Source organism: Halomonas sp. ANAO-440 (assembly GCF_019915905.1).
GTDB classification, from domain to species: domain Bacteria; phylum Pseudomonadota; class Gammaproteobacteria; order Pseudomonadales; family Halomonadaceae; genus Halomonas; species Halomonas chromatireducens.
This window is the reverse complement of sequence record NZ_JAHXBV010000028.1, coordinates 1-56,286: the sequence shown is the minus strand read 5'-3', so window position 1 is coordinate 56,286 and position 56,286 is coordinate 1. Positions and strand designations below refer to the sequence as shown.

Genomic DNA, 56,286 nt, shown 5'->3' with positions numbered 1-56,286 from the left:
CTCGCTGGATGAAGGGCAGCGCCGCAGCATCGACAATACCCTGCGCGACTTTCATCTCGCCGGCGTCGACCTCCCTGTGGAGAAGAAGCGTCGCTACGGTGAGATCAAGTCGCGGCTCTCCGAACTATCGAACACCTTCTCCAACCAGCTGCTGGATGCCACCCAGGCATGGCACAAGGACATCGACGACGCTGCCCAGCTGGCCGGCCTGCCGGAGAGCGCCCTGGCGACGCTCGCCGCCAACGCCGAGGCCAAGAATGCGCGCGGCTATCGCATCACCCTGGACTTTCCCAGCTTCTATCCGGTGCTGACCTTCGCCGACGATGCATCGCTGCGCCGCGAGGTCTACACGGCCTTCGTCACCCGCGCCTCCGACCAGGGACCCAACGCCGGCAAATACGACAACGCACCGATTATCGAGGAGACCCTGCGGCTGCGACGCGAGCTGGCCGAATTGCTTGGCTTTGCCACCTATGCCGACTACTCACTGACCACCAAGATGGCCGAGTCGCCAGAACAGGCGATCGATTTCCTGAACGACCTGGCCAGGCGCGCGGTGCCCCAGGCCCACAAAGAGTTCGAGGAGCTGGCTGAATTCGCCCGCAGCGAGCTGGGCATCACCGAGCTGGCTCCGTGGGACGTGGGCTATGCCAGCGAGAAGCTGCGCGAAGCGCGCCACGCCATTTCCCAGGAGCAGCTGCGTCCCTACTTCCCGGCGCCCCGGGTGGTGGACGGGCTGTTCCGGGTCGTCGAGCGTCTCTATGGCGTGACATTCCAGGAGGATGCCTCGGCCCCGCGCTACCACCCGGAAGTTCGCTACTTCCAGATCCTCGAGCACGGCCAGGCCATCGCCGGCTTCTATCTCGACCTTTACGCCCGAGAAGGCAAGCGCGGCGGCGCCTGGATGGACGAGTGCCGGGTGCGACGCTGTCGTGAAGATGGTTCCCTGCAGCTGCCGGTGGCCTACCTCACCTGCAACTTCACCCGCCCGGTGGGCGACAGGCCCGCCCTGCTGACCCATGACGAGGTCACCACCCTGTTCCACGAATTCGGGCATGGGCTGCATCATATGCTGACCCGTCAGACCGTAGCCGATATCTCCGGCATCAACGGGGTGGCATGGGACGCCGTGGAACTTCCCAGCCAGTTCATGGAGAACTTCTGCTGGGAGCACGAAGGGCTGGACCTGATCGCCGGTCATGTCGACACCGGCGAAGCGCTGCCGAGCGAGCTGCTCGAGCGCCTGCAGGACGCCAGGAACTTCCAGTCGGCCATGGGCCTGGTGCGCCAGCTCGAGTTCTCCCTGTTCGACCTGCGCCTGCATCATGAGCTGGCCGCCCCCACGGCCGCCGACGTACAGGCGCTGCTCGACGACGTGCGTGCCGCCGTCTCGGTGGTACCCCGGGCCGATTTCAACCGTTTCCAGAACGGTTTCAGCCATGTCTTCGCCGGCGGCTACGCGGCGGGCTACTACAGCTACAAGTGGGCCGAGGTGCTCTCCGCCGATGCCTGGAGCGCCTTCGAGGAAGCCGGGATCTTCGATCCCGAGACCGGCCAGCGTTTCCGCCACGAGATTCTCGAGCAGGGTGGCGCCCGGGATGCCGCCGAGCTGTTCCGGGCGTTCCGGGGCCGCGAACCCAGCGTTGAGCCGCTGCTGCGTCATAGCGGAATTCATGCCGCCTGACCCGATACCACGCCACTCGGGTATCATCGACCGCCATCGGGGCATGTCCGCCCCGTTGGCTGACATACGGGAGTTTCCATGGCCGTTCAGAAACGCTTTATCGCCGGCGCCATCTGCCCTCGCTGCGCCGAGATGGACCGCATCCGCGCCTGGGAGCAGAACGGCATTCGCTATCGCGACTGCGTCAACTGCGACTTCTTCGAGCAGGCCGCCATCGCGGACGATGCCCACGACGAGCTGGAAACCCGGGTCAACCGGGAGCGTGAGGAACAGCGCAACGACAACATTCAGACTGTCAGGATTCTCGATCCCAAAGGGCGCTGATCGTGCCTCGCAGGGACGCAGCAGCCAAGGGAGCTCTACCCGGGGAAATGCGCCGCCGCCTGGCGCTGTTCGGGCTATTCGCGGCAACGGCACTGCTGCTGGCACGACCTGATCTTGCCACCCTGGCGGCAGGGCTTGGCCTGTTCCTGTGGGGCATGTCCCATTTGGAAGAAGGGGTCAAGCGACTCTCCGGCGGCACGCTCGATCGCTGGCTGCACAGCGCCACCCGAAGCCCCGCGCGAGCCATTGGCATGGGCGCGCTAGCCACGGCTCTGGTACAGTCCAGTTCGCTGATCACGCTGCTCGCCATGTCCTTCGTCAGCGCAGGGCTGATAACCCTGGCCGGTGCGATTGCCCTGCTGTTCGGCGCAAACCTGGGCACCACCACCGGCGCCTGGCTCATCGCCAGCGCCGGTCTGCGCTTTGACCTGGCTCACTACGCCATGCCACTGCTGGCGCTCGGGCTGCTCGGTAGCCGTCTCTCACGCGGGGTTCTTTCCGGCATTGCCGGCCTGGTGCTGGGTATCGGGCTGCTTTTCCTGGGCATCGATTTCATGAAACTGGGCTTCGAAACCTGGCAGGACGGGCTCAGGCTCGACGGCCTGGGTGGGGACCAGCTGTGGCACTGGCCACTTTTCGTGTTGTTCGGCATCATCGCCACCGTGGTCATGCAGTCAAGCCATGCCACCCTGCTGCTGACCCTGACCGCCCTCGCCTCGGGGCAGCTTCCCTATCTGCCGGCCCTGGCCATTGCCATTGGTGCCAATGTGGGGACCACGGTAACAGCGGTACTTGGCGCCTTGGCCGCCGGGGCAGCCGCGCGCCGCCTGGCGGGCGCCCATGTGGTCTTCAACCTTGTCACTGCCGCCATCGCGCTGCTGCTCCTGATGCCCCTTGCCTGGCTGGTCGATGGCATTGCGACAGTCATCGGGATGACAGACACGGCCTGGCCACTCAAGCTGGCGCTTTTCCATACGCTTTTCAATCTGCTGGGTATCGCGGTGATGCTGCCGCTGATTCCCCGCCTGGCGAGTACGCTGGAGCGTCGCTTTCCGGAGCCGACTCGCCTGCCCCCCGCCCAGGCCCGCTATCTCGACAAGGCCGCACTGGAGCACGCCGATACCGCCACAGCCGCCATGGAGCAGGAGTGTCAGCGCCTCAATCGTCGCGCCTATCATCTCCTCTGCACCGCCATCCTGATGCCCAGCGCCGATGTCATCGGCCACCCACCGCAGCGTGAAGCCGTCGAGGCACGTATCGACCCCGACACCTGGCCTGCAGTCAATGCCCGCTACCAGGAGCGGATCAAGCCGCTTCTGGCCGAAATACTCGCCTTTCATTCACAAATCGATACGCCCCTTACCGACAAGCAGCAGACACATCTGGACAACCTTCGGGACCAGGCACTGCGTATGGTGGAGGCAGTACGCTTCGGCGAGGTGTTGCAGAGAAGTCTGCTGCGCCATTCGGCGAGTACCAGTCCCCTTCGAGAAGCCCATGACGAGCTCCGCCTCGCCCTTGCCCTTGGCCTGAACAGGCTGGCCGAAGCGCCCGAGGCTTCAGATATCGGCGACCCGGTACAGGCCGTTCGCTACCGCTGGCAGCATGAGCTGGCCGAGCGACTCCGCCAGCAACGGCTGGATCCATGGCTTGCCTCGACGCTGATGAACGACCTGCACCAAGCGAGCCGGCTGATTGCCGCACTGATCCACTCGCCCCCCGATCCGACAAGGTAGTGTGTGTGAATATCCGCACACTTCCCTACCCTACCCGTGCGATTTCCCAGCCAAAGCGACTGCCACCGCTTTCGACCTTAGTCGACAAGACTTTTCACAAGTTCTTGAGCGAATGGCATTTTCCTTCTCAAGGCATGCCGATTGCCTATACTGGGTGTTGTACGCCAGATTTCTCGAGCGTTCGTTCTCTTCACGAATGCGTAACGCTCTCATAACGACAACTCGATTGGAGTGACACCATGCGAAACGCAGCATCCAAGCTGATCGTAACCTCCTGCTTGAGCGCCGCTCTGGTAGCAACCGGCGTCCAGGCCGATGACCGCGAAGACTGGCCCCGCAGCCTGACCGTGGGTACCGCCAGCCAGGGCGGCACCTACTACATTTACGGGTCAGGCTGGGCCAACATGGTTGGTGACGCCATCGGCGTCTCCTTCGGCGCGGAAGTGACCGGCGGCCCGGTGCAGAATGCCACTCTGGTCCAGATGGGTGAGCACGACTTCGGCATGGTCACCATGGGCCCGGCCTACCAGGCCTGGATCGGTGAGAGCGAGCTGGCGCCGGGTGTCGAGCACACCGACATCCGTGCCGTCTTCCCGATGTACCAGACCACCCTGCAGATCATCACCCTGCAAGGCTCCAACATCACTTCCGTCTCAGATCTGGACGGCAAGACCGTGGGCGTAGGCCCGGCCGGCGGTACGTCGGACATGTACTACCCGCAGCTGTTCGACAAGCTCGGCCTCGACGTCGACACCCGTAACGGTGGCGCCTCCGACCAGGCAGGCCAGCTTCAGGATGGCCTGATCGATGCCTTTGCCTTCGCTGCCGGCGTGCCGATCTCCGCCTTCAGCCAGCTCGAAGCCCAGGCCAACGTCAACATCTTCTCCTTCTCCGAAGACGAGATGGGACAGTTCCTGGGCGACTATCCCGAGCTGTCGCCTGCGGCGATTCCGGCATCCGTCTACAACAGCCTGGAAGAAGACCTGCCGGCCGTCTCGATCTGGAACTTCGCCATCACTCATAAGGACATGCCGGAGTCGCTGGTCTATGAAGTGACCAAGACCGTGATGGAGAACCAGGAGCGCATGCAGCAGATCCACGGTGCCGCGCGTGAGACCGTGCCCGAGAACTTCGAGCACAACACCTTCCTGCCCTGGCATCCGGGTGCTGTGCGCTGGTTCGAAGAGAACGGCTACGACATCCCGGAAGACCTGCGCGGCTGAGTTCACTCAACGCACCAACGACGCCGGCCTTAGGGCCGGCGTCAACGCCTCGCCCCTAGGCAGGCCTCCGTAACCTTCTAGGCACTCCGGCATGACTCACGAAACCCAACCCAACGAAGCCGCCACCAAGATTGGCACAGATGGGGTCGCTGACATTCCCATCGCACATAATGAGCGGGTACTCTCCGGCCTCGTCGGCCAGACGGTCTTCGCCGCCTGTGTGCTGTTCACGGCCATGCACCTCTATGCGCTCAATGTCTCTCCCATCGAGACCTGGACATTTCGCATCATTCACGTGGCAGGCGGCCTCGCCGTCGGCTTCGCCATCACCGCGGCCATGACCCTGGATCGCAGCCCCGAACAGGTACGCATCAATCGCCTCGAGTGGTTTGCCCTGATTCCCGCGGCGGCTGCCATTACTTATGCCACCTTCACGATTCTCTATGCCTGGTATATGCGTGAAACCGGCACACCGCCCGCCAACTGGCTGGTCGTACACCTGAGCTGGTCGCTGGTATTCGCCACCACCATTGCCCTGGTCAGCAGCTGGGTCTGGCGGAGCTCCAGCCGCTCCATCCACTGGGCCGATGCCATTTTGATCGTCGCTTCGATCCTCGTTGCCGCCTATCTGGTTCTCGTGCTCAATCGCTGGCGCATGGCCGCTGGCACCCCGTTTGCCGGCCAGACCGAATTCATGATCGCCGCCGTGGGCGTGGCCCTGATCATGGAACTGACCCGTCGCGTGGCAGGCCTCGCTCTGATCATCATAACCGGTGTCTTCCTGATCTATGCCTTTGCCGGACCCTACCTGCCGGGCCTTCTCGAGCATCGCGGTTACTCGGCGTCACGTTTCTTCACCTATCTCTACACCGACAACGGCATCCTCGGCCCAACCACCGCCGTATCGTCGACGTACATTATTCTCTTCATCACCTTTGCCGCCTTTTTGCAGGCCTCCAAGGTGGGTGACTATTTCATCAACTTTGCCTTCGCCGCTGCCGGCCGCGCCAGGGGTGGCCCGGCCAAGGTGGCAGTCTTCGCTTCCGGCCTGATGGGCATGATCAACGGCACCTCCGCCGGTAACGTCGTAGCCACCGGTTCGCTGACAATCCCGCTGATGAAGAAGGTGGGCTACCATCCGCGCAGTGCCGGCGGTATCGAGGCGGCCGCCTCCACCGGTGGGCAGATCGTGCCGCCGATCATGGGCGCCGGCGCCTTCATCATGGCCGAGATCACCGGCATCCCCTATACCGAGATTGCCGTTGCCGCGCTGATTCCCGCCGCGCTCTACTTCCTCTCCATCTACCTGATGGTCGACCTGGAAGCACGCCGCGACGGCATGGAGGGCATGAGCAAGGACGAGATCCCGCAGTTCCGCAAACTGGTCAAGCAGGTCTATCTCTTCCTGCCCATCATCATCCTGATCGGCACCCTGTTCATGGGCTACTCGGTGATTCGCGCCGGTACCCTGGCCATGGTCAGCGCCGCCGTCGTCTCCTGGTTCACCCCGCACTGGATGGGGCCCAAGGCACTGCTCAACGCACTGTCGCTGGGCGCCCGCATGGCCATACCGCTGATCGCCGTCTGTGCCTGTGCCGGCATCATCGTCGGTGTCATCTCGCTGACCGGGGTCGGCGCCCGCTTCGCCTCCATGCTGCTTGGCATCGCCGATGCCAGCCACCTGCTGGCGCTGTTCTTCGCCATGTGTATCTCGATCCTGCTGGGCATGGGCATGCCCACCACCGCGGCCTACGCCGTCGCGGCCTCCGTGGTCGCCCCCGGCCTGCAGCAGATCGGCATTCCACCGCTGGTCGCCCACTTCTTCGTGTTCTACTACGCGGTGCTATCGGCGATAACGCCACCCGTGGCACTGGCGGGCTATGCCGCCGCGGCCATCGCCAACACGGATCCGCTGAAAACGGCCATGACCTCCTTCAAGTTCGGCCTGGCCGCCTTCATCGTGCCCTTCATGTTCTTCTACAGCCCGGCGCTGCTGATGGACGGAACCTGGATGCAGATCCTGCGCGTTGCCATCACTGCCGCAATCGGCATCTACCTGCTGGCCGCCGCCGTTCAGGGCTGGTTCCTCAACGGCGTGGCCAACCTCGTTCAGCGCGTCCTGCTGCTCGCGGCGGCGCTGTCGATGATTGCCGGCGGCTGGATGACCGACCTGGTCGGCCTGGGCATCGGGGGGCTGGTCTTCCTGTGGCAAGCCGCCGCCCTCAAGGCCAAGCCCGGCGTCTCGAACTGAGTCCTCGACTCGACTGAGCCCTCAGCTCGAACGCCAGCAAGCCCGGCCGGGGCGGCATCCGCCGCTCCGGCCGTTTTGTCAGCAAGACCGCACAAACACAGGAGGCAAGCCATGGCTAGCTTACGGTGTAAGATCCTCCCCCTCCTTGCCGCTGGCAGCCTGTTGGCCAGCACTCTGCTGGCCGACAACGCCCTCTCCGACGAGCACGGCGACTGGCCCGAGCGAGTCCACCTGGGTACCGCCTCCCTCGGCGGCACCTATCAGGTCGTTGGCGACGGCCTGGTGACCCACATCAGCGACAAGCTGGACGTACTTGCCTTGTCCCAGGCCACCGGCGGGCCCTACCACAACATGACACTGGTCCATACGGGAGAAGCGGAGCTGGGCCTGGTTACCCTGGGTCCGGCCCGGGAGCTGTGGGACGGAGAGGGCGTCGCCGCTCCCGGCGAAGAGATGCGCAACGTCCGCGCCCTCTTTCCCATGTACCAGACACCCTTCCATGTGGTGACGATGGCCGACTCGGGGATCGAGAGCATCGAGGACCTGAGCGGCAAGCGGGTCGGCGTGGGTCCCATGGGCGGCACCTGTGCCGCCTACTGGCCACAGTTTCTGGACGCACTGGGCATCGAGGACGTCCACCTGCAGTATGCCGGGGCCAATCACCTGGCGGACTACCTGCCGTCGCGGCTCAGCGATGCCTTTGCCTTCTGTGCCGGCCTGCCGATCCACGCCTTCCAGCGCCTCGAGCGCAACCATGATGTGCAAATGTTCGGGCTGACCGAGGACGAGCAGGCCACGCTGATGGAGACCTTCCCGGTCGCCTCGTTCGAGATCCCCGCCGATACCTACGCGTCCATGGATGCTCCCCATGCGTCAGTGGCCTTCTGGAACTTCGCCATCGGCCACAAGGACCTCCCCGAGAGCTTTGTCTATGCGTTGATGAAGCTGGTACTGGATGACAGCGAAACCATGGAGGCGATCCACCCTGCGATGGCTGAAGCCAGGGCGGAACACCTGGACAAGAACGACGTGCTCTGGTTCCACCCCGGAGCGGTGCGCTATTACGAGGAGCAAGGCCTCGAGGTACCGACTGCCATGCTGCCGCCGGAGATGCGCCCGGAGGAGGAATCGGCAGACATCGCCGACGCTGACGCCATCGACGAAGCAATACCAACGGACACCACCGACTGACCCCCGGCACCACAGCAGACGGCCCCGCCAAGGCGGGGCCGTCTGCTGTGGTCATGCTGCCGGCCGTCAGAACTCGACCGTGCCGCAGGCCATGCGATCACCACCACCGCCAAGGTGAGGCTCGTCCGAGTAGGTGTCGCCACCTACATGGATCATCAGGCTGCGCCCGTCCATGTGGTCCAGGCTGAGTCGCGGCGCCAGCACCGGCAGGGTGGCTTCACCCTCCTCATTGACGACCAGTACCGGCAGATCACCCAGGTGGCCGTCGCCATAGGGGCCCTGATGGGTATCGATATCGTCGGGATCATAGTGCCCGCCCGCCTCGCCGGCCGCGGTCATCTCGCCATCATCGTTCTCGCTTGGCTCGCAGCTGGCATGCTCATGCACGTGAAAGCCGAGGACACCCGGGGGCAGCCCCCTCAAGTCGGGCGTAAGCAGCAGGCCATCGTGGCTCTCTTCCAGCGTGATGGTACCGATGGCCTCCTCGATACCATCGGTGCTGACCAGATGCATCTCGACGTCATGTCGCTCATCGGCGTGGCTGGCACTGACGGCCAGCAGAAGGGAGGCGGCAGCGACTCCCGGTAGAATGGCATTGCGCATCTAGCGTCTCCTGTTCCTGATTCCATGGACATGCATGGATCAAGCTAGACGCTGCAATGACAGCCAGCCAGTACCTCAACTCAAATTATCGAGGATACGCAGACAGGGCGCCGCCTGGTTGAGCGTGTAGAAGTGCAGGCCCGGTGCCCCGCCGTCCAGCAGGCGCTGGCACAGCCGTGAAACCACTTCCTCGCCGAAGGCCGCGATGGATGCGCTGTCATCGCCATAGGCCTCGAGCTGCTTGCGAATCCAGCGCGGGATCTCTGCGCCGCAGGCGTCGGAAAAGCGTGCCAGCTTGGTGTAGTTCGTGATCGGCATGATGCCCGGGATAATGGGCGCCTCGACGCCCAGCGAACGCGCCCGATCCACGAAGTGGAAATAGGCATCGGCGGTGAAAAAATACTGGGTGACGGCGAGGTTGGCGCCCGCCTGCATCTTGCGCACGAAGTTCTCCAGATCCTTCTCGAAACTGGGCGCCTGGGGGTGTGACTCCGGATAGGCCGCCACTGCGATCTCGAAGTGATCGCCGGTCTCCTCACGGATGAACTCGACGAGCTCGTTGGCGTAGCGCAGCTCGCCGATGCCGCCCATGCCTGAGGGAAGATCCCCCCTCAGCGCCACCAGGCTGTCGATGCCCTGCTCACGATAGCGATGCAGCAGGTCACGCAGCTGGGCTTTCTCGCTGCCGATACAGGAGAGATGCGGGGCGGTGGTGATGCCCGACTCGCGCACGGTCTGCACGGTATTGAGGGTGCGAGCCTGAGTGGAACCGCCGGCGCCGTAGGTCACCGAGAAGAAGCGCGGGTTGCGTTCGGCAAGGGCATCGCGCACGCCCATCAGCTTCTCCCGCCCAAGGTCGGTATTGGGCGGAAAGAATTCGTAGCTGATACCCAGCGGGTGTGCCTGCGTGCTCATCGGTCACTCTCTCTTCGTTAGCCGGCGAGGCCAGAATGGGCCGCGCCACGATGTATTGTTCACTCTGGTGCGAGTCCAGGCTCACCATTTTGCCGACACGCCCCCGGGGTGACCAATGAAAGTTTCCGCACCTATGCATTAGCAACGGTCATGTTGAGCGCTGCGGTAGAGACTCCACGCTGACAACAGTGAAGATGGCAGGCATCATGGCTGCTTTCGGCAAGGGATTGGCAAGGACGATGATCGACCCCGGCGCCCTGATGGGCCCTCTCTGGACACTGCTGGCCTTCGTCGGCCTGGGCTGGCTGGCGGCGCGACACCTGGCCGTGGACCCACGCCCCATCGCCACGCTGCTGATCTACCTCATCGCCCCGCTGACCTTCTTTCGCGGGCTCACACTCGGCGGCCCGACACCGGGATACCTGCTTCTGACCCTGGCACTGTTCGCGCTGGCCAGTCTGATGGCTATCCTCGTCAATCAGGTGGGCAAGCGCTTCCTCCCCGCCCAGGAGAGCGCCCTGCTGGCCTTTTCGGCCGGCACCGGCAACACCGGCTACTTTGGCCTGCCGGTCGCCATGGTCCTGCTGCCCCCCGAAGGCGTGACCCTCTACCTGTTCTGTGTTCTCGGGGTCACCCTCTACGAGTTCACGGTGGGCTTCTACCTCAGCGCCCGTGGGCAGTTTACGGTCCGCCAGAGCCTGATCAAGATTACTCGGCTGCCGCTGATCTACGCCTTCCTCGCCGCGCTGCTGTTCAGCGGCCTGGGGCTGACGGTACCTGTCGCGGTGATGGACGGGCTCGCCGTGTTCCCGGCTACTTATACTCTGCTGGGCATGATGATCATCGGCATGACCCTGAGCCGCGTATCGGTAAGGGAATTCGACGGCCGCTTCATCAGCGCCTGCGTGGCGGTGCGTTTCGGCCTTTGGCCCCTGGTCGCACTGCTGGCCGTGCTCGGTTTGCAGGCGTTCTTTTCACTGCCGATCGAGCTGGCCATGGCCCTGCTGCTGGTGGGGGTAGTGCCCATGGCCGCCAACGTGGTGGTGGTCGCCATGGAACTGGGCATCCGGCCGGAAAAGGGGGCCATTGCGGTGCTGCTGACCACCCTGGCGGCACCGTTGCTGATTCCCTTCTACCTGGAGGGCCTGATACGCCTGACCGGGCTGGGGTGAAATAGGGCTGCCCACCCATCAGCCGTCTTGCAACCCATGCCGGCATGGCTAGCCTGTAAGGAAACCCCTGCACAGGAAGGAGAGGACCATGTCACGGCTATCAGGAGTCGGTTGGGGCGCCCTGTTGTGCGCCCTGCTGCTGTTCGTAAGCCCTGCCCAGGCACACCATGGCTGGATCGGTGGCGAGACCATCGAACTCAGCGGCACCATCACCTGGGTACGCCTGGGCAATCCCCACGGCGAGCTGACCCTGGACGTCGACGGGGAGGAGTGGACGGTAGAGGTGGGGCAGCCCTGGCGCAACGAGCGCGCCGGCCTGGAAGAGGGCGACCTGGCCGAAGGGGTGACCCTGCGCGTGTCCGGCGAACATGCCGCTGAACGGCTGCTCAAGGCCGAGCAGCTGTGGATCGGCGAAGAGCACTACGTCCTCTACCCCGGGCGCATCTAAGCACGATGGAAGAGCTGCTGACTCGGCTTGCGGCGACCCCGCTGGCCGAGTGGATGCGCCTGTCGCGGTGGGGCTATGCCGCGGTCAACGCTCTGCATGTGCTGGGTATTGGCCTGATGATCGGCGCCATCGCTGCCCTCGACCTGCGCCTGATGGGGTGGCGCCGCGACCTCCCGCTTTGCGCACTGGCCCGGTTGCTGCAGCCGGTGGCTATCGGCGGGCTGCTGCTGGCCATCGCCATGGGTGGCATGCTGTTTCTCGCCGACCCCACCGGCTATGCCGGCATGCCGCTCTTCCAGCTCAAGCTGGGACTGATCGGCCTGGCGATCGCCAATGCCCTGCTGCTCAACCTGGGGCCGGGGCTGGCCAAGGCAACGGCGCTACGGCTGCGTATCAGCGGCGCACTGTCACTTGGCCTGTGGCTCTCCGCCCTGGTTGCCGGACGCTTCCTCGCCTTCGTCGATGGCTAGTAGCGATAGGTGTCGGGCTTGAACGGCCCCTCCACCGGCACCCCGGTGTACTCGGCCTGGCCCTCGGACTGGCGCGTGAGCACCCCGCCGAAGCCCTCGACCATGTAGCGGGCCACCTCTTCGTCGAGATGACGCGGCAGCACGGTGACTTCCAGGCCGTCGCGCCGCTCCGCCTCGGGCAGGTCGGCGAAGCGCCGCTCGAAGAGATGGATCTGCGCCAGCACCTGATTGGCGAAGGAGCCGTCCATGATCCGCGAGGGGTGGCCCGTGGCGTTGCCCAGGTTCACCAGGCGGCCTTCGGAGAGCAGCAGCAGGTAGTCGCTGCTTGCCGGGTCGAAGCTGCCCGGCTTGCTGTCGCGGTAGACCTTGTGCACCTGAGGCTTGATCTCCTCCCAGTGCCAGTGGCGACGCATGTAGCCGGTATCGATCTCGTTGTCGAAGTGGCCGATATTGCAGACCACGGCGCCGGCCTTGAGCGCCTCGAGCATGTCGGCATCGCAGGCCCGGATATTGCCGGTGCAGGTCACTACCAGGTCGATTCGACCCAGCAGTGCTCGATCGATGCTGTCACGCCCACGATTGACGCCATCCACATAGGGCGACACCACTTCAAAGCCGTCCATGCACGCCTGCATGGCACAGATCGGGTCGATCTCGGAGACCTTGACGATCATCCCCTCCTGGCGCAGCGACGCCGCCGAGCCCTTGCCCACGTCGCCGTAGCCCACCACCAGCGCCTGCTTGCCGGCCAGCAGGTGGTCCAGGCCGCGCTTGATCGCATCGTTGAGCGAATGGCGGCAGCCATACTTGTTGTCGTTCTTCGACTTGGTCACGGCATCGTTGACGTTGATCGCCGGCACCTTGAGCAAGCCGTCGCGCAACATCTCCTGAAGCCGATGGACGCCGGTGGTGGTCTCCTCCGAGATACCATGAACCTCGGCCAGCAGCTCAGGTCGCTTCTCGTGCATCAGTGCCGTGAGGTCACCGCCGTCGTCCAGCACCATGTTGGGTCGCCAGTCGTCGGGGCCTTCCACGGTCTGCTCGATGCACCACCAGAACTCCTCCTCCGTCTCGCCCTTCCAGGCGAACACCGGGATGCCGGCGGCGGCAATGGCGGCGGCAGCATGATCCTGTGTAGAGAAGATATTGCACGAGGACCAGCGAACCGAAGCCCCCAGGTCGATCAGGGTTTCGATCAGCACCGCCGTCTGGATGGTCATGTGGATGCATCCGGCGATACGGGCTCCCGCCAGCGGCTGCTCTGCATGGTATTTCCTGCGGATCGCCATCAGTGCAGGCATCTCGGTCTCGGCGATGCGAATCTCGCGACGCCCCCAGTCGGCCAGCGCGATATCGGCGACCTTGTAGTCCTGAGCGTTCAGGGCAGAAACGGCGGCCTGGTTCATGCGTCACCTCGTCGAATGAAATCGGTGACCCTCACTATAGGCCCAGCGGGGGGCCCAATGCCAAATCATCCCTTTCACGCTAGCACCAGGAGTCCTGCGGCACACGACGCAAACGCCCGGCTCGAAGCCGGGCGTCAGTCATCAGCGCAAGTATGGCTGCAGGCAGTGATTACAGGCCGGCGGCCTGCCGCAGCGCCTGGGCACGATCGACCCGCTCCCAGGGAAAGGCCGTGAAGGTCTCCGTCTGCTCCTGCCCCGTGTCGTCCTTCCAGCTGTAGGAGGTCTCGAAGGGCTCACGGCCGAAATGACCGTAGGCCGCGGTGAGCTGATACATGGGGTGGAGCAGGTCGAGCATACGGGTGATGGCAAAGGGGCGCAGGTCGAAGTGCTCGCGCACCAATTCGATGATACGCGCCTCATCCACCTTGCCGGTACCAAAGGTGTTGATGGACACCGAGGTAGGCTGGGCCACGCCGATGGCGTAGGAAACCTGGATTTCGCACTTGTCGGCCAGGCCCGCAGCGACGATGTTCTTGGCCACGTAGCGGCCTGCATAGGCGGCGCTGCGATCGACCTTGGAGGGGTCCTTGCCGGAAAACGCGCCGCCACCGTGGCGCGCCATGCCGCCATAGGTGTCGACGATGATCTTGCGCCCGGTCAGGCCGCAGTCGCCAACCGGCCCACCGATGACGAACTTGCCGGTGGGGTTGATGTGGTACTGGGTGGACTCGGTCAACCACTCCGCGGGGATCACCTGCTCGATGATCTCGTGCTTGACCATCTTGCGCAGCTCTTCCGGGTCGATGTCCGGGTCATGCTGGGTCGAAAGCACCACCGCTTCGACGCCGCTGGGCATGCCGGCTTCGTCATAGCGGAAAGTAATCTGGCTCTTGGCATCCGGGCGCAGCCAGGGCAGGAGACCATGCTTGCGCAGCTCGGCCTGACGCTCCACCAGTCGATGGGCGTAATGGATCGGCGCCGGCATGAAGGAGGCGGTCTCGTTGGTGGCATAGCCGAACATCAAGCCCTGGTCACCGGCACCCTGATCCTCGGGCTTGATACGATCGACGCCCTGGGCGATGTCCACGCTCTGCTTGCCGATCAGATTGAGCACCCCGCAGGTTTCGCCATCGAAGCCCACCTCGGAGGAGGTGTAGCCGATACCGGTGATGACCTCGCGCACCAGCGCCTCGAGATCGACCCAGGCCGATGTGGTGATCTCGCCGGCGACGATCGCCACGCCGGTCTTGACCAGTGTCTCGCAGGCCACGCGAGCGTGCTTGTCCCGGGCGATGATCGCATCCAGCACCGCATCGGAAATCTGGTCGGCGATCTTGTCCGGATGTCCTTCGGACACGGACTCGGAAGTGAACAGGGAGTATTCGCTCATGGGCATCCTCGACCATCTGGGTAACGGCAAAACGCAGTAGCGCAATTCTCGACAGGATAACAGCCCCTGCCGATACAGGTGGACTCGATGCGGCAGGAGAGAAAATTCAGGCTTTTCGGGGCAAAGAGTTTACACGCTGGTACCTTTTGAGACACCCGCCATTTGATGACCGGCGGCAAGTCGGCGACAATAGGCGGCCGAAATTCGACCGCGCCGCCGCCATCCTGCGGCGCCCCAGCCAGAATGCAACCCCGGCGGGCATTTAGGTGCCGTAGCGGGCTACCCATTCTGCCGCAGGTGAGGAGCCAACCCAATGCCGTCCCGTTTCGAACTGGCCAATGCCATTCGCGCCCTGTCCATGGACGCCGTACAGAAGGCCAAGTCCGGTCACCCCGGCGCCCCAATGGGCATGGCCGATATCGCCGAAGTGCTGTGGAACGACTACCTGAAGCACAACCCCAACGACCCGAAATGGCCCGACCGCGATCGCTTCGTGCTCTCCAACGGCCACGGCTCGATGCTGCTCTACTCGCTGCTGCACCTGACCGGCTACGACCTCAGCCTCGAGGAGCTGCAGAATTTCCGTCAGCTCCATGCCAAGACCGCGGGACATCCGGAATTCGGCTATGCCCCCGGCATCGAGACCACCACCGGCCCGCTGGGCCAGGGCTTGGCCAATGCCGTGGGCATGGCAATCGCCGAGAAGACCCTGGCGGCCCAGTTCAACCGCCCGGGGCACACCGTCGTCGACCATAACACCTGGTGCTTCGTGGGTGACGGCTGCCTGATGGAGGGCATCTCCCATGAGGTCAGCTCACTGGCCGGCACCCTGGGGCTGGGCAAGCTGATCACCTTCTACGACGACAACGGCATCTCCATCGACGGCGAGGTGGAAGGCTGGTTCACCGACGATACCGCCAAGCGCTTCGAGTCCTACGGCTGGCACGTGGTCCCCAATGTCGATGGCCACAAGCCTGAGGAGGTCAAGGCGGCCATCGAGCTGGCCAAGAGCCACGAGGACCGGCCCAGCCTGATCATCTGCAAGACCGTGATTGGCTTCGGCGCCCCCAACAAGCAGGGCAAGGAGGAATGCCACGGCGCACCGCTGGGCGACGACGAGGTCGCCGCAGCCCGCGAGCAGCTCGGCTGGCCCCATGCCCCCTTCCACGTGCCTGAGCCGGTTTACCAGGGATGGGACGCCCGTGCAGCTGGCAAGAGTGCCCAGGAAGCCTGGCAGGCCAGGTTCGAGCGCTATCGCGAGGCCCATCCGGCGCTCGCCAAGGAATTCCTGCGCCGCATCCAGTGCAAGCTGCCGACGGAGATCACCAGCGAGGCCCTGATCGAGAAGGCCCAGCAGAAGGGCGAGAGCATCGCCTCGCGCAAGGCGTCGCTGGCCTGCCTGAACGAGCTCGGCCCTCAGCTGCCCGAACTGCTTGGCGGCAGCGCCGACCTGGCGCCCTCCAACCTGACCTTCTGGAGCGGCGCCAAGGCGATCTCCAAAGAGGATGCCAGCGGCAACTACCTGCACTACGGCGTGCGCGAGTTCGGCATGGGCGCGATCATGAACGGCATCGTGCTCCACGGTGGGTTCATTCCCTACGGCGCCACCTTCCTGATCTTCATGGAGTACATGCGCAACTCGGTGCGCATGGCGGCACTGATGGGCAAGCGTGCCGTCTACGTCTTCACCCACGACTCCATCGGCCTGGGCGAGGACGGCCCCACCCACCAGCCCATCGAGCAGCTGACCAACCTGCGCACCACGCCGAACCTTTCCACCTGGCGCCCCTGCGACGCGGTGGAGACCGCCGCCGCCTGGGATGCCGCCATCAAGCGCAATTCCGGACCCACGGCGCTGGTGCTGTCGCGCCAGAACCTGCCGCACCAGGCGCGCACCAAGCAGCAGTTGGCCGAGATCCAGCGCGGCGGGTACATCCTGCGCGACTGCGCGGGCACACCGGCGCTGATCCTGATCGCCACCGGCTCCGAGGTCGGCCTGGCCATGGAGGCCGCCGCCGAACTGGAAGGGCAGGGTCATGCGGTTCGCGTGGTCTCGATGCCTTCGGCCTATCGCTTCGACGGTCAGGACGCCGAGTACCGCGATAGCGTGCTGCCGAAAGCGGTGACCAAGCGTATTGCCATCGAGGCCGGCCACGCCGACTACTGGTACAAGTACGTGGGCCTCGACGGCCGGGTGATCGGCATGCATACCTACGGTGAATCCGCCCCGGCGGGCGACCTGTTCAAGCACTTCGGCTTCACCGTCGATAACGTCGTCAAGCAGGCCCAGGAGCTGCTGGGCTGATTAGCAGCGGCATTGAGCGGTATGCACGGTAATAGTAAGGGCGCGACCTGACCGGTCGCGCCCTTTTTCCTTCCCTTTGGCCTGGATGCAGGCTCAGGCGACAGTCACGCCACTGTCCAGATAGACGTCCTGGATGGCCTGGAGCAGCTCCACGCCTTCGGTAACCGGCTTCTGGAAGGCCTTGCGGCCGGAGATCAGCCCCATGCCGCCGGCACGCTTGTTGATCACCGCGGTACGCACCGCCTCGCCCAGGTCCGTATTGCCCTTGGAGCCGCCCCCGGAGTTGATCAGCCCGGCGCGCCCCATATAGCAGCAGGCTACCTGATATCGAGCCAGGTCGATGGGATGATCGGAGGTCAGTTCCTCGTAGACCTTGACGTGGGTATGGCCAAAGCCGATATCGCTGTAGCCGCCGTTGGTTTCCGGCAGCTTCTGCTTGACGATATCCGCCTTCAGCGTCGAGGCGAGGTGGTTGGCCTGGCCGGTGAGGTCGGCGGCCACGTGGTAATCCTTGCCGTCCTGCTTGAAGCCCGGGTTGCGCAGGTAGGCCCAGAGCACCGTCGCCATACCCAGCTGATGGGCCCGCTCGAAGGCCTCGCTAATCTCCATGATCTGTCGCCGGCTTTCCGGCGAACCGAAATAGATGGTCGCACCCACCGCGGCACAGCCCATGTCGTGGGCCTGCTCCACCTCGGCGAACAGCGTCTGGTCATAGAGCGCCGGATAGGTCAGGGTCTCGTTGTGGTTGAGCTTGAGAATCATGGGAATGCGATGGGCATAGCGGCGCGCCACCGAGGACAGCACGCCGAGCGTCGAGGCAACGCCATTGCAGCCCCCCTCCAGCGCCAGCTCGACGATGTTGGCCGGGTCGAAGTAGCGCGGGTTGGGTGCGAAGGAGGCGCCGGCGGAGTGCTCGATGCCCTGATCGACCGGCAGCAGGCTCAAGTAGCCGGTACCCGCCAGGCGGCCATGATTGAACAGCGCCTGCAGGTTGCGCAGCACGGCGGGACTGCGGTCGCTGTCGCTCATTACCCGGTCGATGAAATCGGGGCCGGGCAGGTGCAGCTGCTCACGAGGAAAGCCGCGGCAGCGGTGATCAAGCAGGTAGTCGGCGTCGTCACCCAGTAGTTGGGGAATATCAGTCATATTGCTCCTCTCCTTGGTTATGGCCTTCACTTTCCCCAGCGTAGTGGAAACCGTACCGAGCGCGCGCCTCGCTTGCAAATGCAGGCGCCCTCCCGGTGGGAGAGCGCCTCGAAGAGCGACGATCGATCAGGCTGCCCTGACCTCGATGCGACGCCGATGGTGGGTCTGCTTCTTCGGCAGCAGCAGGTGCAGGACGCCGTTGTCGAGTCGAGCCTCGATCGCACCGGCATCGATCTCGTGGCTGAGGGTGAAGCGACGTGCGAAGCGCTGTGCCTGCACCTCGGCATAGATCGCCGACATCCCCTCCGGCATGTCGAGGCGGATCTCACCATCGATGGTCAGCACATTGTTGTCCACCTCGATGCTCAGCGAGTCGGACGTGACGCCGGGCATATCGGCAATCAGGTGCAGAGCGTTGCCCTCTTCATGGATATCCACCGATGGCTGCAGCGCCCTGCCGAGATCCCGCTCGGCGGCCTGAGCCTCGGCAGGCTCGCGGGGCGTATCACGACGTGTGACATCGTTCATGGCGGTTCACCTCCCTCAGTCGTTAAGCATCATGGGATTGAATTTCGATACGACGCGGCTTGAGCTCTTCACGCTTGGGCAGGTGGATCACGAAGACACCGTTCTTCGAGCGTGCCTCGGCGCGATCGGAATCCAGCCCTTCCGGCAGCGCGATGGAGCGGGAGAACTCGCCCCTGCTGCGCTCACGCCGGAAATAGGGGCGCTGGCCACTCTCCTGCGTCGCCGTATCGTCATCGGCACGCCGCCCCTGCAGCGTCAAGACATTGTCCTGGATACTGATCTCCATCTCATCGGCTGACAGCCCGGCCGCAAAGACATAGACTCGCACCGCATCATCGGTACGGCCGATGTTGATCATGGGAAAACTGCCCGTGGGCACCGAACGGATGTTGGCGAGGCCGGGGTCGGGAAACAGCTCGTCCAGCAGCTCCCGGAACCGGTCCGCTCCCCGCAGCGGCCCACTGTCGAAACGCCTGAGATCTCCGAACATGGCGAACACCTCCTACGTAGTCGGGTTGGGGTCAGAAGGCGGCCGGGTTGACCCCGAGCCTTCCTATACAGGCAAATAGGAGCGCTTGCGCGGTTTTCAAGCCCCTGGTCTATCGTTTTTCGCACGGGTTTTCGAGCCGCTTATTTTCGTGCCAAGGAATGTCATGTCGTCGCTCTACGGATTTCTCTGGCTGGTGGGGTTTCTGCTGTTGGGAGAGGCCCTGGTATGGCTACTGCATCTGCCGGTCTCCCCCGGGGTGGTGGGCATGCTCGCCTTGACCCTGTGGCTGATGATGAGGGGCCGCGTCAGCCAGGAAATACAGTCCGCCAGCCAACCCCTGATCGCGATACTGGCCATGCTGATCATGCCCGGTGTGGTGGGGGTGTTCTTCATCGTCGAGGCGTTTGCCGGCCAGTGGCTCATCGTCGGTGTGGCGCTGGTGCTCGGCACCCTGCTCAGCGTCGCCACCACGCTCTGGCTGATGCTGCGCTTCATGCCGAAGGCGGGTTCCGATGAATGAGGGCCTGGCAGGGCTGCAATCGGTGTTGCTCGAGACACCCATGCTGGCCATTTTCCTGACCCTGGCCGCCTACCTCACCGGCGCACGTCTATTCCTGCGCCTGGGCAAGCCGAGCTGGTGCCCCGCGGTACTGATCGCCGCGATGCTGCTGGCCGCGACCCTGGCGCTGACCGGTATCGACTACGATGACTATCGCGCCGGCGCCGGCTGGCTGATGCTGCTGCTCGGCCCCGCCACCGTGGCACTGGCCGTGCCGCTATACCAACAGCTGCCGCGCATTCGCGAGCTCTGGCTTCCGGTCCTCTGCACCCTGCCCCCGGCGGCCATGCTGGCCGCGCTCTACTCGGTGGGGCTCGCCTGGCTGCTCGGCGCCACGCCCGAGGTACTCGCCTCCCTGGCGCCAAAGTCGGTGACCGCACCGATCGCCATGGGCATCACCGAGCAGCTCGGCGGAGTCATTCCCCTGATGATGGGCGGCCTGTTGATCACCGGCGTGATGGCCACCGCCTTCGTCGGACTACTGTCTCGCTGGCTGGGTATCCGCGACGAGCGGGTACTGGGCTTCGTCCTGGGCGTCAACGGCCATGTGATCGGTACGGTACGCGCTTTCGAATACGGGACCACCGCCGGCGCCTTCGCCTCGCTGGGCATGAGCCTGACCGGCATCTTCAGCGCTCTCTTCCTGCCCCTCGCCTGGCGACTGGTGGGGCTCTAGAGCAGACGCTAGGCCCGCAAATGCGCTAGAATCGCCGGCTTGTGTCCCCCGCTTCAGGAGTGCCAGGCAGCCACATGGCCCATCGCATCGCCATCAACGGTTACGGTCGTATCGGCCAGTGCGTGCTGCGCGCCCTGGAAGAACGCCATGCTCCCGAACTGGAAGTCGTGGCGATCAACGAACTGTCCGACTTGGACACCATCGCCTACCTGACCCGCTACGACACCACCCACGGCCGCTTCCCCGGCAGCGTCACGGCAGACAACGGCCGGCTCGTGGTCAACGGACGCCCGATACGAATTCTCTCGGAAGCCGATCCGTCACGGCTGCCCTGGGACGCGCTGGGCATCGACCTGGTGCTGGAATGCTCGGGCAGCTTCAAGGATCGCGCCACGGCAGAGCGCCACCTTGCCGCCGGCGCCGGCCGCCTGCTCTTCTCCCAGCCGGCGGAGAGCGACGTGGATGCCACCATCGTCTGCGGCATCAACGACGACGCCCTGGCACCGCACCACCGCATCGTCTCGGCGGCCTCCTGTACCACCAATTGCCTGATACCGGTACTCACCGTGCTCGATGAGGCGCTGGGCATCGAGCACGGCGTGACCACCACCGTACACTCGGCCATGAACGACCAGCCGGTGATCGACGCCTACCACCAGACCGACCTGCGCCTGACCCGCTCGGCGATGCACTCCATCGTCCCGGTGGACACCAGCCTGGCGCGCGGCATCAACCGCCTGATGCCGCACCTGGCCGGCCGCTTCGAGTGCCTGCACATGCGGGTGCCGACCATCAACGTCTCGGCCATGGACCTGTCGATCTGCGTCCGCCGCGATACTTCGGCCGCCCAGGTCAACGCCCTGCTGCGCCACGCCTGCCAGGGCCACCTGGCCGGGCTGCTGGGCTATACCGAGGAGCCCATGGCCTCCAGCGACTTCAACCACGACCCCCGCTCGGGTATCGTGGACGCCACTCAGACCCGGGTGGCGGGCGGCCGCCTGATCAAGCTGCTGTGCTGGTTCGACAATGAATGGGGCTTTGCCAACCGCATGCTCGACGTGAGCCAGCGGCTCGCGGCCATGCCCACGGACAGCCCATGAGCCAGTTACCATGCCCTGCTCCAATGACCCCGCTTCGGTTTCTCAAATGAGGAAGACGCCCCGATGAACGTGCTCAAGATGACCGACCTCGACCTCTCCGGACAGCGCGTGCTGATCCGCGAGGACCTGAACGTACCCGTCAAGCACGGCAAGGTGAGCAGCGATGCCCGTCTGCGGGCCTGCCTGCCGACGATCAAGGCCGCCCGTGACGCCGGTGCCAAGGTGATGCTGATGAGCCACCTGGGCCGCCCCACCGAGGGCGAGCCGGCCGAGGAGTTCTCGCTGGCCCCGGTGGCCGAGCACCTGGGCCAGCTGCTCGGCCGCCCGGTCACCCTGATCAAGGAGTATCTGGACGCCTCGCTGGACCTGGCCGACGGTGAAGTGGTGCTGCTCGAGAACGTACGCTTCAATGTCGGTGAGAAGGGCGACGACGAGACCCTCTCCCGGCAGTACGCCGAACTGTGCGATATCTACGTCATGGACGCCTTCGGTACCGCCCACCGTGCCCAGGCCTCCACCCACGGCGTGGCCCGCTTCGCCCCCCAGGCCTGCGCCGGCCCGCTGCTGGCCGCCGAACTCGACGCCCTGAAGAAGGCGCTGGCCACGCCGAAGCGCCCCATGGTTGCCATCGTCGGTGGCTCCAAGGTCTCCACCAAGCTCGACGTGCTCAACGCCCTCTCAGAGAAGTGCGACCAGCTGATCGTCGGCGGCGGTATCGCCAACACCTTCATTGCGGCGGCCGGGTACAATGTCGGCAAGTCACTGCATGAAGCCGATCTGGTCGGCCAGGCCAAGGAACTGATGACACGGGTTGAGATCCCCCTGCCCACCGACGTGGTCGTCGCGACGGAGTTCTCCGAGCAGGCCTCCGCCGTGGTCAAGCCGGTGGATCAGGTGGGCGACGACGAAATGATTCTCGACATCGGCCCCGATACCGCCGGCCGCCTGGCCGGGCTGCTCAAGGACGCCGGCACCATCCTGTGGAACGGCCCCGTCGGCGTGTTCGAGATCGACCAGTTCGGCCACGGCACCGAGGCGCTGTCACGGGCCATCGCCGAGAGCAACGGCTTCTCCATCGCCGGTGGCGGCGATACCCTGGCCGCCATCGACAAGTACGGCATCAGCGATCGCGTCTCCTATATCTCCACCGGTGGCGGGGCCTTCCTCGAATACGTGGAAGGCAAGACCCTGCCGGCGGTGAAGGCCCTGGAAGACGCCGCCGAACGCTGAGACGACTCACCCCCGGCACCTTAATCGGCGCGGCCACGGCCGCGCCGTCATTGCACAAACCGATTGCACAGACCGGTTGCATAGACAGATTGCACACAGAGGCAGGTAATTTCATGGCACTGATCAGCATGCGCCAGATGCTGGACCACGCCGCCGAATACGGCTACGGCGTTCCGGCTTTCAACGTGAACAACCTCGAGCAGATGCGGGCCATCATGGAAGCCGCCGACAAGACGGACTCCCCGGTCATCGTCCAGGCCTCCGCCGGCGCCCGCAAGTACGCCGGCGCACCCTTCCTTCGCCACCTGATTCTCGCCGCCGTGGAGGAATTCCCGCACATTCCGGTGGTCATGCATCAGGACCATGGCACCAGCCCCGCGGTGTGCCAGCGCTCCATCCAACTGGGCTTCTCCTCGGTGATGATGGACGGTTCACTGGGTGAAGACGGCAAGACGCCGATGGATTACGACTACAACGTCGACGTCACCCGCCGTACCGTGGAGATGGCCCACGCCTGTGGCGTCTCGGTGGAGGGCGAGCTGGGTTGCCTGGGCAGCCTGGAGACCGGCATGGCCGGCGAGGAGGACGGTATCGGCGCCGAGGGCAAGCTGGACATGGACCAGCTGCTCACCGACCCCGAGGAGGCCGCCGATTTCGTCAAGGCGACCCAGGTCGACGCCCTGGCCATCGCCATCGGCACCAGCCATGGCGCCTACAAGTTCACCAAGCCGCCCACCGGCGATACGCTGTCGATCCAGCGCATCAAGGAGATCCACGCCCGCATCCCCGACACCCACCTGGTGATGCACGGCTCCTCTTCGGTGCCCCAGGAGTGGCTGGCGATCATCAACGAGTTCGGCGGCGAGATCCCCGAGACCTACGGCGTGCCGGTCGAGGAGATCGTCGAGGGCATCAAGCACGGCGTGCGCAAGGTCAACATCGACACCGACCTGCGCCTGGCCTCCACCGGCGCGGTGCGTCGCTTCCTGGCCCAGAACCCGTCCGAGTTCGACCCACGCAAGTTTCTCAAGGAGACCGTCAGCGCCATGCGCGACGTCTGCATCGCCCGCTACGAGGCCTTCGGCTGTGCCGGCAACGCCAGCCGCATCAAGCCGATCAACCTCGAGGAGATGTTCCTGCGCTACGAACGGGGCGAGCTGGACCCGAAGGTGAAGTAACGCATTGTCTTGATACGCCGAGGCGGCCTGGATGGCCGCCTTTTTTGTCTTCTTTTGCCAGGCACCCAGGCGAAGGCAACCCAGGTTATTGTTATCCGGCCAGCGAGGCACTCAGACTGCCGATAGTGTATTTCACTCCCTGCACAAGGACGCACCCATGAAGACGTTCACCCCCTATTCGCTGGTCCCGCTCAACCCCGCAGCCATGATGGACGTCTGGAAGCTCGGCGTCATGGCATTCGAACTCTGGTCGACCTCGATCTCTACCATCACCCTGCGCAATGGCCTCTGGCAAACCCAGGCGCCCAACAGCGCCAACTCTCGCCGCCTTTCCAAAGGCTGAGGGCAACCGGAGCACCTCCCAGCAAGCCGCTTGCCATAGCGGATACCGTCTTCGCACCCAATAGCGACATCATTGAAGAGGCGAGCCCCAGGAGGCCCCATCGTAGTGCTGCTGTGGCCACTGGACTACCTCTGGTGGCAGTGGCTGGGTTGGCTGTAGCACGCCTTGCCGATAGGCGGGCGCGATGAATAACGCCAGCAGGCCGATCAATCACTCAACTGATCGGCCTCATCCGGATCAGCCTGCTGCTTGCTCGCTTCTTGCCAGTCATCTTCAGAGCCGGTATTGAAGTCGGCCTCGGCATCTGGCTCCGCTTCGCCCCCAGTATCCGAATCGATTTCGACACTGGCCTCCGTTCCGGTCTCTATATCCGCATCGGCACCTGTTCTGCCCGCCCCCATGGCCTCGTCGGGGTCCGATGGCTGCGCTGTCTCGGCTGGCGATTGCTGTTGTGGTGAATCGGCCACCACCAAGGGGCTTGCACAAAGGCCTAGTGCGATACCGGCAACGCCGATTTTCCTGAGAAATTCCATGGATAACATGTCGATTACCTCCGTCACATAGAACCGCCCCCGACATAGTCGGGGGCGGGTGAGGTGGATGACGCTATATCGTCAACCTTGAGGAGACGTCACCGCCCGTCCCTGGGCAGTGACCGCCTTCCCTGGCAGCATCAGGTCTTACCAGTCCTGATCGTCTTCCTCATCCTCGTCCCACTCTTCATCTTCATATTCGTCTTCCCACTCGTCGGTGGTCTCATCTTCCCACTCATCATCCGAGTCGAAATCAGCACCAGCGCCAGCGCCAGCTTCCGCACCGGTCTCGCCGGCACCCACGCCAACACCCGTGTCAGCGCCTGCGCCTGCTTCAGCACCGGTGTCGTCATCAAATCCGGTGTCAGCACCTGCACCCACGTCTGCATCACCACCCGCTTGGGGAGCGGCTTGCTCCGGCACGGCACCTTGCTCGTCCTCTTCATCATGGAAGTCGGCAAACGCCAGCGGGCTGGCGGTCAGGCCAAATGTGATACCGACAATGCCGAGTTTCTTGAGAAATTCCTTGGACATCATGTTCGTACCTCCAATGGGTCAGAACTTGAGTTTCCTGGTGAAGCCGCTAGGCTTCGCTCGTCGTACCGGAAAGCCATTTACCAGACTGCTGGTAGTGGGTTCACCGGCTTGTCTTGCTCACCCTGACTGCTGCAGAGAGCGGGCCAACCTATGCCAATAAAATGAATAGTCTTTGAGTTTCATTAACTTCACGCCAGCTCAGCTCACACACTCACTCCCCTGGGAGCCTGGCAAGGGTGGCGTGTTTTGGCACATGCGCCTGGTAGGCCCAGTAATTCGCCCGGATAGCGTATAGGGAGGAGGGCAGGAAACAACGCAAGCATTTTGCGATGCCAGCACGGTAGAAGTCCGCACTGCCGATGCCTGCGCAGACTTGAAGTATGGCCAGGGACGAGCAATACTGTTTGGAAACAGCGTTCGTAAAGGTTCGTCGTTTTACATTCAACTTTCTGCAGAGCATGCCGATAACGGGTATATGGTTACATTTCGACAAGCCTCTGTCCTAGTGAGGGATGTTCGGCCATGACAAGTCCCCTCTGCCTGCTGTTCGATTGTGATGGAACCCTGGTGGACAGCGAGCCTCTGCTGGCTGCCGAGATGGCCGTCAGCCTGACGCGACTGGGCTTGCCATTTCAGGCCAGTGACTACATCGGCGAATTCCGCGGTAGCCGCTTTCGCAATATCGTGACGGTACTGGAAAGTCGCTACGGCAGCGTGGACCCGCTTCATCTGGCCGAAACCGAGAGCGAAATGCGCAGCAATCTCAACCGACGTCTCGAAACCGAGCTGGTGGCGATCGCGGGCGCGACCGAGGCCTTGATGGCACTGGCCGACTTCCCCAGTGGCGTGGTGTCCAACGGGCCCGAGAACAAGATTCAAACCTCCCTCAAGGCCATCGGCCTGGCCAATCACTTCGGCAATAACCTCTTCAGCGGCTATACCGCCAACTGCTGGAAACCCGACCCCCAGCTCTACCTCCACGCGGCCAATCGGATGGGGTTCCAAGCCGAGGATTGCGTCGCCATCGACGACGCCATGGTCGGGGTCAAGGCCGCCCTGGATGCGGGGATGACAGTGATCCATCTCAACCGCTTCCCCGATGTGGAAGAAACCCCTGAAGGGGCCATCATGATCAGCAGCATGTATCAGTTGCCGACCGTGATCGGTCATCTCCTGCATCATCGCGCCATGGACTACCGTATGGCCGCCTATAGCCGCTGATGCTTGCCGGGCAAAACCCTATACCTCTCCACTCGCCCTGCCTTGCACTGCCCTTGTCGATGGCATGCGGCAATGCAGACCGCACCCTCCGGCGGTATCATCTGACTATCGTTTTAGCGTTCAAGGAGTTCCCATGGCCTCTCTGCGGGACCAGTTGCATGGCCTTGTCTATTCCACAGAGCACGGCGATATCTGCCCGGAGTGCCGCCAGCCTCAGGCAGACTGCAGCTGCGCCGAAGTCGCCGAGCAGAGCCGCATCGCGGCACTTGATGGCGTCGTGCGCATTCGCCGGGAAACAAGCGGACGCAAGGGCAAGGGCGTGACCACGGTTTCCGGCATCCCTCTGCCCGATGCCGAACTGAAGACCCTGGCCAAGCGTCTCAAGAAGCGCTGTGGAACCGGTGGCGCCGTCAAGGATGGCATCATCGAGATCCAGGGCGATCATCGCGAGGTACTCAAGGCCGAGCTGGAGCGTAGCGGCTATTCCGTGAAGCTGGCCGGTGGCTGACAAGGAGAATGACATGCAAGATATGACGACTGTTGCGACTCGCCCGTCGGGCAAGCTGGCACTGGGGCTGCTCATGCTGCTGGTCTTGGCCGGCTGCGCCGGCACCCCGCAGTTCACCGAGCTGCAGGCTCGCGTGATACCACCCGATCCGCTGACGCTGAGCGACGATGCCGAGCTGAACGTACGCCTCAGCGATGCCGACGGCACCCTGGCCGAAACCACGCTCACCCACCTGGGAACGCCCCCCTGGCCCGTGGCGCTGCGCCACGACAGTCAGGCCCTAGATGAGGCCAGCTCCCCTCAGTTGAGCGCTGAGCTGCGCCAGGGGGGCGAGCTGACCCACGCTACCAGCGAGCCAGTGCTGCTGGAAGAGCGCACTCGGGATGAGCCCGTCACCCTGCCGCTTGCCCCGCGCCAATAAGCATCGCCGAAACGGCATTCAGTGTCTCCCCGACTGGCGCTTCGACCTTCAGCGTATAGAGCGCATCCGCCCGGGTGTGCCCCAGGTTGAGGCAGGCGATGGGCTTGCTGGCACCGGCTGCCTGGCGAGCGAAGCGGTACCCCGAATAGACCATCAGCGACGAACCGATGACCAATAGTGCGCCGGCCTCATCGATCATGGCCCTGGCTCGCGCCACGCGCTCGCCGGGCACGCTGTCTCCGAAGAAGACCACGTCGGGCTTCCAGACCCCCTGGCCACAGCGACGACATCCGGGCACCTGGAAGTCGGAAAAGTCCGATTCCAGGTCCGCATCGCCGTCGGGCATTGCCACCGCCTCCCTGTCCAACCAGTGCGGATTGCACTCGGCCAGTTCGGCATGCAGGTCATGGCGCATGCGTAGCGCCCCGCACTGCATGCAACGGACCTGCTCGGCACGGCCATGCAGGTCGATGACCCGTCGCGAGCCAGCCTTCTGGTGCAGCCCATCCACGTTCTGAGTGATAACCCCCGCCACCAACCCCTCGGCTTCGAGCTGGGCCAGCGCCGTATGGGCGACACCCGGGCGAGCCCGGTGCAGGGTACGAAAGCCGACCAGCGCCCGCGCCCAGTAGCGCTGCCGTGCTGCATGGCTGCTCATGAACTGCTGGTGCTGCATCGGCGGTGAACACTTCCAGGCACCGCTGGCATCGCGATAGTCGGGGATGCCGCTTTCGGTACTCACCCCGGCCCCGGTCAACACCGCCAGCCTCGGATGGCGGGTCAGGAAGTCCGCAAGGCGTCCGGAAGCCTCCACCGCCATTGGCACATCGCTCATCGTCTCTCCGGCGTCTTTCCACCGCCTTGATGCAATCAACATGGCTCTTCTGGTGGAAGGTTGTCTAGAATGTCATGCTTACGTGACTATAACAGGCAAGGAAGAACCCCCGATGGCCTGGCTGGAATACCTGCTCCCCCTGATCTTCCTGTTTCCCCTCGGGGCAATGGCAGTGATCGTGATCGCGCTGCGCAACCTGCACGATGCACGGGTGCGCTCGCCGTTCAACGCTCGCCCCCTGCGGGAACCCGGTCAGGCCCTCCGCGACAGGCTCGACCGTGCCTTCGCCGCCCTGTTCCTGGATGGCGCCCTGGGGCCGATCGTGTCACTGGCGCCACTCGTCTACGGCATGGGCCGCATGCTCTTTGCCAGCCGGCAGAACTGGCTGGAATGGGCCTTCTACGGCGCACTCAGCACCGTGCTGGTGCTGATCTACTGCTTCCTGCTGATCCGCGACTTCCAGCTGATCCGTCGCATCAAGCTGGGCCTGGCCTGTGAACTCGCCGTGGGCCAGGAGCTGGAGCGCATGATTCACCCCGAAGCGCACCCCTACTACGTCTTTCACGATGTGCCCACCGACACCGATACCATCGACCACGTGGCTGTCACCCCCCACGGGGTCTTCGTGGTCGAGACCCGCGCTCGTACCCGTCCTTTCACGGCTGACGGTCGAGAGATCAATGTGGTGACCGTGGAGCCGAAGCGCCTTCGCTTTCCCGGCTGGAGCGAGCAGCGCCCCCTGGCGAAGACGCTGGCCACCACCCGCTGGCTGGGCGAGTGGCTGGAGAACCGCTGCGGCGCACCGGTGCCCATCATGGGGGTGCTGACCCTGCCCGGCTGGGACATCATCTGCGCCGGCACGCCGGAAGGCCTGATGGTAGTCAGCGGCGAGTCACTTGCCCAGCAACTGGAAGAGAAGCAGCTGGGGCCAATCGATGACGACATGCACGACAAGGTGATCGCGGCGCTCATCGAGCGCGCCGCCGAACTGGAGAAGAATACGCCGCTGAACGCCCCCTCCATCTGAGGGGCGGCTCAATCGAAGCCGGCGATGCTTGGCCATTGGCCAAGCGGCCGCGGTCCTGGCCGGCCTTCACAGCGTTCAGTCCCCTCGCAGCCGACCGCCCATCTCCTGGGCCAGGTCCACCGCATAGTGGTCGGTCATCCCGCCGATGAAGTCGAGCATGCGTCGATAGCTGTCATACAGCGTCCAAGAGGGGCGCGGCGTGTTCTCGCCGACCAGCGCCAGCACCCGCTGGTGCTTGAAGCTCGACTCACCGGTGTGGTGCAGCTCGTGGGCCGCACCGATAAAGGCCTCCAGCAGGATGCCAAGCGTGGTGTAGGCGCCGATCTCCAGCTTGGCCTTGCGTTCGTTCTGGAAGATGCGCTCACGCGCCAGCTGCTTGGCCGCCGCCACCCCCCAGCCCAGGTCGGGATGGCAGAGCTCCAGCAGGTCGCTGGTCAGGGTACCGTTGAGCAGCGCCGTCTCATGGTCGACGAAGACCGCCCCCACATCGTTGACCGCCCGCTCCATGGCCGCACCGCGCAGGGCGGCGATACGCCGACGCTGGGAGACACCGCTGCGCTCCATGGCGGCATAGTCCGGCGGGGCGTCGCCGGCGATCTGCAGCAGCACGTCGGCCACCTCGTCGAAGCGCAGGATGCCCATTTCCAGGCCGTCCTCCAGGTCGAGCAGGGCGTAGCAGATGTCGTCGGCCGCCTCGACCAGCCAGGCCAGCGGGTGACGACACCAGCGCCCCTCGCCCCGGGGCACCAGCCCCAGGCGGTCGGCCACCTCGGCCAGCAGCGCCTTCTCGCTCTGATAGCAGCCGAACTTCCCGGCACTGCCGCCGTGCTCCACCGTCCAGGGGTACTTCAAGAGTGTCCCCAGCGTCGCCGTGGTCAGCCGCATGCCGCCACGGAACTGGTTGTACTCGATCTGGGTGACCACCCGGAACCCCTGGGCGTTGCCCTCGTAGGTGAGCAGGTCAGCGCGTTCGCGCTCCGACAGTCCCTTGAGCAGCCCGCTGCCGTCGGCCTCGGCGCACTTGAACCAGTCGCGAATGGCATATTCACCGGCGTGGCCGAAGGGCGGGTTGCCGATATCGTGCCCCAGGCAAGCCGCCTGGACGATGACACCCATGTCGGCTGGAGTGATCCACTCCGGCAACCGCTCGCGCAGCAGCTCGCCGACGATCATGCCCAGCGAGCGCCCCACGCAGCCCACCTCCAGGGAATGGGTCAGCCGGGTGTGGATATGGTCGTTGTCGGTGAGGGGATGCACCTGGGTCTTGCGCCCCAGGCGGCGAAAGGAGCCGGAAAAGACGATCCGGTCATGATCCTTGTGGAAGGGGCTGCGACCGATCTCATCACGGCCGGCGCGGCCGCCGTAGAGTCGCGAGGGGTCGAGCAAGCGCTGCCAGTGCATCTGCGTCATGGGCTATCTCTCCTTGAAGCCCCCATTCTGGCACCACAGTGGCGGTAAAGGCCACGCCCCGGTACCGCCTTCTCACTCCCCGTCGGCCAATGCCGGCAGCAGTGTCTTGAGCTTGCGGGTCAGTGTGTTGCGCCCCCAGCCGAGCAGCTCGGCGGCCTCGCCCTTGCGCCCACCGGTATGTTTCAGCGCAGTCTCGATCAGGATCTTCTCGAAGTCGGGAACCGCTTCTTCCAGCAGATGGGTGTGCCCGGCGGCCAGCGCCCGGTCGGCCCAGTCGCGAAAGGCCGCGCGCCAATCGCCATTGCCCCTTTCCGCTGCCTCCGGCTCACGCAGCTCCGGCGGCAGGTCCTCGATCAGGACCTCGCGTCCGGATGCCATCACCGTCAGCCAGCGGCAGGTATTCTCCAGCTGGCGCACGTTGCCGGGCCATGGTAGCCGGGTCAGGTGGGTCTCGGCATCCTTGGTGAGCACCTTGACGTCGGTCGACAGCTCCTTGGACGCCTCGGCCAGGAAGTGCCGCGCCAGCCGCGGGATATCCTCGCGCCGCTCGGCCAGCTTCGGCAGATGCACGCGGATCACGTTGAGGCGATGGAAGAGATCCTCACGAAAGCGTCCGTCCTCGACCAGGGTCTCGAGGTTCTGATGGGTCGCGGCAATGATGCGCACGTCCACCTTCACCGGCGTGTGACCGCCGACCCGGTAGAATTCGCCGTCGGCCAGTACCCGCAGCAGCCGGGTCTGGGTCTCGGCAGGCATGTCACCGATCTCGTCGAGAAACAGCGTACCGCCATCGGCCTGCTCGAAGCGCCCCTGGCGCTGGGCAGTGGCACCGGTAAAGGCCCCCTTCTCATGGCCGAACAGCTCCGACTCGATCAGGTCACGTGGTATCGCCGCCATGTTCAGCGCGATGAACGGCCTACCCGCCCGCGGGCTGTGCTGATGCAGGGCGCGGGCCACGCGCTCCTTGCCGGTACCCGACTCACCGTTGATCAGCACCGTGATGTGGGAGTGCGACAGCCGGCCGATGGCGCGAAACACCTCCTGCATCGCCGGGGCCTCGCCGATGATCTCGGCATCCAGCCCCTCGGGCACGCTGACCGGCCGCTTGCGCTCCCGGGCATGGGCGACGGCACGACGCACCAGCGCCAACGCCTCGTCGACGTCGAAGGGCTTGGGCAGGTACTCGAAGGCACCGCCCTGATAAGAGGCAACCGCACTATCCAGGTCGGAGTGTGCGGTCATCACGATGACCGGCAGGTCGGGATGCACATCCCGCACCCGTGACATCAGGTCCAGGCCGTCGATGCCCGGCATGCGAATATCGGTAACCAGTACATCCGGCGGGTCGTCCAGCAGCCGGCTGAGCGCCAGGTCGGCCCGCTCGATGCATTCGACATCGAGGTCGGGCTGGGCCAGGGCGCGCTCCAGCACCCAGCGAATGGCACGATCATCATCGACGACAGCGACACGTGCGACATCAGTCATGGCGCCTCTCCAGGGGTATAAGCAAGCGAAATTCGGTATGACCAGGGCTGGATTCGCATTCGATCAAGCCCTGATGTTGATGCAGGATGCCCTGCGCGATGGACAGCCCCAGTCCGCTGCCTTCGGCACGGCCCGACACCATGGGGTAGAAGAGCGTCTCCTGCAGGCTCTCGGGAACGCCAGGGCCGTTGTCGATCAGCGCCACCTCGCAGACCAGGCGATGTCTCTCCGCACCCAGCGTGAACTGACGCCGTGCCCGGGTTCTCATCAGCAGGTGCGGCTGTTCCGTGCCGGCCTCTGCCATGGCTTCCACGGCGTTACGTGCCACGTTCAGCACGGCCTGGATCATCTGCGCCTCGTCACCCGGGAAGTCGGGCAGACTGGGGTCGTAGTCACGCTCCACCTGAACAATCGGAGTCTCGGCCATCAGTAGAGTACGCACCCGCTCGAGCACTTTATGGATGTTGAGCGGCTCATGGCGCACCAGTTGGTTCGGGCCCAGCATGCAGTCCACCAGATCCCGCAGGCGGTCCACCTCCTCGACAATGATACGGGTGAATTCGGCAAGCGCGGGATCATCGAGGTCACGCTCCAGCAGCTGCGCGGCGCCGCGGATCCCCCCCAGCGGGTTCTTTACCTCATGGGCCAGGCCACGGGAGAGCACCTTGATCGCCTCCTGCCGGTTGAGCAGCGCCTCCTCCCGGGAGATACGCAGCAGACGGTCGCGTGGCTCCATCTCGACCAGAAGCTCCTCGTCCGAAAGCGGCGTCACGGTATAGTCGATGGTGATCACCGCACCGGTTACAAGCGCCAGCCTCACCTCCCGCTGAGTGAAGGGATGGCCATCATCGCGTGACTTGGCCAGCACCGCGCTCATGCCATCGTCCTCGGTGACCAGCGTCGACAGCCGCATCCCCTTCACGCGCCCAAGACTTACCGCCAGCAGTGCTTCAGCGGCGGGGTTCATCCAGCTCAGGCGCAGGCTGCCATCCAGTAGCAGCACCGCAGTGGTGAGGTGTTCCATCAGACGTCGATGCATTGGTCTTCTCTTGGTGTGAACACGCACCCGTTTCGCGCAGCCGGCGAAACCCCTGTGCAAGCCAGGATTCCTGTAACTACCCTAGCCACTCCTAGCTAAAGCAAGAACCGCGCCAATCTTGAAACCCACGGCTTGGCGCCGTTTCAGGGCATCGTGGCGGCCATGACCTGCACTATCATGGTGCAATAAAGAAGTGTCCACCAGCGTGGGGCGGGGAATCGCTCACCCTTGGGGCACGGGTGGGTGAAAGGAGGGCGAACCGGGGAACCGAGCCCGCCTCAACCGGCAGGAGATCGCCGAACATGGAGCGTCACCGGCTGGGTGCGATGGCGAATCTCACCGACCCCATCCAGCAGCTCAGCCTGGATCACGTACTGGCCACGATCGAGATCGGTGAGCATGAAGACAGCGGTGTGCATCGCGGTCTGGCTCACCCTGCCGTTCACCAGCAACCGGGCCTGATGGTCGGGCCGCAGCTCAGGCTCGATGGTAAGCTCCACCTGCACGTTGCCTGCATGGCTGGCGGCCAGCTCAGCGCCATTCGCTGGCGAAGCGATACGAAAGACATCGTAGGGCATGAAGGGCTGGCCCGGGGATGCGCTGGCACGCGGCGCAACGCCCTCCACCCGCGGCGGCTCTGCACTTCCGGGTAGCTCCCGGGAGGGCACCACCGTGAGCGGCGCGAGCTCCACCGGCTCGCCACCTCCGCCCGGACTGTCGGTGAAGATCACGTTGCCCTGGGAGTCGACGGTGCGATAGATAGTTGTCGCCAGGGCAGAGGAGGCGACCAGCAGCCCAATGATTACCAAAAGCGCCTTCTTCATGAGGATCGGTCTCCTTCGTCAGCGCCCCGTATCGGTTGGACGTCACGGTCGGCTGCCTGTCGTATCAAGCCATGGAGTCCAGTGTACGACAAAAAGGGGCTCCGCCTAGATGAACGGAGCCCCTTTGATTGTCAGACACCGAAGCGTCCGAGCGCCCGATCCGCCTTGCCGGACCGGGCGCGCAGCATGCCTCAGCAGCTGTAGTACATGTCGAATTCGACCGGATGCGTACTCATGCGGATACGCTCCACGTCTTCCATCTTGAGCTCGATATAGGCATCGATCATGTCATCCGTGAAGACGCCACCCTCGGTGAGGAAGGCACGATCGGCATCCAGCGCCTCCAGGGCCTGATCCAGGCTACTGGCCACGGTCGGAACCTTCTTGCCCTCTTCCGGCGGCAGGTCGTACAGGTTCTTGTCCATGGCATCGCCGGGGTGGATCTTGTTCTTGATACCGTCGATACCCGCCATCAGCATCGCCGCGAAGCACAGGTAAGGGTTGGCGGTCGGATCCGGGAAACGGCACTCGACGCGCTTGCCCTTGGGGCTGGCGGTGTAAGGAATGCGAATGGAAGCGGAGCGGTTGCGAGCACTGTAGGCCAGCATGACCGGCGCCTCGAAGCCAGGAACCAGACGCTTGTAGGAGTTGGTCGAGGCATTGGTGAAGGCGTTCAGGGCACGGGCGTGCTTGATGATACCGCCGATGTAGTAAAGCGCCATTTCAGACAGTCCGGCGTACTGGTCACCGGCGAACTGGTTGACGCCATCCTTCCAGAAGGACTGATGCACGTGCATGCCTGAACCGTTGTCACCAACCAGCGGCTTGGGCATGAAGGTCGCAGTCTTGCCATAGGCGTGAGCCACGTTATGCACGACGTACTTCATCTCCTGAAGCTCGTCGGCCTTCTTCACCAGGGTGTTGAACTTGACGCCGATCTCGTTCTGGCCGGCGTTGGCCACCTCGTGGTGATGCACTTCGACGGTCTGGCCGATGGCCTCCAGGGTGTTGCACATGGCGCCGCGAATATCGTGGAAGCTGTCCACCGGCGGCACCGGGAAGTAGCCTCCCTTGACCCGCGGACGGTGGGCCAGGTTGCCACCCTCGACCTGACGGTCGGTGGACCAGGCGCCCTCTTCAGAGGAGATCTTGAACATCGCCCCTTCGATATCGGTCTTCCAGTGCACCTCATCGAAGATGAAGAATTCCGGCTCCGGGCCGAAGAAGGCGGTGTCGCCCAGGCCGCTGGACTGCAGGTAGGCTTCCGCCCGCTTGGCGATTGAGCGCGGGTCGCGCTCGTAGCCCTGCATGGTGGCGGGCTCGATGATGTCGCAGCGCAGCACGATGGTGGCGTCTTCGGTGAACGGATCGAGGAAGGCGGTACCGTCTTCCGGGCGCAGGATCATGTCCGACTCGTTGATGCCCTTCCAGCCGGAGATGGAGGAGCCATCGAACATCTGCCCGTTCTCGAAAAATTCGTCGTCCACGTCACGCGCGGGGATGGTGACGTGCTGCTCCTTGCCTTTGGTGTCGGTGAAGCGCAGGTCAACCCACTTCACGTCGTTTTCTTCGATCAGGGCGAGAGTCTTGGCAGACATAATGTCCTCCATTTGAGCGAGTTTGGCTCGATTCGTTGGCTGATGGTCCACTGGCACTGGCATCGACCCAGCGCATGTTGTAGCACGCTGTGAGCTTGGTGCCCACGATCACCATGCGCAGGCATGGGAGCTGGCCAACCTAATGCAGGCAGCGTGCCAACACTGCACCATCACAACCCATAATTTTTTTATCCATATGTTTTAAAATGTTTTTTTGATTCTTGCGAATACCCTTCCTTGCACCAGAAACGCTACCCGAGCCATATGGCAGGAAGGAGAAGGATGTTTTTGCACCACAATTGACCATGATCAGCGCCTTCTGCACCGCATTGATGCACTATTTTCACCCAACCCCTGCTGTATAGTGGCTGTATGGTCAAGAACCATCCGCCCCATTAACGTTTAATTTCCGTCGCAGCCAGTGTTTGAGGGGGTGCCCCGCAGCAGATAGTGTCGTCGGCTAGCCATTTTGTCAGCAAAACAATACGTGGAAGGCAGTGAATTCAAGCAAACTTTCTGTTCAAGACATTTGCTGCCCGCCTCGAACCGTCACCCACACCACAAGACCTACACCACATGACCGATATGCCACGCAAGAATTTCTGGTCTGGAATCGGTGTTGCCGCCATCGCGGTGCTGCTCCTCGCCTGGGTCATTCCCACCTACGGCGGCCGCGGCTTCGCCATCGGCATGCCGCCCAAGGCGCTGGCCACCCTCGGCGCCTGGCTGATGCTCGGCTGCGCCGGCCTGCTGACCCTGGTCAGCGCCATAGCGCTCAAGCGCGCCGGAAAGCCCTTCTTCTCCATTCCGCCGGCCGGCCACCTCTGGCATCAGGTATGGCCGTTCCTGTATGTGCTGGGCTTCATCGTGCTGATCGATCGCTTCCCGTTGACCTGGGTCGCACCGCTGCTGATCGGCGGCCTGCTGCTGCTGCTCGGTGAACGACGCTGGTATGTGGTGGTGCTCACCGCCACGATCCCGGCGGCCGGCCTCTATGGCCTGACCGCCCATCTGATGCGCATTGGAGTGGTGTGACATGATCGGTTTCGACGCCATTCTCGCCTCCTTCGCGGCGGCCCTGCACTACGAATCCATCGCCATCATCCTTGGCGGCGTGCTGCTCGGCTATATTGTCGGTGTCATTCCCGGCCTCAACCGGGCCGTGGCCATCGCCATCGCCATTCCGCTGACCTTCTACATGTCGGCCTATGCCGCCATCGCCTTCCTGATCGGCCTGTCCAAGGGCACCGCCGCCGGCAGTGCCGTCTCGGCCATCCTGCTCAATACGCCCGGCGAGCCCTCATCGGCGGCCACCTGCCTCGATGGTTATCCCATGGCCCGCGACGGCAAGCCGCGCAAGGCACTCAAGGTAGGCCTGCTGGCCTCGGTAATCGGCGATCTGCTGGCCACCCTGCTGTTGATTGCGGTGGCCATTCCGTTCGCGTCGGTGGCGCTGAAGTTCGGCCCCTACGAGCTGGCCGCCATCCTGATCTTTGCGCTGGTCTTCATTGCCGCCATGGCCGGGGGGTCGTTCCTCAAGGGACTGGCGGCCGGCGGCATGGGGATCATTCTCGGCACCGTAGGACTCGACCCGGAAACCGGGGCGGCGCGCTTGACCTTCGGCTACGCCGAGCTGATGGAGGGCGTGCCGATCCTGCCGCTGGTGATCGGGACCCTGGCACTCGCCGAGATGTTCGTGCAGCTCGACGAGTATCGCCGCAACAAGGGCGCCAGCGTGATCAAGCTGAGCGACGACAAGGCGGACGATCTCTCCTACCGAGAGTTCAAGGGCACCCTGCCGACCATCCTGAAGAGTACCGGGGTGGGGGCCTTCGTCGGGGCGCTGCCGGGCCTGGGGCCGTCGGTAGGGGCCTTCATGGCCTATGGCCTGGCCAAGCGCAGCGCCAAGGATCCCGACAGCTTCGGCAAGGGCAACCCCAATGGCATCGCCGCCGCCGAGGCGTCGGACAACGCAGTGATCCCGGCCAGCTATATCCCCCTGTTCGGCCTGGGCATCCCCGGGAGCGTCTCGGCCGCCCTGCTGGTGGGTGCCTTCATGATCCACGGCATCCAGGTGGGGCCGCTGATGTTGCGCGACCACCCGGAAATGCTCTTCACGCTGTTCTCGGGGATGATCGTGGCGAGCCTGTTGATGCTGGCAGTGGGCTGGTATGGCCTGCGTATCTTCGCCCGGGTCACCAGCGTGCCGCCGCATATCGTCATTGCGGTGGTGATCTTCCTCTGCCTGGCCGGCATCCAGGTGCAGGGCTATGGCACCTTCGGCCTGGTTACGGTATTCGTCTTCGCGATCTTCGGCTACTTCCTGAAAAAGTTCGATTACTCCTTCGTCACCTTCCTGGTGGCCTTCATCGTCACGCCCATGCTGGAGATGAACCTGCGCCAGTCGGTGATCCTTTCGGGCGGTGAGATCGGCATCTTGCTCGATCGGCCCATCGCCCTGGCCTTCATCGTCTTCACGGTGCTGATGGTGCTGCACCTTGGCTGGAGCAGCTATCGCCGTCGGATGAAGGCGCGCTACAAGGCCAGGACAGATAGTTGAGTCGGCCGTACTGCAACCGCGCAAGGCAGTGAAGCAGGACACGCAGCAAAACAACGACGCAAGACACGAAGCAAAACAACGAAGCAAAACAACGAAGCAAAACAACGAAGCAAAACAACGAAGCAAAACAACGAAGCAAAACAACGAAGCAATAAAGAGGGTTACACCATGAAAATGAAGCTACTCACGACCGCCATCCTCTCTTCCGCCATGGCGCTCGGCATGGCCGGCACGGCCCAGGCCGACGAGTTTCCCACCAAGCCGTTGACCCTTGTCGTCGGCTTCGGCGCCGGTGGCAGTACCGATATCCAGGCCCGCGTGCTGGCCAACGTGCTGGAAGACGAACTCGGCCAGCCGGTCAACGTAGTCAACCAGCCGGGGGCCGGTGGCGGCGTGGCACTGGCGCGCCTGGCCAACAATACCGACGAGGGCTACACCTTCGTCTTCGGCACCTCCATGACCATCACCTTCGGCCCGCTCTCCACCGAGACCACCTATCAGTTGGATGACTTCCGCTACGTGGCCGGCGTGACCCTGGGCCAGTCGGCCATGGTCACCGGTGAGGACCGTGAGTTCGGCGATACCTGGGAAGGCCTGATCGAATATGCCCGCGAGAACCCGGGCACCAGCTATGCCACCCAGACCGCACTGGATCGCATGATCATCGAGTACATCGCCCGTCAGGAAGGCCTCGACCTGCGAATCGTACCCACCGCCGGCGGGGCCGGCATGGCGCCGCTCATCCTCTCCGGCGACGTGGATTTCGGCTACAGCGGGGGCACCCACTCCGGCTATGCCGACAGCGGCGAGATGCCGGTGCTGCTGAGCCTGGCCGAAGATCGCCTGGTTGCCTTCCCCGACGCCCCGACCCTGCAGGAAGCCGGCTACGACATCAACGCCGCCGAGATCCGCGTGGTGATGGTGCCCAAGGACGTACCGGACGCCCACGTGGCGCGACTCGCCGAGGCACTGGAAGCGGCAACCCAGGACGAGCGCTTCATCGAGATCACCGAGGAGCGCATCCTGATGCCGGTGACCTACATTCCCGAGGATGAGGTCACCCAGACTCTCGCCGATCAGGTCGAGGGCTACAAGGCCCTGCTGGAAGAACTCGGCGGCCTGCCCGAAGACGAGGAGTAATCGCTCAGGCGCCAATCTGTCCACAAAACCTGCCCGCCGCTCCGGCAACCCGGGAACGGCGGCAAAGGCGAGCTGAAACCGGCCTGAACGGCCCACCGCTCGCGCCACTTTGGCCTTGCTATCCGCAAGGCCATCAAGAAACGAAGAGGTCCAACAATGAAAATGAAGCTTCTGAGCACTGCCATTCTGTCCGCCAGCATGGCCTTTGGCACCATCGGCCTGGCACAGGCCGACGAATTTCCAACCAAGCCGCTGACCCTCGTCGTCGGTTTCGGTGCCGGCGGCAGCACCGATATCCAGGCCCGCGTGCTGGCCAACGTGCTGGAAGAGGAGCTCGGCCAGCCGGTCAACGTTGTCAACCAGCCTGGCGCCGGTGGCGCCGTCTCGCTGACCCGGCTGATGAACAACCAGGATGAGGGCCATACCTTCGTCTACGCCGGGACCAACGGTACGCTCACCTTTGCACCGCATGCCCACGACACCGATTTCACGCTGGATGACTTCCGCTATGTCGCCAGCATCACCACCGTGCAGCACGCCATTGTCACCGGCGAAAACCGTCCCTTCGGCGAAAGCTGGGAAGACCTGATCGAGTACGCCCGCGAGAATCCGGGCACCAGCTATGCTACCCAGCACGCCCTGGATCGGCTGGTCATCGAATACATCATGGAGCAGGAAGGCATCGACCTGCGCATCATTCCCACCTCCGGTGGCGCCGGCATGGCCCCGCTGATCCTGTCGGGTGATGTCGACTTCGGCTACAGCGGCGGCACCCACTCCGGCTACGCCGACAGCGGCGAGATGCCGGTGCTGCTGAGCATGGACTCCGAACGCCTGTTCGCCTTCCCGGACGCCCCGACCATTCAGGAAGCCGGCTACGACCTGGATACCTCCGACTTCCGCGTGGTGGTGGTGCCGAAGAATACCCCGGACGCCCATGTAGAACGCCTTGCCGAGGCGCTTGAAGCGGCGACCCAGGACGAGCGTTTCATCGAGATCACCGAAGAGCGCATCCTGATGCCGGTCCACTTCATGGGTGAAGAAGAGGCCACGGAGATGCTGCATGCCCAGTCGGAAAGCTATCGCCAACTGCTGGAAGACATGGGCGGTGTCCCCGACGACGAGTAACGCCATACGCAAGATGCACCGATTCAGCGCCCGCCTCTCGGCGGGCGCTGTCCTATGCGCAGGCCGGCCTCAGGCACCCCCGATCGATATGCGAGCCTGGCAGGCCCGCAGCCGCTCGATCAGCTCGGGTATCGCATCGTACTCCAGCTCGGGATCGAACCCTCCGATACGCTCGAACCAGCGGCGAGTCACACAGATGGTGTCGGTGGGCGAGGCACGATACAACCAGTTCAGTAAGCGTAAAAGTACGCTCCTGTTCCGTACCCCCAAGAGCGCGGCATCCCACCCCTGTTGGCCAATGTCGCTGAGCTGGTTGTCCAGCCATGCAGGAAAGCCATGCAGCGCCCCGCCGGGGAAGAGCAGAAGTTCGCCCTGGCTGGCCGCCACGGCACCGTTGAGCCGCTCACCCAGCGGGCAGCGTGGACAGGGCAACAGGGTGACGCCGAAGCGGCTGGCCAGCCCGGGCAACCGCCGGTCACCGGTATCGTCGACCACCAGCAGCTCATGCCTGCCTTCACCGTATCGTGGATCGCGCTTCAGCTCGCCGAGATGTCGTGGCAGCTGGGCGCCGAAGGAGCGGGCATCGAAGAGAATACTGCTCGCATACATGCGGCCGACTCCTGTACGGCAAGCGAAGGGGACAGGCTTGTAGGATAGGGGTGCGTTAAATGTCATATAACGTATCATTGAGTGTAGAAAGGAAGCGAAAAGTATCCAGACTGGTTTTCATCGCACCCCCCTGCCAGTTCAATCCGCCATGAAACAACAGGATGGGCAGCGTCGCGTCAGTCCTAAGGCGGCCATAGCCCCAACTGGAAGCCGAGGCGTCTCTACCACAACGGCACGATGGCTGAGGTTCTGCTATTCCCCTTCCGTCCTAGTCTGTACAATGCGCCTCCACTCTCCCTACCCCCGCGCCTAGGGTACTTTCTTGTTATGTGTACATAGGTGCGTAGATGATGACGAGCCACAACCTATGAGCACAGCTGTTCCCTCTCAGATCGAGAGCCTTCGCAATATCGCCATTATTGCCCACGTCGACCATGGCAAGACCACCCTGGTCGACAAGCTCCTCAGCCAGTCCGGCACGCTGGACCGCAAGGCCGAGGGGCAAGAGCGCATCATGGATTCCAACGACCAGGAAAAGGAACGCGGTATCACCATCCTGGCCAAGAACACCGCGATTCGCTGGCAGGCCCCCGGTGCCGAGCAGGTCTACCACATCAACATCGTCGACACCCCGGGACACGCCGATTTCGGCGGCGAGGTCGAGCGCGTCATGTCCATGGTCGATTCGGTGCTGCTGCTGGTGGACGCCGTCGACGGCCCCATGCCCCAGACCCGCTTCGTGACCCAGAAGGCCTTCGCCCAGGGCCTGAGGCCGATCGTGGTGGTCAACAAGATCGACCGCCCCGGCGCTCGCCCGGACTGGGTCATCGACCAGATTTTCGACCTGTTCGACAACCTTGGCGCCAGCGATGAGCAGCTCGACTTCCCGATCATCTACTGCTCGGCGCTCAACGGCATCGCCGGACTGGATCCGGAAGAGCTGGCCGACGACATGACGCCAATGCTTCAGTCCATCGTCGACATCGTCGAGCCGCCCAAGGTCGAGCTCGACGGACCGTTCCAGATGCAGATCTCGGCGCTCGACTACAACAGCTATGTGGGCGTCATCGGCCTTGGCCGCATCAAGCGCGGCAGCGTGCGTCCCAACCAGCAGATCACCGTGATCAGCACCGACGGCACCACCCGCAAGGGCAAGATCGGCCAGGTGATGACCCACATGGGCCTGGAGCGCGTGCAGACCGAGCAGGCCGATGCCGGCGATATCGTCTGCATCACCGGTATCGACAACCTGTCGATCTCCGACACCCTGTGCGATCCGGCCGCCGTCGAGGCCCTGCCGCCGCTGTCGGTGGACGAGCCCACGGTCTCCATGACCTTCCAGGTCAACGATTCGCCCTTCGCCGGCCGCGACGGCAAGTACGTCACCAGCCGCAACATCAAGGAGCGTCTCGAGCAGGAGCTGATCCACAACGTGGCGCTACGCGTCGAGCCGGGCGAGACCCCGGAGAAGTTCAAGGTGTCCGGCCGCGGCGAGCTGCACCTCTCGGTGCTGATCGAGACCATGCGCCGCGAAGGCTTCGAGCTGGCGGTGGGCCGCCCCGAGGTGATCATCAGGGAGATCGACGGCGTCAAGCAGGAGCCGTACGAAGAAGTGATCATCGACTGCGAAGAGCAGCATCAGGGCGCCATCATGGAGGAGCTCGGCTACCGCAAGGGCGAGCTGACCAACATGAACCCCGACGGCAAGGGCCGTGTTCGCCTGGACTTCATGATCCCGGCCCGTGGGCTGATCGGCTTTCGCGGCCAGTTCCTGACCCTGACCTCGGGCACCGGCATCCTCACCAGCCGCTTCGACCACTACGGCCCGCTGAAGCCCGACGCCTCCATCGAGCGGCGCAACGGCGTGCTGGTCTCCATGGTCGACGGCAAGGCCCTGGCTTATGCCCTCTATGCCTTGCAGGAGCGCGGCAAGCTGATCATCGACCACGCCACCGAGGTCTACGAGGGCATGCTGGTCGGCATCAACAACCGCGCCAGCGACATGGTGGTCAACCCCACCAAGGGCAAGAAGCTGGACAACATGCGCTCCACGGGCAACGACGAGAACATCGTCCTGACCCCGCCGGTGAAATTCTCGCTGGAGCAGGCCATCGAGTTCCTCGACTCCGATGAGCTGGTCGAGATCACGCCCAACCATATCCGCCTGCGCAAGAAATTCCTCAAGGAAAACGAGCGCAAGCGCGCCAAGAAGTAAGACAGCCGCCACGCCTTACGACGCCCGCCCCGGCCCGCCGCGGCGGGCGTCTTCGTGTGCAACCCACCGCCACATGACGACCTCGATCCAGCCCAAGCATCTACTATTACTTAAATACACACAACGTTGCTCTCCGCTACATACTTTCCTATAGTTGATGAGAAAACTCATACTTTAGGTATAAGTTTTCTGATCCAACCCATTGATTAAAATGACTTATCAACTTTATTGATACCATACCCCCTTGTCTGGGAAATGAGGAAAAACAATGAATAAAGCAACCCAAACGTTTGAGCTGTGTGTAGCTGGTCTCGCGGTAGTGGTCTTGGCAGGGTGCTCTAGCTCGGGGAGTTCTCCTAGTGGGCCGACAAGTACCAGTTCGGGCAGCTCCGGCGACGCCACGCAAAGCAGTGACCTGATTCAACGGGAAGGGGACAATGGCTATATCTATCCATCGCTCGAGGAGGCCTACACCGGTAGCGAAACTGTTGAGTTTGCGCTTCCCAGTGCTAGGACCGCCATCGACCCAGGCACTGGTGAAGCGGTTGCTTTCGACTTGCCAGATGACAGCGACACTCGGATTTTTCTAGTTGGCGATGGTGAGCAGGTCATCTTGAGCCGCGATGGGGAAGAGATCGTTTTTACTCAGGATCCAGATGATGATGGTATTTTCTTTGGCCCTGGAGAGAGCTTGCTTGAAGCCGTAGCGGGCAACATTGAGCAGTCTCAGCTTATCCCAGGCGATCTGAGCTACTCTCAGTTCGGCTTTTGGACTGATGGAGAGAGTGAGCTCAGCAATTTCTATTTTGGTTTCATGACACAAGCTGATGATATGCCAACGGGAGCAGCAAGCTACAGCGGTGGGATACAGGGCTTTGGCATTGATTCGTCTGGCGAATTTTATGATGTTATTGGGTCCGTCAGCATAGATGCCGATTTCACTTCGAATGCTCTAATCGGTGAATTTACCAATGTAGGCAGCGGCGACGGCTTCGAGGAAGCCTTCGCCAATCGCGGCAACTGGAACGATGTAAGTTTCAGCGCCGACATCAACGGCAACCAGTTCAGTGGCACCACCGCGGTGACCAGTGCTGGTTCAGCTGATAACGCCATGGGGCTGGAAGCCAGCGGGGCCGTCCAAGGTAATTTCTTCGGCCCACAGGCAGCTGAGGCAGCCGGAATCTGGAGCCTTCAAGATGGCGGCAACATGGTACAAGGCTCATTCGGCACAGTGAAGCAATAAACCCTACTTCCAAGCTGCATCCAACCAGGCCTGCCTATCAAGGCAGGCCTGTGTTTTTTTGCCCGTCCCGAAAGGAGGCCATGGTGCCACAGCTCTCTCTGCTCAAGGTCTTGGCCATCGCCACAACGCTGGCCTTTGGCCTGAAAACCGCCCCCCTGCATGCAGACCCACAACGATCTCCACCAGCAGCTGCCGCCATGGCTGCTCAGCTGATGGAACAAGGCCAAATGGAGGCTGCCGGTCGCCTTCTGACTACCGCTCGCCAACGATTGCCGAACGACAACGATATCGCTTTCATGCTTGGTATGCTGGCCATGGCCGAGCAGGATTATGACGGAGCTACCAATTACTTCCGAGAAATTATCATACGCGACCCCCAAGCTGTTCGGGTTCGCCTCGAGCTGGGTCGTGCGCTATTCGAGAGCGGCAACTATCGGGATGCCGGACGCCAATTTCGCTTCGCGCGCAGCGGCGATCTACCAGCCCAGGTCAACGCCAACATCGATCGCTACCTCGTCGCCATCCGCGAGCGCCAGACATTTGCCTGGGACGTATCAGTGGCTCTGGCACCAGACACCAACGTCAATTCAGCCCCGAGCGTTGAGGAAATCAGTATCTTCGGCCTGCCTTTCCAGCTATCCGAAGACGCCAAACGCCATACAGGAGTGGGGCTGCTGCTTAACACCAGTGCGGAATGGTCGCCGCACATCGCCGAGCGCACCCGGCTACGCCTGGGTGGGAGCCTCTACCGAACGGACTACAGCGGCGGCGACTTCGACGACATGTTAGCCAGCGCCTACCTGGGACCCAACTTCCGACGCAATAATACTGAGCTAAGCACGCTTCTGACCGGCTTTCATCGCTGGTATGCCAACGAATCTTACAACCAAGGCACCGGCATTCGCCAGGAATTGACCCACTACCTGTCTTCCCGAACACAACTTCACACCTCACTGGAGCACCAATGGGTACGTCACGAGAAAGCCAGCAACCTTGACGGCACTCGTACCAGTTGGCTGGGCACCTGGCAGTTCGCTCTATCGCCTTCCAGTGGCGTCATGGGGCTGCTGGGAATATCCAGAGAGTCTACTAAGCTCGATGTTCTCAGCAACACTGTTTACCGCGGCGGCTTAGGGTATTACCGGGAGCTCTTTGGGGGGCTGACGGCATTGATCCAGCCCGAGTACCTTCAAGCCCGCTACGACGATGTAACGCCAGCCTTCGGCGTTGAGCGTCGCGACGACCTGTGGCGCACAAGATTGAGGCTCACGAATCGGCGCTGGGTCTATCGAGGCTTCTCTCCTGAACTCACCTTGATACACTCATCAAGGCGCAGCAATATCGAGCTCTATGAATATGACCGCAACCAGGTTCAGTTGGGACTGACCAAGCTATACTGAGCCCTTTGCACCGTTGTGATCCGCTTTTGCTGTGCGGGCGTCGTCGTTGTCGGTATCGAGAGCTTCTATGCTGGTAACCTGTCAGCCCCAACTACAGCCCAGAAGGAGACCCCCATGCACAGACACGTGGAATGGGACGACCCCGGTGCCGCCAGCGTCATGCGCCACTACGAAAAGAACCCCATCGGTTACTCCGACCCCGGGCCGGGCGACATCCTCTCGGCCCGCTATCAGGGGCTGGTAGTGCGTATCCGGGTCGACGCCTATGTCGACGGTACCAGCATCGGCGAGGTGGTGGCACTGATCAACCCCGCCAGCGGCGAACGGCGTAAGCTGGCCGGCAAGCTGGCCCAGGGCGATATCGTGCGGCTACCGGATGCCAGCCGAGCCTTCGAGCCCACCGGGGGCGACGAGGATGAAGGTGACGAGGACCACACATGAACGCTGGCCCCCGTCATCAGCCGCCCCCAACGCAACCTTAACGCTTTGCCACTGGCCAAGGCGCCGGTTTCTGTCGCAAAGTGTACGCGCCGCCAGGCTCCCACCTACCGGTGCGATGACCGACGGCAACCCATAGACGGCCCACAAGGCCTTGACCCGATCCTGCGGAACCACAATGAGCACGCATAACGTCTGGACACACAAGGGCACCTTCCTGCTTGCCGCAGTCGGCTCGGCAGTAGGGCTCGGCAATCTATGGCGCTTCCCCTACCTTACCGGCGAAAACGGGGGCGGTGCTTTCATCCTCGTTTATGCACTGACCATTTTCGCCGTTGGCATTCCTATCCTGATCGGCGAGACCATGCTCGGCAGGGCCAGCCGACGCAGCCCCATCATGGGCATGCGTCACCTGACCAGAACGCACAATACCTCCCGCGCCTGGGAGTCCATCGGCTGGCTGGGGGCGGCCTCGGCCTTCCTGATACTGAGCTTCTATTCGGTCATCGCCGGCTGGGCGATCCACTATACCGGGCTGATGCTCACCGGCAGCCTGGCCGGCGCCGACGCCGCCACCATCGGAGCGAGCTTCGACAGCCTGCTGGCCGCCCCGGCACTGCTCACCCTCTACCATACCCTGTTCATCATCGCCTCGGGGCTGATCGTCGGCCTGGGTATCCACAAGGGGCTCGAGAACAGCCTGCGCATCCTGATGCCCTCGCTGTTCGTCATCCTGCTGGTGGTACTTGGCTACGGCATCGCCAATGGCGACTTCGGTGCAGCACTCGGCTTCCTGTTCACCTTCGATATCGGCGCCTTGAGCCTCGAAGGCTGGCTACAGGCGATGGGCCAGTCGTTCTTCACCTTGAGCCTCGGCATGGGGGCGATCATGGCCTATGGCGCCTACATGTCCAGCGAGGTCTCGCTGACCCGTACCGCCTTCGCCATAGCCTTCGTCGATACCGCCGTGGCCATGATCGCAGGCCTTGCCATCTTCTCGCTGGTGTTCGGCGCCGGCCTCGATGCCGCCGCCGGACCCGGCCTGATGTTCGTGTCCCTGCCGCTGGCCTTCGCCGAGATGCCCTTCGGCGCCCTGGTGGGCGGGGTCTTCTTCATCCTGGTGCTGGGTGCGGCCATCAGCTCCTCGATCTCGCTGATCGAGCCGGTGGCCGCCTTCCTGGTGGAACGCTTCGACCTGACCCGCCCCCAGGCTGTCTTCGGCATGGTGACGGCAAGCTGGGCCATGGGTCTGCTGACGGTGGTGAGTTTCAACATCTGGGCCGAAGGCACTATCTTCCATGCCCTGTTCGGCCGCAACGCCTTCGACTTCATCGAACTGCTGACCAATATCTTCATGCCGCTGGGCGGGCTGCTGATCGCGCTGTTCGCCGGCTGGGCGCTGACCCACTCCGAGGTCATGAAGGAGATGCGTACCAGCGAGACCTGGTTCACCATCTGGCGCTTCCTGGTGCGCTTCGTGGCACCGGCAGCGGTGGCCTTCGTCTTCCTGCGGAGCATTCCGCAAATCGAGGGTTACCTGATACCCACCGTGGGTGCGCTGGTGATCGTCGGCGCCTTTGCTGCCGGCCGTACCTTCCTGGTGGACAACAGCCAGGAGCTGTAACGCAGGCAGCCGCCGCCCAGGTGCGGCGGCCTCACAATCCAGAGTGTCACCGCGAAAAGGTGCCGTCGGGCACTGCGGGGCGCCATAACAAGACTCCGGGAGCCATCGGACTCCGGAAAGACACTGGGCGGAACCAACATGCCAGCCATTATCGACGTAAGACACGTCAACAAGGCCTTTGGAGGCCTGAAGGTCATCAACGACTGCTCCATCCAGGTGGAGGCAGGCTCCATCACCGGACTGATCGGCCCCAACGGCGCCGGCAAGTCCACCCTGTTCAATATCATTGCCGGCGCCCTGCCGCTGGACAGTGGCCAGGTCATGCTCGACGGCGAGGACATCACCAATCGTCCCGCCAACGAGCTGTTCCACAAGGGGCTGCTGCGCACCTTCCAGATCGCCCATGAGTTCTCCCAGATGACCGCGCTGGAGAACCTGATGATGGTGCCACCGAAGCAGGCAGGCGAGAGCCTCTTCAGCGCCTGGCTGAAACCGGGCATGGTACGCAGCCAGGAGAACGAGGTACGCCGCCGCGCCCTGGAAGTGATCGACTTCGTCGGCCTGCACCACGTGCGCAACGAGCTGGCCGGCAACCTCTCCGGCGGCCAGAAGAAGCTTCTCGAGCTTGGCCGCACCATGATGACCGACGCCCGTGTGGTGCTGCTCGATGAGATCGCCGCCGGGGTAAACCGCACCCTGCTGGGCGATCTGGTCAGCAACATCGAGCGGCTCAACCGCGAGATGGGCTACACCTTCCTGGTCATCGAGCATGACATGGACATGATCGCCCGGCTGTGCGATCCGGTGATCGTGCTGGCCCAGGGCAGCGTCATGGTCGAAGGCACGATCCAGGAAATCCAGAACAACCCGCAGGTGATCGAGGCCTACTTTGGATCCAACGTAGCCTGAGGGGTTCCAACGTGGCCTGAGGGTTTCCAACGTCGCCTGAGAGGCGTCGCGGCGCCTGAGCCACGGTCGACCCGCTTGGTTTACAAGAATCTGGGTTGCAAGAAGAACAGTTACGACTAGCGCAGAGAATCCAAGATGCCACTACTCGAAGCACGCGACGTGCATGGCGGCTACGGCGGCATGAACATCCTCAACGGGGTGAACATGACCATCGAAGCCGACGAGATCGGTGTAATCGTCGGCCCCAACGGCGCCGGCAAATCGACCATGCTCAAGGCCATATTCGGCCTGCTCACCGTCAACCAGGGCGAGATCCTGCTGCGCGGCGAGCCGATCCATAACCTGCCGCCCAACAAGCTGGTCCAGAAGGGCATGGGATTCATTCCCCAGGAGAAGAATGTCTTCCCTAGTCTCACGGTGAAGGAAAACCTGGAGATGGGGGCCTTCCTGAAGCCGAATAACGTCAAGCGCATGCTCGACAAGGTCTATGGCTTCTTCCCGCCTCTTCACGAGAAACGCCACCAGCCCGCGGGCGAACTCTCCGGCGGCCAGCGCCAGATGGTGGCCATGGGCCGGGCGCTGATGGCAGAACCCGACGTCCTGCTGCTCGACGAACCCACCGCCGGCCTCTCCCCGCTCTACATGAACGAAATCTTCGAGCGGGTGAAGGAGATCAACGCCGCAGGCGTCGGCATTCTGATGGTGGAGCAGAACGCCAAGCAGGCGCTTGCCATCGCCGACAAGGGTTTCGTTCTGGCCGCCGGCCAGAACCGTTTCACCGATACCGGCGCAGCGCTGCTGGCCGACCCGGATGTCGCCAAGAGCTTCCTCGGCGGCTAGAAGCCAGTACCTGGAGAACAATGACGTGAATGAACTGGTTTTCTTCATCAACAACGTGGTGATCGCCGGCAGCGTGACCGGCTCGATCTACGCCATCGGGGCCATCGGCGTGACGCTGGTGTTCAGCATCATGCGCTTCGCCCACTTCGCCCACGCCGACATGATGACCTTCGGTGCCTTCATGGTGCTGCTGCTGACCATGGCCTTCCCGGGGGCCGGCGCCGTGGTCGGCCTGCCCACCGCGGTGGTCATGCTGCCGCTGGCCATGGCGCTCACCGCACTGCTGGCCGTAGGCATCGACAAGGCGTTCTACAAGCCGCTGCGTGCCCACGGTGTCAAGCCCATCGTGCTGGTCATCGGCTCGCTGGGCGTGACCCTGATGCTGCAGGGGCTGATCCGCCTGTTCGCCGGCACCAGCGCCCAGAGCCTCTATATCGCCGAGCGCAAGGAGATCTACCGGCTGGAGCTGCCCTTCGAACTGGCGACGCGGCCGATCATCGTCACCGAGCCGCAGATCATCCTCTTTATCCTCACCATCGCCTCAGTCGTGGGACTGCACATATTCCTCAACCGCTCACGGCTGGGCAAGGCCATGCGAGCCATGTCCGACAACCCGGACCTGGCCCGGGCATCGGGGATCAACACCAACACCATCGTCGCAGTCACCTGGGTGATCGCCGGGGGCCTGGCGGCCATAGCCGGCACCCTGCTGTCGCTGGACGTGACCTTCAAGCCCGACCTCAGCTTCTTCCTGCTGCTGCCGATCTTCGCCGCAGCCATCGTCGGCGGCGTGGGGCACCCCTACGGGGCCATCGCCGGCGGCTTCGTGGTCGGCTTCGCCGAGACCCTGGCCGTGTTCAACTGGTCGGTCATGCTGCGCCCCATCGCCCACCTTTTCCCCGAATGGATCGAGATTCCCCGCAACCTCGCCTTCGTCGGCACCGAATACAAGATCGTGGTGCCCTTCTTCATCCTGGTGGCCATTCTGGTATGGCGCCCCACCGGCATCTTCAAGGGTAAGGTGATCTGATGAACAACCCCACTCCCACCCCTACCGAGACGACACCACAGAGCCGCTTTCCGGTTCGCGAAGTCGTTCTGTTCGGCGCCCTGCTGGTGGCGGTACTGGGCGTCTACATGGCCATGGGCACCGCCTACAGCACCCGCATGCTGGTGGAGGCCGCCTGCTACGCCATTCTGGCCCTGGGCCTCACCATCCAGTGGGGCTACGCGGGCCAGTTCAATGCCGGCGTCATGGGCTTCGTCGCCATCGGCGGCTTCAGCGCCATGTTCTTCAGCGTGCCGGTCAACGATGCCTTCTGGGGCACCGAGCTTCCCGGTGAGCTGGGCCGCGTGCTGCTCTACGCAGTGGCCTCGATTGTGCTGGTGGTCGGTGCCACCCGGCTCGATCGCCTCGGCGTGCCGAAGAAGCTGCGCACGGTGATCGCCGTGATCCTGGGGGTAGTCCTCTATCTGGTCGTCATCAGCATGCTGCGCGCGGTCACCAGCGAGATCCAGTCCCGTGCCGGCTTCGTCGGCGGGCTGGGCCTGCCGGCCTGGACCGGCTGGATTGTCGGCGGCGCCCTGGCCGGCGGCATCGGCTATTACATCGGACGTATCTGCCTGGGCCTGCGCAGCGACTACCTGGCCATCGCCACCCTGGGCATTGCCGAAATCATCAAGGCCTTCCTCAAGAACTCCGACTGGCTGACCCGTGGCACCGCCACCGTTTCCCCGCTGCCCTGGCCCACACCGGGACCCAGCGAGCTGGGCTTCACGCTGGCCCGAGCAGTCTACCTGTCGGTGACGGCGGCGATGATCGCGGTGATCTTTTTCCTGCTGCACCGTGCCTACCATGCCCCCTGGGGCCGCATGATCCGCGCCATCCGCGACAATGAGGTCTCGGCTGCGGCCATGGGCAAGGACATCAACAAGCGTCGCCTGGAGATCTTCGTGCTGGGCTGCATCCTGATGGGTGTCGGCGGCGGCGCGCTGGCCTCGTTCAACAGCCTGTTCGACCCCCAGGGCTACCTGCCGCTCAACCACACCTTCCTGGTGCTGGTGATGGTGATCCTCGGCGGCCCCGGCAACAACCTGGGCACCATCTTCGGCGCCGTGGCGGTCTATATCATCTGGCTGATGTCCGAACCGCTGGCACTGTTCCTGATGAACCTGGCGGTGATGTTCGGCGAAGGCGTCTTCGGCTGGGATCCCCCCGGCAACCTCTCCAGCCGGGCACTTCAGGCACGGGTACTGGTGATCGGCCTGTTGATCACCCTGGTGCTGCGCTTCGCCCCGCAGGGGCTGTTGCCAGAGAAGGTCAAGCACCACGGATAGCAGTCACGGGTAGAAGTAAAAAGCCCCGGGGGAGAAATCCCCCGGGGCTTTTCGCTGTGCCTTGCTAGCGTTTAGAGGTCGACCTGCCCCTTGCTGACGAAGGCGCCGTCTTCCACCACCATCTCGACCACGACGCCGGGCACGTCACCTGTCTCGTCGAACTCGTGACGGCCGGAAGCACCCTCGTAGTTGATCTCGGTACCGGCGGCGATCAGCTCCACGGCCTTCTCCCACTCGCCGGGCAGGATCACTTCGCCGGGTTCGCTGGAAACGCTGCGCAGCGCCTCGGACAGCCCTTCACGCTCGGCGCTGCCGTTCTGCTCGATGGCCAGCGCCAGCAGGAAGGCGGCATCGTAGGCCTGGGCAGCGAAGACCGCGCTGGGGTCGAAGCCCGCTTCCTCGGCGGCCTGGTTGAACAGCTCGGTACCCGGCAGGTCCGGGCTGCCAGGGCGCGTGGCGATCATGCCCTCGAGGACATCGGCACCCACTGCCTCGATCAACGAGGAGCCCACCATGCCGTCGGCGCCGGCGTACTGGGTGAACATGCCGCTCTCGTAGGCCTGGCGCAGCACGGTCTGGCCGGAGCCATCGGCGTAGGCCAGCACCACCAGCGTCTCGGCACCGCTACCGGAGAGCGAACCCAGCTCGGAGCGGTAGTCGGCGCGCCCATCCTCGTGGGCCAGGTTCTCGGCGACGATACCGCCGCCGGCCTCGAAGGCCTCGACGAAGGCATCGGCCAGGCCGCGCCCGTAGTCGTTGTTGACGAAGGTCACCGCGACCTCATCGAAGCCCTTGTCGAGCATCAGCTTGGCCAGGATTTCGCCCTGGAAGGCATCGGACGGCACGGTACGGAATACCAGGTCGTTGTCGTCCAGCTCGGAGACCGCCGGTGCGGTGGAGGCCGGTGACACCATCACCACGCCGCCGGGAATACCGGCATTGTTGGCCGCCGCGATGGTTGCACCGGTACACAGCGCCCCCACGATGGCGGTGACCTCTTCTGTATTGACCATGCGGTCCGCCGCATTGGAGGCCGCCGACGCATCGCTGCAGGTGGTATCCGCACTGGGCATGACCAGTGTCTGACCACCCAGGATGCCCCCCTGCTCATTGATCTGCTGGACCGCCAACTGGGCACCATCGAAGATCGGCGGTGTCAGGCTCTCGATCGGCCCCGTGAAGCCACCAAGAAAACCGATTTTCACTTCCGCCTGCGCCGCACCGACGAATGCCAGGCTGGATGCTGCAACGGCCATCGCCAAAACGCGTTTTTTCATGGTTGTTCTTCTCACTCTGGTTGCTAAAAAAATGCACCCCCTAAATCTGGAAGGATTGGCGCCAAAACACAAGCCCCGCTGCCAACGTTAGCGGAACATAATTCAGCCCCAACTCGCTGATCAGAAGGGCGAATCATCCCCTGATCGGTGATGCACAATTCAACGCTGGCGACAGAACCTCTCCCAGCGTGCCTATACTGATGGGTCCGATGCCACCATCCGACAGGAGCCAAGCCATGCGGCCTGCAACCCCATCAACTCTGGCAACCGGCCGGCAATGCCAAGTCCACCTTTGGCGGAGCCTGTTCGAGGCCGTCTCATGACACTACCTACCCAACCCCTTTCCGTAACCCGGCTCGCCGGCAGTCGACATGACATCGGCACGGCTCATGGCCGCATTCATGCCCGGCTCATTCAGCACAGCCTGGGAGTCTACGCCCAGCTGTTCCACGACTTTGTCGGCATCCGCTGGGAAGAGGCCCGCCAGGAAGCCGAGCGCTTCCAGGCCATGATCGAGCGGGGGTTTCCCACCATCCTCGAGGAGATGGAGGGGATTGCCGACGGCGCCGGGGTAGACTTCGCCGACATCCTCACCCTAAACTGCCGCAGTGAGATCGCGCTGACCCGCGCCAGCGGTGGCTGCTCGGCCTTCTCGCTGCAGCGCCAGGGCCGCCAGTGGCTGGCCCAGAATTGGGACTGGCGCACTGACCAGTTGCACAACGTGGTGGTCCTGCGCATCGAAGGCATTGGCACCACGCCGCTGGTCAGCGTCGGCGAAGCGGGCATGGTGGGCAAAGTGGGCATGAACGCCAACGGCATCGGCGTATGCCTCAACGCCATCCGCTCGCAGACCTGCGGCGACGGGCTGCCGATCCACGTGGCGCTGCGCAAGATACTGGAAAGCCCCGACTGGGAGAGCGCCCTGGACGTGGCCCGTAACGACCGGGTCTGCTCACCGGCCCACTTCCTGCTCGCTGCCGGCGACGGACGGGCCATGGGGCTAGAGGTGCAGCCCGGCGAGCCCGGCCGGCTCACGCCACAGGACGGCATCGTCACCCACACCAACCACCTCTACGCCGCCGGCTGCCAGGTCCAGGACTTCCCCCGCATCGACTCGCAGCCCCGGCTGCAGCGGCTCGATACCCTGCTGCACGACGAACTGGCCAGTGACAGCGACGTGGACGAAGCCACCCTGTTCGACATCCTCAGCGACCACCACAATGCACCGCTGTCGATCTGTCGCCACTTCAACCCCGACCAGCCCCCCGACGAACGAATGGAAACCCTATTCGCCGTGGTCATGGAATTGAGCGAACGCCGCCTCACCCTGCGCCACGGCAAGCCGTGCGAAACCGCTGATAGCCTGACCCTCTCCCTGGCCTGAGCCAACCGCCAGAACGCGAATTCAGCGCCGCATGCGGGGAATGGCCACGTCATCCAGCTCACCCTTCAGGTACTGTTCCGTGGTACGCAGAAAACGGCGACGGAGCAGCTCCTGAATGGTCACTTCGTGACGCAGGGACCGCAGCGCCTCCTCCTCGTCGGAAACGGGCGAAGCCTGTCGCGGGGATTCCCGGCCCAGCCGCACCGCAACCGACGTGGCATCCATGATATGCAGGTTGGTGTTTATGCCCTTGAGCGGGGAAGGGATAGGGTACGGCATGGCAATCTCCGATTACTTATGCTAATGATAACCATTATCATTAACTACCGGAAATCTAGTTGCCCGCCAGCCCCCTGTCAATTCCCACAAAGAAAAATCATTCTCACCACCACCCACTTCAAGGGCGAGCCCGCCGACACCCTACCTCGACGCCGCGCAGACGCTCATACCGTAAAGCCACCGCTGAATGGCGCCGCCGCCTTCAGCCGGCAAGCGCCTCCTCCACCAGCCCTCTCGCCTCATCGCTCATTGGCAGCGCGAGCGCCAGCTCATGGGCCTTCGGCGACATCTTCTTCCAGGTCATCTGCACGATGCGAATCAGGTGATCGTGGTCGATCTGCTTGGAGAAATCACCGAAGTAGTTCTCCAGGAACACCAGGCACGCGCAGTCCTCCACCGCCTGGGTACCCGGGTCACGCCCCAACCCCTGCTTGCGGATCATCTGCGACACCCGCGCCGCCTCCTCCGGCGAATAACCGCACGCCTCCATCACCCGCGCCGTCGTCTCACCGGCCCGCTTGCCCTGGTCACGCCGCCAGGTCAGATACCCCACCCGGCCCTCCGGGTACTCGTTGCGCGGCACCTGCCAGCGCTGCATATGCTGCGAACGCACCGCCAGCTGCGTCAACTCATCCGCCCCCGGCACCACCCGCTCCAGCCAGGCGCTCATGCGCCCCGCATGCCAAAGCTCCATCGGCAGCGACTCCCCCTCAACCTCCACCCGGCGAGGATCCTCCGCATGCAAGGCATCGAGAGCCGCCATCGCCTGCTGAAAAGCGGTTTGATCGGTCATAACAAAACCCTCCCAAGCTATTGTCACACCAGCATACCGCAACCCAACGTCACACAAACGCCCCAACGACATAAGCAGCGCCAGCTCGCGACCAGACCAACCATGCCACAACATAAGAACAATACGTTGTTGGAGGTAGCTTTAGCTCGCGACCGCGGTGTTGCCAACCTTGGCGATGAACACCAACGCGGCACTCCCCACCGCCGCACCCCACGGCCATGACACGGCGCGTAAACGGAACGCCCCTGGCCGCCTTCCATCCACATAAGAAAAGAACGCTGTTGGAGGCAGCTTTAGCTCGCGA

At 63.5% G+C, this 56,286-nt stretch carries 53 protein-coding genes (1 of these 53 only partly in view); 34 read left to right on the top strand and 19 right to left on the bottom strand.

The window, feature by feature from the left end; genetic code table 11:
- The 6 genes from prlC to KZO25_RS16700 all read left to right on the top strand — a co-directional run.
- Window positions 1-1,684 carry the 3' portion of an oligopeptidase A gene (gene prlC, locus KZO25_RS16725; RefSeq protein ID WP_223137848.1) on the top strand. The gene continues 368 nt to the left of window position 1, outside the view, so only the last 1,684 of its 2,052 coding nucleotides appear in the window; the start codon falls outside the window, past its left edge; it ends in the stop codon at window positions 1,682-1,684.
- 78 nt (window positions 1,685-1,762) lie between these two features.
- On the top strand, window positions 1,763-2,008 hold the full coding sequence (locus tag KZO25_RS16720) for a YheV family putative zinc ribbon protein (RefSeq protein ID WP_223137847.1): 246 nt from the start codon (window positions 1,763-1,765) through the stop codon (window positions 2,006-2,008).
- A gap of 47 nt (window positions 2,009-2,055) precedes the next feature.
- Window positions 2,056-3,744, top strand: coding sequence for a Na/Pi cotransporter family protein (locus KZO25_RS16715; RefSeq protein ID WP_223137846.1), 1,689 nt, complete (start codon window positions 2,056-2,058; stop codon window positions 3,742-3,744).
- A gap of 239 nt (window positions 3,745-3,983) precedes the next feature.
- A complete protein-coding gene (locus tag KZO25_RS16710; protein ID WP_223137845.1) occupies window positions 3,984-4,967 on the top strand; it encodes a TAXI family TRAP transporter solute-binding subunit in 984 nt (327 codons plus the stop codon).
- Between the two features lie 91 nt (window positions 4,968-5,058).
- A complete protein-coding gene (locus KZO25_RS16705) occupies window positions 5,059-7,218 on the top strand; it encodes a TRAP transporter permease (protein WP_066443486.1) in 2,160 nt (719 codons plus the stop codon).
- 111 nt (window positions 7,219-7,329) lie between these two features.
- Window positions 7,330-8,409, top strand: coding sequence for a TAXI family TRAP transporter solute-binding subunit (locus KZO25_RS16700; protein WP_223137844.1), 1,080 nt, complete (start codon window positions 7,330-7,332; stop codon window positions 8,407-8,409).
- A 66-nt stretch (window positions 8,410-8,475) separates the two neighbouring features.
- Here the strand turns inward: KZO25_RS16700 and sodC are convergent, their stop codons facing one another.
- Entirely contained in the window at window positions 8,476-9,012 is a 537-nt protein-coding gene (gene sodC / locus KZO25_RS16695) for a superoxide dismutase family protein (protein WP_223137843.1), read from the bottom strand.
- A 75-nt stretch (window positions 9,013-9,087) separates the two neighbouring features.
- The gene (metF, locus tag KZO25_RS16690) at window positions 9,088-9,927 is read right to left on the bottom strand and encodes a methylenetetrahydrofolate reductase [NAD(P)H] (RefSeq protein ID WP_066443473.1); all 840 of its coding nucleotides are present in this window, start codon (window positions 9,925-9,927) and stop codon (window positions 9,088-9,090) included.
- Between the two features lie 206 nt (window positions 9,928-10,133).
- Here metF and KZO25_RS16685 point away from each other — a divergent pair, with 206 nt between their 5' ends.
- The 3 genes from KZO25_RS16685 (at window position 10,134) to KZO25_RS16675 (ending at window position 12,017) form a co-directional block, all read left to right on the top strand.
- Window positions 10,134-11,099 (top strand): AEC family transporter, encoded by a 966-nt coding sequence (locus KZO25_RS16685; protein WP_262489096.1) that lies wholly within the window; start codon window positions 10,134-10,136, stop codon window positions 11,097-11,099.
- A gap of 88 nt (window positions 11,100-11,187) precedes the next feature.
- Window positions 11,188-11,547: a DUF6152 family protein gene (locus tag KZO25_RS16680; RefSeq protein ID WP_223137842.1), complete on the top strand. Its 360-nt coding sequence runs from the start codon at window positions 11,188-11,190 to the stop codon at window positions 11,545-11,547.
- A gap of 5 nt (window positions 11,548-11,552) precedes the next feature.
- A complete protein-coding gene (locus tag KZO25_RS16675; protein WP_223137841.1) occupies window positions 11,553-12,017 on the top strand; it encodes a hypothetical protein in 465 nt (154 codons plus the stop codon).
- Here the strand turns inward: KZO25_RS16675 and ahcY are convergent.
- Together ahcY and metK are read right to left on the bottom strand one after the other, a co-directional pair.
- On the bottom strand, window positions 12,014-13,423 hold the full coding sequence (gene ahcY, locus KZO25_RS16670) for an adenosylhomocysteinase (protein ID WP_223137840.1): 1,410 nt from the start codon (window positions 13,421-13,423) through the stop codon (window positions 12,014-12,016). The two genes, KZO25_RS16675 and ahcY, sit on opposite strands and share 4 nt — an antisense overlap.
- A 169-nt stretch (window positions 13,424-13,592) precedes the next feature.
- Window positions 13,593-14,813, bottom strand: coding sequence for a methionine adenosyltransferase (metK, locus tag KZO25_RS16665; protein WP_066443455.1), 1,221 nt, complete (start codon window positions 14,811-14,813; stop codon window positions 13,593-13,595).
- A gap of 313 nt (window positions 14,814-15,126) precedes the next feature.
- Here metK and tkt point away from each other — a divergent pair, with 313 nt between their 5' ends.
- Complete coding sequence (tkt, locus tag KZO25_RS16660; protein WP_223137839.1) at window positions 15,127-17,118, top strand: transketolase; 1,992 nt, start codon at window positions 15,127-15,129, stop codon at window positions 17,116-17,118.
- A gap of 93 nt (window positions 17,119-17,211) precedes the next feature.
- Here tkt and KZO25_RS16655 read toward each other — a convergent pair whose 3' ends face one another.
- The 3 genes from KZO25_RS16655 to KZO25_RS16645 all read right to left on the bottom strand — a co-directional run bounded on the left by KZO25_RS16655 (window position 17,212) and on the right by KZO25_RS16645 (window position 19,282).
- Entirely contained in the window at window positions 17,212-18,264 is a 1,053-nt protein-coding gene (locus tag KZO25_RS16655; RefSeq protein ID WP_223137838.1) for a class I fructose-bisphosphate aldolase, read from the bottom strand.
- 126 nt (window positions 18,265-18,390) lie between these two features.
- Complete coding sequence (locus tag KZO25_RS16650) at window positions 18,391-18,792, bottom strand: Hsp20/alpha crystallin family protein (RefSeq protein ID WP_223137837.1); 402 nt, start codon at window positions 18,790-18,792, stop codon at window positions 18,391-18,393.
- A 22-nt stretch (window positions 18,793-18,814) separates the two neighbouring features.
- Window positions 18,815-19,282, bottom strand: coding sequence for an Hsp20/alpha crystallin family protein (locus KZO25_RS16645; protein ID WP_066443437.1), 468 nt, complete (start codon window positions 19,280-19,282; stop codon window positions 18,815-18,817).
- A 163-nt stretch (window positions 19,283-19,445) separates the two neighbouring features.
- On the opposite strand from KZO25_RS16645, the gene KZO25_RS16640 reads away from it, so the two are divergent.
- The 6 genes from KZO25_RS16640 to KZO25_RS16615 all read left to right on the top strand — a co-directional run bounded on the left by KZO25_RS16640 (window position 19,446) and on the right by KZO25_RS16615 (window position 24,368).
- Window positions 19,446-19,802, top strand: coding sequence for a CidA/LrgA family protein (locus KZO25_RS16640; RefSeq protein ID WP_066443435.1), 357 nt, complete (start codon window positions 19,446-19,448; stop codon window positions 19,800-19,802).
- The gene (locus KZO25_RS16635; protein ID WP_066443432.1) at window positions 19,795-20,517 is read left to right on the top strand and encodes an LrgB family protein; all 723 of its coding nucleotides are present in this window, start codon (window positions 19,795-19,797) and stop codon (window positions 20,515-20,517) included. The genes KZO25_RS16640 and KZO25_RS16635 overlap by 8 nt, the downstream gene beginning before the upstream one ends.
- Window positions 20,518-20,591: 74 nt before the next feature.
- Window positions 20,592-21,617, top strand: coding sequence for a type I glyceraldehyde-3-phosphate dehydrogenase (locus KZO25_RS16630; RefSeq protein ID WP_223137836.1), 1,026 nt, complete (start codon window positions 20,592-20,594; stop codon window positions 21,615-21,617).
- A 63-nt stretch (window positions 21,618-21,680) separates the two neighbouring features.
- Complete coding sequence (locus KZO25_RS16625) at window positions 21,681-22,847, top strand: phosphoglycerate kinase (RefSeq protein WP_223137835.1); 1,167 nt, start codon at window positions 21,681-21,683, stop codon at window positions 22,845-22,847.
- Window positions 22,848-22,960: 113 nt separating this feature from the next.
- Window positions 22,961-24,025: a class II fructose-bisphosphate aldolase gene (gene fba, locus KZO25_RS16620; RefSeq protein WP_223137834.1), complete on the top strand. Its 1,065-nt coding sequence runs from the start codon at window positions 22,961-22,963 to the stop codon at window positions 24,023-24,025.
- Window positions 24,026-24,182: 157 nt separating this feature from the next.
- Window positions 24,183-24,368 carry a hypothetical protein gene (locus tag KZO25_RS16615; RefSeq protein ID WP_223137859.1) on the top strand — a complete coding sequence of 62 codons (186 nt, stop codon included), beginning with the start codon at window positions 24,183-24,185 and terminating at the stop codon, window positions 24,366-24,368.
- Window positions 24,369-24,574: 206 nt separating this feature from the next.
- Here the strand turns inward: KZO25_RS16615 and KZO25_RS16610 are convergent, their stop codons facing one another.
- Entirely contained in the window at window positions 24,575-24,910 is a 336-nt protein-coding gene (locus KZO25_RS16610) for a hypothetical protein (protein ID WP_223137833.1), read from the bottom strand.
- 138 nt (window positions 24,911-25,048) lie between these two features.
- Window positions 25,049-25,438, bottom strand: coding sequence for a hypothetical protein (locus KZO25_RS16605; RefSeq protein WP_223137858.1), 390 nt, complete (start codon window positions 25,436-25,438; stop codon window positions 25,049-25,051).
- A 522-nt stretch (window positions 25,439-25,960) separates the two neighbouring features.
- Here KZO25_RS16605 and KZO25_RS16600 point away from each other — a divergent pair.
- From KZO25_RS16600 to KZO25_RS16590, 3 genes are all read left to right on the top strand, one after another.
- Window positions 25,961-26,659, top strand: a complete 699-nt coding sequence (locus KZO25_RS16600; protein WP_066443401.1) for an HAD family hydrolase — start codon at window positions 25,961-25,963, stop codon at window positions 26,657-26,659.
- A gap of 133 nt (window positions 26,660-26,792) precedes the next feature.
- The gene (locus KZO25_RS16595; protein ID WP_223137832.1) at window positions 26,793-27,167 is read left to right on the top strand and encodes a translation initiation factor Sui1; all 375 of its coding nucleotides are present in this window, start codon (window positions 26,793-26,795) and stop codon (window positions 27,165-27,167) included.
- 13 nt (window positions 27,168-27,180) lie between these two features.
- On the top strand, window positions 27,181-27,588 hold the full coding sequence (locus tag KZO25_RS16590; protein ID WP_223137831.1) for a YbaY family lipoprotein: 408 nt from the start codon (window positions 27,181-27,183) through the stop codon (window positions 27,586-27,588).
- Here KZO25_RS16590 and KZO25_RS16585 read toward each other — a convergent pair.
- Window positions 27,560-28,423: an NAD-dependent protein deacetylase gene (locus KZO25_RS16585; RefSeq protein WP_223137830.1), complete on the bottom strand. Its 864-nt coding sequence runs from the start codon at window positions 28,421-28,423 to the stop codon at window positions 27,560-27,562. The genes KZO25_RS16590 and KZO25_RS16585 overlap by 29 nt on opposite strands.
- Before the next feature lie 112 nt (window positions 28,424-28,535).
- On the opposite strand from KZO25_RS16585, the gene KZO25_RS16580 reads away from it, so the two are divergent.
- The gene (locus KZO25_RS16580) at window positions 28,536-29,450 is read left to right on the top strand and encodes a nuclease-related domain-containing protein (RefSeq protein ID WP_223137829.1); all 915 of its coding nucleotides are present in this window, start codon (window positions 28,536-28,538) and stop codon (window positions 29,448-29,450) included.
- A 75-nt stretch (window positions 29,451-29,525) separates the two neighbouring features.
- Here the strand turns inward: KZO25_RS16580 and KZO25_RS16575 are convergent, their stop codons facing one another.
- The 5 genes from KZO25_RS16575 to glnA form a co-directional block, all read right to left on the bottom strand.
- Window positions 29,526-30,860 (bottom strand): deoxyguanosinetriphosphate triphosphohydrolase, encoded by a 1,335-nt coding sequence (locus tag KZO25_RS16575; protein WP_066443387.1) that lies wholly within the window; start codon window positions 30,858-30,860, stop codon window positions 29,526-29,528.
- 72 nt (window positions 30,861-30,932) lie between these two features.
- Window positions 30,933-32,345, bottom strand: a complete 1,413-nt coding sequence (ntrC, locus tag KZO25_RS16570; protein ID WP_223137828.1) for a nitrogen regulation protein NR(I) — start codon at window positions 32,343-32,345, stop codon at window positions 30,933-30,935.
- Window positions 32,338-33,411, bottom strand: a complete 1,074-nt coding sequence (glnL, locus tag KZO25_RS16565; protein ID WP_316935778.1) for a nitrogen regulation protein NR(II) — start codon at window positions 33,409-33,411, stop codon at window positions 32,338-32,340. Before glnL ends, ntrC begins: the two co-directional genes overlap by 8 nt.
- Before the next feature lie 251 nt (window positions 33,412-33,662).
- Window positions 33,663-34,208: a DUF4124 domain-containing protein gene (locus KZO25_RS16560; RefSeq protein ID WP_223137826.1), complete on the bottom strand. Its 546-nt coding sequence runs from the start codon at window positions 34,206-34,208 to the stop codon at window positions 33,663-33,665.
- A gap of 191 nt (window positions 34,209-34,399) precedes the next feature.
- Window positions 34,400-35,806, bottom strand: a complete 1,407-nt coding sequence (gene glnA / locus KZO25_RS16555) for a glutamate--ammonia ligase (RefSeq protein ID WP_223137825.1) — start codon at window positions 35,804-35,806, stop codon at window positions 34,400-34,402.
- A gap of 576 nt (window positions 35,807-36,382) precedes the next feature.
- Here glnA and KZO25_RS16550 point away from each other — a divergent pair.
- From KZO25_RS16550 to KZO25_RS16535, 4 genes are all read left to right on the top strand, one after another.
- Window positions 36,383-36,841 carry a hypothetical protein gene (locus KZO25_RS16550; protein WP_066443374.1) on the top strand — a complete coding sequence of 153 codons (459 nt, stop codon included), beginning with the start codon at window positions 36,383-36,385 and terminating at the stop codon, window positions 36,839-36,841.
- A 1-nt stretch (window position 36,842) separates the two neighbouring features.
- Window positions 36,843-38,366, top strand: a complete 1,524-nt coding sequence (locus KZO25_RS16545; protein WP_223137824.1) for a tripartite tricarboxylate transporter permease — start codon at window positions 36,843-36,845, stop codon at window positions 38,364-38,366.
- 168 nt (window positions 38,367-38,534) lie between these two features.
- The gene (locus tag KZO25_RS16540; protein ID WP_223137823.1) at window positions 38,535-39,506 is read left to right on the top strand and encodes a Bug family tripartite tricarboxylate transporter substrate binding protein; all 972 of its coding nucleotides are present in this window, start codon (window positions 38,535-38,537) and stop codon (window positions 39,504-39,506) included.
- A 156-nt stretch (window positions 39,507-39,662) separates the two neighbouring features.
- Complete coding sequence (locus KZO25_RS16535) at window positions 39,663-40,634, top strand: tripartite tricarboxylate transporter substrate binding protein (protein ID WP_066444784.1); 972 nt, start codon at window positions 39,663-39,665, stop codon at window positions 40,632-40,634.
- 69 nt (window positions 40,635-40,703) lie between these two features.
- On the opposite strand, the gene KZO25_RS16530 is transcribed toward KZO25_RS16535, so the two are convergent.
- Window positions 40,704-41,243 (bottom strand): hypothetical protein, encoded by a 540-nt coding sequence (locus KZO25_RS16530; RefSeq protein ID WP_223137822.1) that lies wholly within the window; start codon window positions 41,241-41,243, stop codon window positions 40,704-40,706.
- Between the two features lie 367 nt (window positions 41,244-41,610).
- On the opposite strand from KZO25_RS16530, the gene typA reads away from it, so the two are divergent.
- The 9 genes from typA (at window position 41,611) to KZO25_RS16485 (ending at window position 52,249) form a co-directional block, all read left to right on the top strand.
- The gene (typA, locus tag KZO25_RS16525; protein WP_223137821.1) at window positions 41,611-43,458 is read left to right on the top strand and encodes a translational GTPase TypA; all 1,848 of its coding nucleotides are present in this window, start codon (window positions 41,611-41,613) and stop codon (window positions 43,456-43,458) included.
- A gap of 268 nt (window positions 43,459-43,726) precedes the next feature.
- Window positions 43,727-44,701 (top strand): transferrin-binding protein-like solute binding protein, encoded by a 975-nt coding sequence (locus KZO25_RS16520; RefSeq protein WP_223137820.1) that lies wholly within the window; start codon window positions 43,727-43,729, stop codon window positions 44,699-44,701.
- A gap of 80 nt (window positions 44,702-44,781) precedes the next feature.
- Window positions 44,782-46,101, top strand: coding sequence for a porin family protein (locus KZO25_RS16515; RefSeq protein WP_223137819.1), 1,320 nt, complete (start codon window positions 44,782-44,784; stop codon window positions 46,099-46,101).
- A gap of 114 nt (window positions 46,102-46,215) precedes the next feature.
- Complete coding sequence (locus KZO25_RS16510) at window positions 46,216-46,542, top strand: hypothetical protein (protein WP_066443369.1); 327 nt, start codon at window positions 46,216-46,218, stop codon at window positions 46,540-46,542.
- 175 nt (window positions 46,543-46,717) lie between these two features.
- Window positions 46,718-48,163 (top strand): sodium-dependent transporter, encoded by a 1,446-nt coding sequence (locus tag KZO25_RS16505; RefSeq protein ID WP_066443367.1) that lies wholly within the window; start codon window positions 46,718-46,720, stop codon window positions 48,161-48,163.
- A 138-nt stretch (window positions 48,164-48,301) separates the two neighbouring features.
- A complete protein-coding gene (locus KZO25_RS16500; protein ID WP_066443365.1) occupies window positions 48,302-49,072 on the top strand; it encodes an ABC transporter ATP-binding protein in 771 nt (256 codons plus the stop codon).
- A 135-nt stretch (window positions 49,073-49,207) separates the two neighbouring features.
- The gene (locus KZO25_RS16495) at window positions 49,208-49,912 is read left to right on the top strand and encodes an ABC transporter ATP-binding protein (RefSeq protein WP_066443363.1); all 705 of its coding nucleotides are present in this window, start codon (window positions 49,208-49,210) and stop codon (window positions 49,910-49,912) included.
- Window positions 49,913-49,937: 25 nt separating this feature from the next.
- Complete coding sequence (locus tag KZO25_RS16490) at window positions 49,938-50,942, top strand: branched-chain amino acid ABC transporter permease (protein ID WP_066443361.1); 1,005 nt, start codon at window positions 49,938-49,940, stop codon at window positions 50,940-50,942.
- A complete protein-coding gene (locus tag KZO25_RS16485; protein ID WP_223137818.1) occupies window positions 50,942-52,249 on the top strand; it encodes a branched-chain amino acid ABC transporter permease in 1,308 nt (435 codons plus the stop codon). The genes KZO25_RS16490 and KZO25_RS16485 overlap by 1 nt, the downstream gene beginning before the upstream one ends.
- A 71-nt stretch (window positions 52,250-52,320) precedes the next feature.
- Here the strand turns inward: KZO25_RS16485 and KZO25_RS16480 are convergent, their stop codons facing one another.
- Entirely contained in the window at window positions 52,321-53,526 is a 1,206-nt protein-coding gene (locus KZO25_RS16480; protein WP_066443356.1) for an ABC transporter substrate-binding protein, read from the bottom strand.
- Window positions 53,527-53,845: 319 nt separating this feature from the next.
- On the opposite strand from KZO25_RS16480, the gene KZO25_RS16475 reads away from it, so the two are divergent.
- Window positions 53,846-54,910: a C45 family autoproteolytic acyltransferase/hydolase gene (locus KZO25_RS16475; RefSeq protein ID WP_223137817.1), complete on the top strand. Its 1,065-nt coding sequence runs from the start codon at window positions 53,846-53,848 to the stop codon at window positions 54,908-54,910.
- A 21-nt stretch (window positions 54,911-54,931) separates the two neighbouring features.
- On the opposite strand, the gene KZO25_RS16470 is transcribed toward KZO25_RS16475, so the two are convergent.
- Together KZO25_RS16470 and KZO25_RS16465 are read right to left on the bottom strand one after the other, a co-directional pair.
- A complete protein-coding gene (locus KZO25_RS16470; RefSeq protein ID WP_223137816.1) occupies window positions 54,932-55,189 on the bottom strand; it encodes a hypothetical protein in 258 nt (85 codons plus the stop codon).
- 202 nt (window positions 55,190-55,391) lie between these two features.
- Window positions 55,392-55,982 carry a DUF4202 domain-containing protein gene (locus KZO25_RS16465; protein WP_066443344.1) on the bottom strand — a complete coding sequence of 197 codons (591 nt, stop codon included), beginning with the start codon at window positions 55,980-55,982 and terminating at the stop codon, window positions 55,392-55,394.
- Window positions 55,983-56,286: the final 304 nt, after the last annotated feature.

What these genes read in the sequence shown, in the direction of transcription:
- KZO25_RS16720 (WP_223137847.1), top strand. Translation starts at nt 1,763, where the DNA reads ATGGCCGTTCAGAAACGCTTTATCGCCGGCGCCATCTGCCCTCGCTGC.
- KZO25_RS16715 (WP_223137846.1), top strand. Translation starts at nt 2,056, where the DNA reads ATGCGCCGCCGCCTGGCGCTGTTCGGGCTATTCGCGGCAACGGCACTG.
- KZO25_RS16710 (WP_223137845.1), top strand. Translation starts at nt 3,984, where the DNA reads ATGCGAAACGCAGCATCCAAGCTGATCGTAACCTCCTGCTTGAGCGCC.
- KZO25_RS16705 (WP_066443486.1), top strand. Translation starts at nt 5,059, where the DNA reads ATGACTCACGAAACCCAACCCAACGAAGCCGCCACCAAGATTGGCACA.
- KZO25_RS16700 (WP_223137844.1), top strand. Translation starts at nt 7,330, where the DNA reads ATGGCTAGCTTACGGTGTAAGATCCTCCCCCTCCTTGCCGCTGGCAGC.
- sodC (WP_223137843.1), bottom strand. Translation starts at nt 9,012, where the DNA reads ATGCGCAATGCCATTCTACCGGGAGTCGCTGCCGCCTCCCTTCTGCTG.
- metF (WP_066443473.1), bottom strand. Translation starts at nt 9,927, where the DNA reads ATGAGCACGCAGGCACACCCGCTGGGTATCAGCTACGAATTCTTTCCG.
- KZO25_RS16685 (WP_262489096.1), top strand. Translation starts at nt 10,134, where the DNA reads ATGGCTGCTTTCGGCAAGGGATTGGCAAGGACGATGATCGACCCCGGC.
- KZO25_RS16680 (WP_223137842.1), top strand. Translation starts at nt 11,188, where the DNA reads ATGTCACGGCTATCAGGAGTCGGTTGGGGCGCCCTGTTGTGCGCCCTG.
- KZO25_RS16675 (WP_223137841.1), top strand. Translation starts at nt 11,553, where the DNA reads ATGGAAGAGCTGCTGACTCGGCTTGCGGCGACCCCGCTGGCCGAGTGG.
- ahcY (WP_223137840.1), bottom strand. Translation starts at nt 13,423, where the DNA reads ATGAACCAGGCCGCCGTTTCTGCCCTGAACGCTCAGGACTACAAGGTC.
- metK (WP_066443455.1), bottom strand. Translation starts at nt 14,813, where the DNA reads ATGAGCGAATACTCCCTGTTCACTTCCGAGTCCGTGTCCGAAGGACAT.
- tkt (WP_223137839.1), top strand. Translation starts at nt 15,127, where the DNA reads ATGCCGTCCCGTTTCGAACTGGCCAATGCCATTCGCGCCCTGTCCATG.
- KZO25_RS16655 (WP_223137838.1), bottom strand. Translation starts at nt 18,264, where the DNA reads ATGACTGATATTCCCCAACTACTGGGTGACGACGCCGACTACCTGCTT.
- KZO25_RS16650 (WP_223137837.1), bottom strand. Translation starts at nt 18,792, where the DNA reads ATGAACGATGTCACACGTCGTGATACGCCCCGCGAGCCTGCCGAGGCT.
- KZO25_RS16645 (WP_066443437.1), bottom strand. Translation starts at nt 19,282, where the DNA reads ATGTTCGGAGATCTCAGGCGTTTCGACAGTGGGCCGCTGCGGGGAGCG.
- KZO25_RS16640 (WP_066443435.1), top strand. Translation starts at nt 19,446, where the DNA reads ATGTCGTCGCTCTACGGATTTCTCTGGCTGGTGGGGTTTCTGCTGTTG.
- KZO25_RS16635 (WP_066443432.1), top strand. Translation starts at nt 19,795, where the DNA reads ATGAATGAGGGCCTGGCAGGGCTGCAATCGGTGTTGCTCGAGACACCC.
- KZO25_RS16630 (WP_223137836.1), top strand. Translation starts at nt 20,592, where the DNA reads ATGGCCCATCGCATCGCCATCAACGGTTACGGTCGTATCGGCCAGTGC.
- KZO25_RS16625 (WP_223137835.1), top strand. Translation starts at nt 21,681, where the DNA reads ATGAACGTGCTCAAGATGACCGACCTCGACCTCTCCGGACAGCGCGTG.
- fba (WP_223137834.1), top strand. Translation starts at nt 22,961, where the DNA reads ATGGCACTGATCAGCATGCGCCAGATGCTGGACCACGCCGCCGAATAC.
- KZO25_RS16615 (WP_223137859.1), top strand. Translation starts at nt 24,183, where the DNA reads ATGAAGACGTTCACCCCCTATTCGCTGGTCCCGCTCAACCCCGCAGCC.
- KZO25_RS16610 (WP_223137833.1), bottom strand. Translation starts at nt 24,910, where the DNA reads ATGTTATCCATGGAATTTCTCAGGAAAATCGGCGTTGCCGGTATCGCA.
- KZO25_RS16605 (WP_223137858.1), bottom strand. Translation starts at nt 25,438, where the DNA reads ATGATGTCCAAGGAATTTCTCAAGAAACTCGGCATTGTCGGTATCACA.
- KZO25_RS16600 (WP_066443401.1), top strand. Translation starts at nt 25,961, where the DNA reads ATGACAAGTCCCCTCTGCCTGCTGTTCGATTGTGATGGAACCCTGGTG.
- KZO25_RS16595 (WP_223137832.1), top strand. Translation starts at nt 26,793, where the DNA reads ATGGCCTCTCTGCGGGACCAGTTGCATGGCCTTGTCTATTCCACAGAG.
- KZO25_RS16590 (WP_223137831.1), top strand. Translation starts at nt 27,181, where the DNA reads ATGCAAGATATGACGACTGTTGCGACTCGCCCGTCGGGCAAGCTGGCA.
- KZO25_RS16585 (WP_223137830.1), bottom strand. Translation starts at nt 28,423, where the DNA reads ATGAGCGATGTGCCAATGGCGGTGGAGGCTTCCGGACGCCTTGCGGAC.
- KZO25_RS16580 (WP_223137829.1), top strand. Translation starts at nt 28,536, where the DNA reads ATGGCCTGGCTGGAATACCTGCTCCCCCTGATCTTCCTGTTTCCCCTC.
- KZO25_RS16575 (WP_066443387.1), bottom strand. Translation starts at nt 30,860, where the DNA reads ATGACGCAGATGCACTGGCAGCGCTTGCTCGACCCCTCGCGACTCTAC.
- ntrC (WP_223137828.1), bottom strand. Translation starts at nt 32,345, where the DNA reads ATGACTGATGTCGCACGTGTCGCTGTCGTCGATGATGATCGTGCCATT.
- KZO25_RS16560 (WP_223137826.1), bottom strand. Translation starts at nt 34,208, where the DNA reads ATGAAGAAGGCGCTTTTGGTAATCATTGGGCTGCTGGTCGCCTCCTCT.
- glnA (WP_223137825.1), bottom strand. Translation starts at nt 35,806, where the DNA reads ATGTCTGCCAAGACTCTCGCCCTGATCGAAGAAAACGACGTGAAGTGG.
- KZO25_RS16550 (WP_066443374.1), top strand. Translation starts at nt 36,383, where the DNA reads ATGACCGATATGCCACGCAAGAATTTCTGGTCTGGAATCGGTGTTGCC.
- KZO25_RS16545 (WP_223137824.1), top strand. Translation starts at nt 36,843, where the DNA reads ATGATCGGTTTCGACGCCATTCTCGCCTCCTTCGCGGCGGCCCTGCAC.
- KZO25_RS16540 (WP_223137823.1), top strand. Translation starts at nt 38,535, where the DNA reads ATGAAAATGAAGCTACTCACGACCGCCATCCTCTCTTCCGCCATGGCG.
- KZO25_RS16535 (WP_066444784.1), top strand. Translation starts at nt 39,663, where the DNA reads ATGAAAATGAAGCTTCTGAGCACTGCCATTCTGTCCGCCAGCATGGCC.
- KZO25_RS16530 (WP_223137822.1), bottom strand. Translation starts at nt 41,243, where the DNA reads ATGTATGCGAGCAGTATTCTCTTCGATGCCCGCTCCTTCGGCGCCCAG.
- typA (WP_223137821.1), top strand. Translation starts at nt 41,611, where the DNA reads ATGAGCACAGCTGTTCCCTCTCAGATCGAGAGCCTTCGCAATATCGCC.
- KZO25_RS16520 (WP_223137820.1), top strand. Translation starts at nt 43,727, where the DNA reads ATGAATAAAGCAACCCAAACGTTTGAGCTGTGTGTAGCTGGTCTCGCG.
- KZO25_RS16515 (WP_223137819.1), top strand. Translation starts at nt 44,782, where the DNA reads ATGGTGCCACAGCTCTCTCTGCTCAAGGTCTTGGCCATCGCCACAACG.
- KZO25_RS16510 (WP_066443369.1), top strand. Translation starts at nt 46,216, where the DNA reads ATGCACAGACACGTGGAATGGGACGACCCCGGTGCCGCCAGCGTCATG.
- KZO25_RS16505 (WP_066443367.1), top strand. Translation starts at nt 46,718, where the DNA reads ATGAGCACGCATAACGTCTGGACACACAAGGGCACCTTCCTGCTTGCC.
- KZO25_RS16500 (WP_066443365.1), top strand. Translation starts at nt 48,302, where the DNA reads ATGCCAGCCATTATCGACGTAAGACACGTCAACAAGGCCTTTGGAGGC.
- KZO25_RS16495 (WP_066443363.1), top strand. Translation starts at nt 49,208, where the DNA reads ATGCCACTACTCGAAGCACGCGACGTGCATGGCGGCTACGGCGGCATG.
- KZO25_RS16485 (WP_223137818.1), top strand. Translation starts at nt 50,942, where the DNA reads ATGAACAACCCCACTCCCACCCCTACCGAGACGACACCACAGAGCCGC.
- KZO25_RS16480 (WP_066443356.1), bottom strand. Translation starts at nt 53,526, where the DNA reads ATGAAAAAACGCGTTTTGGCGATGGCCGTTGCAGCATCCAGCCTGGCA.
- KZO25_RS16475 (WP_223137817.1), top strand. Translation starts at nt 53,846, where the DNA reads ATGACACTACCTACCCAACCCCTTTCCGTAACCCGGCTCGCCGGCAGT.
- KZO25_RS16470 (WP_223137816.1), bottom strand. Translation starts at nt 55,189, where the DNA reads ATGCCGTACCCTATCCCTTCCCCGCTCAAGGGCATAAACACCAACCTG.
- KZO25_RS16465 (WP_066443344.1), bottom strand. Translation starts at nt 55,982, where the DNA reads ATGACCGATCAAACCGCTTTTCAGCAGGCGATGGCGGCTCTCGATGCC.